Below are 57,310 nucleotides of genomic sequence, written 5' to 3'. Positions count from 1 at the left end.
CCCAGGAGCTCTACGCCCGACCCTTTGAACTGTGCCGCGACATCGGTCCGTTCGGCGGAGCCGAGACCGGGGTGGATCGGTTCCTCGGGGTGGGCGCGCAGCTCCACACCGTGGTAGCCGTGCGCGGTCGCGAGCCGCAGGACGTCGGGCAGGGGCAGGCCGGGGACACCGAGGGTGGAGAACGCCAGCTTCATGTGGACGGACCCTACCCGGCAGCCCGGCCGGCGACTCCCCTAGACCCTGCCGTCACATTCCCGTCGTCCGCCCGAAGGGCGGGCCCCGCGGCGTCAGGTGCGTGCTCTCGCCGTGCCGGGCGCAGGCCCGCGTACTGGTTGTACGTGGGTCTGCGCCCGGTGCGGCGAGAGGGCGTGATGGCGTCGCGGGGCGGGCGGGAATTTGACGGCAGGGCCTAGGTCACTCGGGTGTTGCGAGAAGATCCAGTCGCCAGTCCTGGCCGACCAGGTCATGGCCGAAGGAGCGGTGCGGTTTCTCCGCGACCAGCACGAAGCCGTGGCGCTGGTAGATGCGGCGGGCCGCCGAGAGGATGTCGTTGGTCCACAGGACGACCTCGCGGTAACCGGCCTCGCGCGCGAAGGCGACGACGGCCCCGACCAGCCGGTCCCCGATGCCCAGGCCGCGCGCGTCCGGCTCGACGAGCAGCAGCCGGAGCCGGGCGGCCCCCGGAGCGTCGTCCCGTACGACCATCACGCACCCCACCGGCCGGCCGTCCAGCTCTGCGATCCACGTCCGCTCCAGATGCGGGTCGTGGTCCTCGGCGTAGTCGGCGACGATCCGGGCGACCAGGCCCTCGTAGTCGGCGTTCCACCCGTACTCGGCGGCGTACAGCGCGGCGTTGCGCTGCACGATCCAGCCCAGGTCGCCGGGGGCGGGCTCGCGCAGGACGACGTCCTCGGGGCGTGGCGCCCGGCCCTCGCCCAGGATCGTCCGGACGGTCCGCATCGCCTCCGCCAGCCGCGGCCGGTCCTCGGCGCGCACGGTGTCCAGCATCGCCTCGACCGTCTCCCGCGCCCGCTCGTCGAGGAGCGCGGCGGCCTCCCGGCCGCGTTCGGTGAGGGTGACACTGCGCCGGCGCGGATCCGTCTCGGACGGTCCGCGCTCGACCAGCCCGTCCTCCTCGAACTTGTTGAGGATGCGGCTCAGGTACCCGGCGTCCAGGTGCAGCTGCGTCCGCAGGTCGGCGGCGTCCGTGCGCGGCGCGTGCGCGAGTTCGTAGAGCACGCGGGACTCGGTGAGGGTGTAGGGCGCGTAGAGGTGACGGCCGTAGTCGAGCGCGCCGATGACGTTCGTGTAGAAGCGGTTGAAGGAGCGGATGTCCTGGACGGTCATGGCCACGACCCCCGATGCTTGACTCAGTCAGATATTCCCATCGAGGCCGAGCCTAGACGGCCGGGACGCCCGGGACCAGGGGCCTTCCTTAGGATCAGCGGGCGGCTCACAGGAAGACGCCGGCGATGTGGAGTCCGGCCACCGCTCGACGGTGTTGCGCTGCTTGTAGGTCTCGCTACAGGGCGGACGCGGCGATGACCGCGGTGAGAGCGGCGACCGTGGTGCGGATCGTGTCTCCGAGTGCCGCGGCCTGACCTTGCCCCTCGGCGATAGCGGCCAGACGGTACTCGCGTGCCTCCGCCCCGGGGCCCTGCGGCATGACGGTCTGGAGGCTTGCGTGGTGCAGTACGGTGATCATCGCCGCCGTGCGCTCATCGGGCTCCTGGCCCTGTGCGAGGACGGCCGCCAGCCGTCCTCGCAATGCCGCGAGTTCCGACCGTCCCGTGACCGGGTGCTTCACCGATCCGAAGGCGCCGAGGACCCGTCGTCCCTGCTCCCGTACCAGTCCCTTCTCCAGCAGCCCCTGGTACGCCGTGTCGAGTGCCTTCTCGCGTACGGCCAGAAGCCACTCGCGGGGCGCCTCCTCGGGATGGCTCCGCATGCGCTCGGCCATGGCCGTGGCCGCCGGATCCCCCGGAGTCGACGCTCCAGCGACGACGAGTGCGCCGTCACGCTCCGTCAGGCGCCCGGAGAAGCTCAGCTCCAGCAAGGCGGCCGCCGAAACCGCAAGGGACACCCGCAGCGGTGCTTCGCGCAGGGTGCCCGCCTCTTCGTCCAGTGCGAGCAGTACGATCTGCTCGCCGATTGTCAGTTCCTTGGTCATGGGATCCCCCTCTCAACAGAGAGATGAGCGAACGGAAGCTGGGGTTCCCGGCACGCGAGTGAAGTCGGCGTTCCAGGAAGTCAATTGCTGGCATTGCCCTGACCCGCCTGACACCGCGGCGTGTGCAGTGGATCAGTGAAGACGCCTTGGTGTACTCCCCTGCACCGGAAGACCGGATGGCTCATCGCGGGCGTCGGAGGGCGGCTCGGACGTGACGTGCACACCCAGTTGACCGCTCAGATGCGGTGGGGACCGACTGCACGTGACCGACGCCCGGGCCTGTCAACGAGACACGTTTTCCCCGGCGCCCTGCCGGACTTCGGGACCTGTCTGCGTGGTGCGTGGCGTCTTCCATGCCTGAAGCGATCAATACACCTAGTCTCCGGTGACCGGCCGGTAGACGCACACCTGGGCGCCGGTCTTGGCGGTGGTCGTGGAGACCAGCTCCATCGGGCGCTTGCCGCCGTCGGCGGGGAAGATCGTCTTGCCGCCGCCCAGCAGCACCGGCATGACGACGAGCTGGAGCTCGTCGACCAGGCCCTCGGACAGGAGCGTGCGCACGAGCGTCGGGCTGCCCATCATCGCGAGGTCGCCGCCCTCGGCCTCGTGCAGCTCCCGGATGCGGGCGACGGCCTGGTCACCGGGGATCAGCGAGGTGTTGTTCCAGGTGAGGTCGGCCTCGCCGAGGGTGCTGGAGACGACGTACTTCTTCAGCGAGTTCATCCGGTCGGCGAACGGGTCCCCGGCCCGCTCGGGCCAGGCGGCCGCCATCGTCTGCCACGTACGCCGCCCGAACAGCAGCGCCTCGGCCCGCCCGAGCCCCTCGTCGAAGGCACCGCCGAGAACCTCCTCGTCGAAGTACGGATGCGACCACCCACCGTGCGCGAACCCGCCGTCGGTGTCCTCCTGCGGCCCGCCCGGGGCCTGCACGACGCCGTCCAGGCTGATGAACTCGGTGATCACGATGCGCATGGTCTCTCTCCTGTGTTCTCGCTCGGGCGATGACGGCAGTACAGACCGGGGGACGACGCGAAACTCATCGCCGGTGCGGCCGGGGAACCGACGTCCGGGACATGGTGTCCTGGGGGTGACGGCCGCGCACGACGAACGCGCCGATCGGTACGGCAAGTTGCCGCCACCGGCGGCAATGCCACCGAGGGCATGACCCGAGTGCTGCCGGAACCGTGCCTCAGCCACGACCCTGCCCGTCCGGCGCTTGAGGACGAGGCCGTTCAGGCCGAAGCGGGGGCCCGCGGGCGGCAGCCCCCGGCAGGCCCGGCCCCCGATGCCGGGGTCAGGAATCCCGCGGCACCCCGGAGGAACCCCGCACCATCAACTCCCCGCGCACCGACGCGATCCCCCCGGGCGGCGCCTCCTCCCGCCCCATCGCGATCCGACCGGCCCGCGCCCCGGCCTCCGCCAGCGGCAACCGCACCGTCGTCAGCGCGGGCACCGCGTCGATGCTGAACGGCAGATCGTCGAACCCGGCCACCGACACGTCCTCCGGAATCCGCAGCCCGGAGTCCCGCAGCGCGGCGCACGCCCCCAGCGCGACGGAGTCGTTCGCGGCGACGACCGCCGTCAGCGACGGGTCGCGCCGCAGCAGTTCCAGCGTCGCCTCGTAGCCGGACCGCCGGTCGTAGCGCCCGTGCACCGTCCACCGGGGGTCCTCCTCGATGCCGTGCGCGGCGAGCGCGGCCCGGTGCCCCTCCAGCCGGTGCCGGGTGGTGGTCCGTTCCTCCGGGCCCGCGATGTAGCCGAGCCGCCGGTGCCCGAGCCCGATCAGGTGCTCGGTGAGTTCCTGCCCGCCCCCGCGGTTGTCGAAGGTCAGCGCGATCGCCCCGGTCTCCGGCGCCGGCGGGCGTCCGCACAGCACGACCCGCGTCCCGGCGTCGGCCAGCTTCCGCACCTTGGCGTCCATGGCCGCCTGGTGCGCCGCGTCCTCGATCGCCCCGCCGGTCAGCACCACGGCCGCCGCCCGCTGGCGCTGCAACAGGGTGAGATACGTCAGCTCCCGCTCGGGAGAGCCCCCCGTGTTGCAGACCACCGCGAGTCTCTCCCCGCCCGCGCGGCCGCCCGGCCCGCCGATCTCGGCCTGGATCGCGCTCGCCATGATTCCGAAGAACGGGTCGGCGATGTCGTTCACCAGGATCCCGACCAGGTCGGAGGTGGCGGCGGCCAGGGCGCTCGCGGGCCCGTTGAGCACGTAGTCCAGCTCGTCCACGGCCTTCAGCACCCGCTCCCGGGTGGATGCGGCCACGGGGTAGTTCCCGTTCAGCACGCGCGACACCGTCGCGGGCGAGACCTGCGCGCGGGCCGCCACGTCCGCCAGGGTCACCGTCATCTCGTCGTCCTCCGGTCGCGCATCTCGTCGTCCGCCCTCGTACACATGCAGAGTCGCCCTCGTACACATACAGACCTGTGGCCTTGGTTCCGCCAGACCTGTGCCCTTGGTTCCGACGAACCTGTGGCCTTGGTTCCAACCAAACCTGTGGCCATGGTTCCGAGCAGACCTTAAGCCCCCGACCCCTGGTTGTTCGCCCCCTCGAACAACTCGTCCTGGTCACGGTCTTGTCCGGACCGAGGTTCAGAGGCTAGCTTCTTCATGTATAGAAAGCGCTTGCTGTACCGCTCATCAGTGGGGCGTACGCGGCGCGACGACCGCGTACGAAGGGAACGACGTGACACGCAAGACGGTGCGTATCGCCATGAACGGCGTGACCGGGCGCATGGGCTACCGCCAGCACCTGGTCCGCTCCATCCTCGCCCTGCGCGAGCAGGGCGGCCTCGACCTCGGCGACGGCACCGTGCTGTGGCCCGAGCCGATCCTGGTCGGTCGCCGTGAGCACGCGCTCAAGGCGCTGGCCGAGCGGCACGGGCTGGAGCACGTCTCGACCGACCTGGACGCGGTCCTCGCCGACGAGACGGTGGACATCTACTTCGACTCCCAGGTCACCTCCGCCCGCGAGGAGGCCCTCAAGAAGGCCATCGCGGCCGGCAAGCACATCTACACCGAGAAGCCCACGGCCACCGGCCTCGACGGCGCCCTGGCCCTGGCCCGCCTGGCGAACGAGGCCGGCATCAAGCACGGCGTCGTCCAGGACAAGCTCTTCCTCCCCGGCCTGCTCAAGCTGAAGCGCCTCATCGACGGCGGCTTCTTCGGCCGGATCCTGTCCGTGCGCGGCGAGTTCGGCTACTGGGTCTTCGAGGGCGACTGGCAGGCCGCCCAGCGCCCGTCCTGGAACTACCGCGCCGAGGACGGCGGCGGCATCGTCGTCGACATGTTCCCGCACTGGGAGTACGTCCTGCACGAGCTGTTCGGCCGGGTGAAGTCCGTCCAGGCCATCGCCACCACCCACATCCCGCAGCGCTGGGACGAGAACGGCAAGCCCTACGACGCCACCGCCGACGACGCCGCGTACGGCATCTTCGAGCTGGAGGGCGGCGCCATCGCCCAGATCAACTCCAGCTGGACCGTGCGCGTCAACCGCGACGAGCTCGTCGAGTTCCAGGTGGACGGCACCGAGGGTTCGGCGGTGGCCGGCCTGCGCAACTGCCGCGTCCAGCACCGCTCGGCCACGCCCAAGCCGGTCTGGAACCCGGACATCCCCGCCACCGAGGTCTTCCGCGACCAGTGGCAGGAGATCCCGGACAACGCCGAGTTCGACAACGGCTTCAAGGCGCAGTGGGAACTGTTCCTCAAGCACGTGTACGCCGACGCCCCCTACCACTGGGACCTGCTCGCCGGTGCCCGTGGTGTCCAGCTCGCCGAGCTGGGCCTGAAGTCCTCGGCCGAGGGCCGCCGCATCGACGTTCCGGAGATCCAGCCGTGACCATCCGACTCCCGGACAGCAACGGGGCGACGCGGACGTACGAGCCGCGCACCGAACCGCTCCTGGTGAGCCCCGGCACGCCCTTCACCTCCCGCACGGTCTACTCGGCGGCACACGTCGTCGCCGACCCGTACGCGGACGTCTCCCCCGACTCGCCCGCCGCAGTCGACTGGGACGCCACCCTGGCCTTCCGCCGGCACCTGTGGTCGCAGGGCCTCGGCGTCGCCGAGGCGATGGACACCGCCCAGCGCGGCATGGGCCTGGACTGGGCGGGCGCGGCCGAGCTGATCCGCCGGTCGGCGGCCGAGGCGAAGTCGGTCGGCGGTCTCATCGCCTGCGGTGTGGGCACCGACCAGCTGTCGGCCACCGAGATCGGCTACCCGCACAGCCTGGCGGAGATCCGTGCCGCGTACGAGGAGCAGCTCGCGGTCGTCGAGGAGTCCGGCGCGCGGGCGATCCTGATGGCCTCCCGGGCCCTGGCGGCGGTCGCCAAGGGGCCGGAGGACTATCTGGAGGTCTACGGCCACCTGCTGCGCCAGGCGTCCGAGCCGGTGATCCTGCACTGGCTCGGCCCGATGTTCGACCCGGCGCTGGAGGGCTACTGGGGCGCGACGGACCTGGACGCCGCCACCCACACCTTCCTGGACGTCATCGCCGCCCACCCGGACAAGGTCGACGGCATCAAGGTCTCGCTGCTGGACGCGCAGCGCGAGATCGACATCCGCCGCCGTCTGCCGCAGGGCGTGCGCTGCTACACGGGTGACGACTTCAACTACCCTGAGCTGATCGCCGGCGACGAACAGGGCTTCAGCCACGCCCTGCTGGGCATCTTCGACCCGCTGGGCCCGCTGGCCGCCGAGGCGGTCCGGGTGCTCGACACGGGGAACACGCAGGGCTTCCGCGACCTGCTGGACCCCACGGTCGGACTCTCCCGGCACCTCTTCCAGACCCCGACCCGCTTCTACAAGACGGGCGTGGTGTTCCTGGCCTGGCTGGCCGGCCACCAGTCCCACTTCACGATGGTCGGTGGCCTCCAGTCGGCCCGTTCGCTGCCGCACCTCGCGAAGGCCTACGAACTCGCCGACGGGCTGGGCCTGTTCCCCGACCCGAAGCTGGCGGAGGAGCGGATGAAGAACCTGCTGAGCGTGTACGGGGTGGACCAGTGAGCGAAGGACTGGAGCGCTTCTCCATCAACCAGATGACGGTGAAGCAGCTGTCGATGCCGGAACTGGTCGAGTCCTGCGGCGACCTGGGCATCACGAACGTGGGCCTGTGGCGCGAGCCGGTCCAGACGTACGGACTGGAGGCCACGGCCAAGCTGGTCCGGGACACGGGCCTGACGGTGACAACGTTGTGCCGGGGCGGCTTCTTCACGGCCATCGACCCGCGCGAGCGCGCTGAGGCCCTGGCCGACAACCGCCGGGCGATCGACGAGGCGGCGACGCTGGGCACCGACACCCTGGTCCTTGTCTCGGGCGGACTCCCGGCGGGCTCGAAGGACCTGCACGGGGCCCGCGAACGCATCGCGGACGCCCTGTCGGAACTGGGCCCCTACGCGGAACGGCACGGCGTCCGCCTGGCCATCGAGCCGCTGCACCCGATGTACGCCTCCGACCGCTGCGTGGTGTCGACGCTGGGCCAGGCCCTGGACCTGGCCGAACGCTTCCCGGCGCACCAGGTCGGGGTCACGGTCGACACGTACCACATCTGGTGGGACGACACGGCTCCCGCGCAGATCGCCCGGGCGGGGGCGGGCGGCCGGATCCACACCTTCCAGCTCGCCGACTGGACGACTCCGCTCCCGCAGGGCGTGCTGACCGGCCGCGGCCAGATCGGCGACGGCTCGATCGACATGCGGGAGTGGCAGCGGTACGTGGAGGCCGCGGGCTACACCGGTGCCATCGAGGTGGAGCTGTTCAACGACGGGCTGTGGGCGAGGGACGGACGGGAGGTGCTGGCGGAGACGGCGGCGCGGTTCGTCGAACACACCCTGTGAGCCGAAGGCACCCGGTGAGCCGAACACACCTTGTGAGTCGAGCACACCTGTGATCCGTCACGGTCGTAGGCCACGCCCCCGCCGGCCTACGACCGTGCGAGGAACCCGTTCACCCGTTCCTCCAGCCGCTCGCGGCACCCCGGCCACTCCGGTGCCGTCACCGAGAAAATCGCGGAGTCGCGCAGCCGGCCTTCCTCGCCGGGGGCCCATGACCGGGACCAGTTCCGCAGCACGCCTTCGAAGCGGGCTCCCACGCTCTCGATGGCCGCGCGGGAGCGGCTGTTGCGGGCATCGGTCTTCAGGTCCACGCGCGAGACGCCCCACTCCTCGAAGGCGTGCCGGAAGAGGAGGAGCTTCGCCTCGGCGTTCACGCCCGTGCCCTGGGCCGAACGGGCGAGCCAGGTGAAGCCGACCTCCACGGCGTCGAGTCGGTCGTCCGAGAGCCAGGAGCGCGGCTCCCAGTACGCCGTGGCGCCGACCGCTCGTCCCGTGGCCGTCGAGATCTGCGCGTAGGGAGCGAGCCGCCCCGTCGCCGCGCGGGCGAGCTGCGCGTCGATGTAGGCGTCCACCTCGTCGGCAGCCGGTACCCAGGTGAAGGCGTAGGTCTCCCGGTCCTCCGTCGCCGCCAAGGCCAATTCGGCGGCGTGCCGGTGGCCCAACGGCTCCAGACGGACCAGAGCACCCTCCAGGACGGGTCCTTGCAGTGCGAAGCTCACGCGGGCAAGCCTTCCCTACGCGGCCCGGGACGTCGAACGAAATACCCCGCACCCGCAGCCGGGTGTGCGGCGAGCGGTGGCCGGAAGGGGTGGCTCATCCGTCCCGTCGAACCCCTGCTTCCCCCCTGTACCGACTTCCGGAAATCCGGCCCGCGCCGGGAACCCGGCCCGGACTCCCGTCGTCCAATCGCAGGCCGCCGGAGAGTCACCACGGTGCGGTGTCGGCCCTCGCTGCTGGCTGCGATCGCTGACCACCCTCTCCGCCGTACCGCGGCCGGCGGCACCGCCGCCATCGGCGCGTCCCCCTCCAACCGCGCCGGTGGCGGCCCCTGCGCGGTTAGTGTGCGTTCCCTTGACTGGCAGAAACTTCCCGGTTACTGGTGGGCCGTTGGAAGTTTCCTTCAGCGGATCCCAGTGGATCACCTCCGGAAGGAGCGCAAGTGCACGACACCGGCACGGGAAGCACGGGAAGCACGGGAAGCACCGCACAGCCCTCCAGACGCACCGTCCTCGCCGCCACGGCCGGCGCCGCCGGCGCCCTCGCGGCCGCCGGGCCCTCGTACGCGGCCGACGCCCCCGACGACAGGCGGCTGCGCGCCCTCGTCTCCCGCATGACGCTGGAGGAGAAGGTCGGCCAGCTCTTCGTGATGCGGGTGTACGGCCACTCCGCCACCGCCCCCGACCAGGCCGACATCGACGCCAACCTCAAGGAGATCGGGGTCCGTACGGCCGCCGAGCTCGTGGCGAAGTACCGGGTCGGCGGCATCATCTACTTCGCCTGGGCCCACAACACCCGCGAGCCGCACCAGATCGCGGCTCTGTCCGACGGCATCCAGCGGGCCTCCCTGGAGCTGCCGCGCGGGCTGCCCGTGCTCATCTCCACCGACCAGGAGCACGGGATCGTCGCACGGGTGGGCAGGCCCGCGACGCTCTTCCCGGGCGCCATGGCCGTCGGCGCGGGCGGGTCGCGGTCCGACGCCCGCAGCCTCGGGCGGATCGCGGGGCGTGAGCTGCGGGCGATGGGCATCCGGCAGGACTACTCCCCCGTGGCCGACGTGAACGTCAACCCGGCCAACCCGGTCATCGGCGTACGGTCCTTCGGGGCCGACCCGAAGGCGGTGGCCGCGCTGGTGGCCGCCGAGGTCGCCGGGTACCAGGGGTCCGGGGTAGCCGCGACCGCCAAGCACTTCCCCGGGCACGGGGACACCAACGTCGACAGCCACACCGGCTTCCCGACCATCACGCACAGCCGGGAGGTGTGGGAGAAGCTGGACGCACCCCCGTTCCGGGCGGCGATCGCCGCGGGCATCGACTCGATCATGACGGCGCATCTGATGGTCCCGGCCCTGGACGACTCCGGCGACCCGGCGACCCTCTCCCGCCCGATCCTCACCGGCATCCTCCGCGAACGGCTCGGCTACGACGGGGTCGTGGTCACGGACTCCCTCGGCATGGAGGGCGTGCGGACCAAGTACGGCGACGACCGGGTGCCGGTGCTCGCGCTGAAGGCGGGCGTGGACCAGCTCCTCAACCCGCCGGATCTGGACCTCGCCTGGAACGCGGTCCTCGCGGCCGTGCGCAGCGGCGAGCTGACCGAGGCGCGGCTCGACGCGTCGATCCTGCGGATCCTGCGGCTGAAGACGAAACTGGGCCTGTTCCGCGCGCCGTACGTCGGTCAGGAGGGTGTCGACCGCGCGGTCGGCACCCGGGCGCATCTGGCGGCGGCCGACCGGATCGCCGAGCGGACCACGACCCTGCTCGTCAACGAGGGGCGGCTGCTGCCGCTGTCCCGGCGCCGGTACCCCAAGGTGCTGGTGGTCGGGGCCGATCCGGCCTCGCCGTCGGGGACGACCGGGCCGCCGACCGGGGTGCTCGCCGCCGCGCTGACCGGCCTCGGGTTCACCGCCACCGCCCTGTCGACCGGCACGGCCCCGTCGGCGACGACCGTCGCGCGAGCGGTCGCGGCGGCGCGGGACGCGGACGCGGTGGTGGCGGCGACGTACAACGTCACGGCGGGCAGCGGCCAGAAGACGCTGGTCGAGCAGCTCGTGGCGACGGGGAAGCCGGTCGTGGCGGTCGCGATCCGCAATCCGTACGACGTGGCCCAGCTGCCCTCGGTCCCGGCGTGCCTCGCGGCGTACTCCTGGACCGACGTCGAACTGCGGGCCGCCGCACGGGCGATCGCGGGACGGGTGACTCCCCGCGGGAAACTGCCCGTGCCGGTGCAGCGGGCGGATGATCCGGAGCAGGTGCTGTACCCGATCGGATACGGGCTGACGTACTAGACGTACGCCACGGACCGGGCGCACCACCCCCAAGGTGCGCAAACCCACCCAGGTGCCTGGCATGCGCCCCTGCGGGGGGCCACGCTGGGCTGGGGCTCTTCTGGGGGACGGCAATGCGCGTGAGAAGTTCGGCGGGGGTGGTGTGGGGGCTGCTGGTGCTGGTCGGTGTGTTGCTGACCGGGTGTCAGAGTCCCTCGGCGGGTGTCGCGGAGGACGGGCGGCTGGGCGGGCCGGAGTCGGGGAGCACGGCTGCCGGGTCGGCGCCGGCGACCCGGCCGTCCGGGTACGGGGCGGTGTTCCTCGCGGTCGACGAGTGCAGTTCGTTCGGCACGACGAGCTTCACCGAGGTGCCGTGCGCCGGTGAGCGGGCGGCGGCCCGGGTCGTGGCACGACACGACGGCACGGTCCGGGACGGGCCGCGCTGCCCGGCGACCACGGACTTCGTGCTGCACATCAGCGAGCAGCGGCCCTCGTCCGACGAGGACGGCGACGGGGCCGTGCCGCAGGGCTACGCCTGTATGCGCAACCTCCAGCCGCCGCACCCGGGCGACCCGGGCGGCGGGGGCGGGCCGCGCACCATCGTCGGTGACTGCGTCTACAGCTCCGGCGACGAGCAGGTCCGCGAGACCTCGTGCGACGGGAAGGGCAGGCCGGAGCCGGAGTACAAGGTGACCGAGGCGGTCGCCCGTCGCGCCGACTGCCCCGTCACGACCGCTCTGTACGTCCGGCTCGGGGGCGAAAGGCCCGTGGGGTGCGCCCGGCCGCTGTGAGCAGCCGGGCGCGACGACACGGACGGGCCACTGGCCTTACGGCCGCAGCGTCATCTCACGCTGTACGTCCCGCTTGTCGAGCTTGGCGTCGAACTTCGCCAGCGGCTTGGCCGCCTGCGGGTCCGCCTGCACCGAGCTGGTGGCGACACCGGCCCAGTCGAGGATGCGGGCGGTGGCCAGGGCCTTCTGCTCGGGCACGAGGCCCGCGACGTTGGCACCGTGGTTCATGCCGGGGGCGGTCATCACGTAGGAGTCCTTCGCGCCCTTGCCGACGCGGAAGGGCTCCGCGCCCCACGGGTCGTTCTGGCCGTAGACGAACAGCATCCGCCGGGCGTTGTGGCGGACCCAGGTGTCCACGTCCCGCATCGCCGACGGCTGGAACTTCATCGGGATGTCCCGGGGGACGAAGTTGCGCGGCGGCTGGTAGCCGTAGCGGATGTACTGCTTCTCGATGTGCGGGAAGCCGATGGTCGGCGCGCCGAGCTGCGTGCCGGCCTGGTAGTAGTACGGCGTGTAGGTCGTCAGGCCCTGGTCGGCGTAGGCGGAGAAGCCGGAGATCGTGTCGACGGAGTCCCAGATCTCGTCGTCGGTGGCGTTCTTCGCGTCGGCCGGGATCTGGTCGCAGTCCTTCAGCAGGCTGTACTGCCAGAAGCCCCACACGTAGTCGAGGACGGTCGCCTCGAAGGCCTTGTCCAGGCTGCCGATGGTGTTGAAGGTGAGGCCGTTGTCCTGCGCGTAGGCCGCGTACTTCTTCTCCAGCGGCTCGCGGCGCACCAGCGCCTCGCGCTGCACGCCGTTCAGCCGGTCGCGGCACTCCTTGCTGCCGACGCCGGCGAAGAAGCGGTCGTAGGCGGAGTCCTCCTTGTTCACCACGTCGTTGGGGGCGACGTAGGCGACCACGCCGTCCATGTCACGCGGGTAGAAGCGCTCGTAGTAGGTGGCGGTCATGCCGCCCTTCGAGCCGCCCGTGGAGATCCACTTCTTGCCGTAGATGCCCTTCAGCGCCTTGAAGACGCGGTGCTGGTCGCTGGCCGCCTGCCAGATGTCCAGCTTGGACCAGTCGGCCGGGGAGGGCCGGGACGGGGTGAAGAAGCGGTACTCCAGGGAGACCTGGTTGCCGTCCACGATCTGGGTCGGCTCGCTGCGGCGAGGCGTCGTGGAGACGTTGTAGCCGCTGGTGAAGAAGACCGTCGGGCGCGCGACGTCCTTGTGCAGCACGGTGATGCGCTGCTGGAACGTGCCCTTCGACGGCTTCCGGTGGTCGACCGGCTGGGTGTAGTTCAGGACGAAGAAGCGGTAGCCGGTGTACGGCTTCTCCTCGACCAGGCTCATGCCCGGTATGGAGAGCAGCCTTTCCTTGATGTCGGTGGTGCCGTCGGTGCCGGTGGCGTCGGCGGCGGTGGCCGCTCCCGCCGTGCCCAGTGTGCCTATGAGCACCGTGAGCGCCAGCAGCCATCTGAGCGCCTTGCGCATGCGCACTCCCCTGTGAGACAGATGTGCGCCGGAAGCTAGCGGACCAACTCCCCTCAGCACCAGGGGACATGGGGATTACCCTCTATGCGCCGGGCGTCAGCACAGGATCCAGCCGGAGCTGACCGAGCCCTGCCCCACCCTGCCCTTCAGCCATACGCAGCGGCGTCCGGCGTGCACCATCACCGGACCGGCGTGGTAGGCGAAGCGGCCCTCGTCGACGACGGGGCGGCTGCCGCGTGCCTGCACGCTCACCGACATCTTCCGCTTCACGCCGGGCTTCCTGGTGACGGTCACGGCGCAGACGTAGGCGCCGCGTTTGTAGACGAGCACGGTTCCGGTGGAGAAGGGCAGGGCGCGGACCTTGCGGCCGGGACACGCGGCGGAGGCGGCGGCCTGTGCCTCGCCCGGTGCCGCGACGGCCAGCAGGCCGGAGGCGGTCAGCACGGCCAGGCCCAGCGCGAGCCGCCGGCGTATCGCTCCACTGTCCACTGTCGTCCTCCCGTACCGCGTCGTGCGCGACCATCGGCGTACAGGTGTACGGACGCATGGCGTATGTCGGACGGTTGCGCGAGCGGGACGAAAACGCCGGTCGCGGGCCTCACCGGGACGCGCCGACCGGCTCCTCCGGCTCGGCGGCGCCGATGAACGTCCGCCACAGCTCGGCGTACCGCCCGCCGCGCGCGAGCAGCTCCTCGTGCGTGCCGTCCTCGGCGACCCGGCCGTGGTCCATGACGACGACCCGGTCGGCGCGGGCGGCGGTGGTGAGGCGGTGGGCGACGACGAGGGTGGTGCGGCGGCCCGCGAGGCGGTCGGTGGCCTGGTTGACCTGGGCCTCGGTGGCCAGGTCGAGGGCGGCCGTCGCCTCGTCGAGCAGCAGGATGTCCGGGTCGACCAGTTCGGCGCGGGCCAGGGCGATGAGCTGACGCTGGCCGGCGGAGAGGTTGCGGCCGCGCTCGGCGACCTCGTGGAGGTAGCCGCCCTCGAGCGTGGCGATCATCTCGTGCGCGCCGACCGCCCGGGCCGCCGCCTCGACCTCGGCGTCGGTGGCGTCGGGGCGGCCGTAGGCGATGGCGTCGCGGACGGTGCCCTGGAAGAGGTACGCCTCCTGCGGGACGACCCCCAGACGGTGCCGGTACGAGGTGAGGTCGAGGGCGCGCAGGTCGGTGCCGTCGACGGTGACCCGGCCGCCGGTGGGGTCGTAGAAGCGGGCCACGAGCTTGACGAGGGTCGACTTGCCCGCGCCGGTCTCGCCGACGAACGCGACGGTCTGCCCGGCGGGGATGCGCAGGTCGACCCCGCCGAGGGCCTCTTCGTCGTCGCCGTACGCGAAGTGCACGTCCTCGAAGGCGATGTCCCCGCGCAGGGACAGCACCTCGCGGGGTTCGTCGGCGGACTTCGTCGACGTCGGCTCCTGGAGCAGCTCCTGGATGCGGCCCAGCGAGACGGACGCCTGCTGGTAGCCGTCGAAGACCTGGGACAGCTGCTGCACGGGCGCGAAGAACAGGTCGATGTAGAGCAGGTAGGCCACCAGCGAGCCGATCGCCAGCGTTCCGTTGTCGACCCGCGCGCCACCCACGATCAGCACGGCCGCGGCCGCCACCGACGACAGGAGCTGCACGAAGGGGAAGTACACGGAGATCAGCCACTGGCCCCGGATGCGCGCCTGGCGGTAGCTGTCGCTGTGCCCGGCGAACCGCCGCCCGCCGTCCCGCTCGCGCCGGAAGGCCTGCACGATCCGCAGCCCGGACACCGACTCCTGGAGGTCGGCGTTGACCACGGAGACACGTTCACGGGCCAGTTCGTACGCCTTCACGCTCGCGCGGCGGAAGAAGTACGTGGCGATGATCAGCGGCGGCAGGGTCGCGAACACGACCAGTGCCAGCTCCACGTCGAGCACCAGCAGGGCGACCATGATGCCGAAGAAGGTGACGACCGAGACGAAGGCGGTGACCAGGCCCGTCTGGAGGAACGTCGACAGCGCGTCGACGTCGGTCGTCATCCGGGTCATGATCCGGCCGGTCAGCTCCCGCTCGTAGTAGTCGAGCCCGAGGCGCTGGAGCTGGGCGAAGATCTTCAGCCGCAGGGAGTAGAGGACGCGTTCGCCGGTGCGGCCGGTCATGCGGGTCTCGCCGACCTGGGCCGCCCACTGCACGGCCACCGTCAGCAGCGCGAGCAGCGACGCCGCCCACACGGCACCGAGCGCGGCCTGGGTGACGCCCGAGTCGATGCCGTGCCGGATCATGATCGGCAGCAGCAGGCCCATGCCCGCGTCGACGGCGACCAGGCCGAGGCTGACCAGCAGCGGCAGTCCGAAGCCGCGCAGCAGCCGGCGCAGGCCGTAGGACTCCTCCGGCTGGACGGCCTGCTTCTCGTCGACGCCGGGGGCGTCGGTGGCCGGGGGCAGCGCCTCCACCTGGGCGAGGAGCTCGGGGGTGGCCGGGCTCTCGGCGAGGGCGAGGTCCTTGCGCTCACGGTCGCCGCTCCACAGCCGTGGGGTGACCCCGCGCTCGGCGTCGAACTCGGCGTCCAGCTCGTCCCGTACGGAGGTGTCCTCCTGGGGGCAGGCCGGCGGGGTGTGGCCCGGGGAGACCGCGCCCAGCTCGTCGGGGTCGGTGAGCAGGCGCCGGTAGAGGGCGGAGCGCTGCTGGAGTTCGTCGTGGGTGCCGATGTCGGCGAGGCGGCCGCCGTCCAGGACGGCGATGCGGTCGGCGAGGTTCAGGGTGGAGCGGCGGTGGGCGATCAGCAGGGTGGTGCGGCCCCGCATGACCTCCTTCAGGGCCTCGTGGATCTCGTGCTCGACGCGGGCGTCCACGGCGGAGGTCGCGTCGTCCAGGACGAGCAGGCGCGGGTCGCTGAGGATGGCGCGGGCGAGGGCGACGCGCTGGCGCTGACCGCCGGAGAGGGTGAGGCCGTGCTCGCCGACGGTGGTGTCGTAGCCGTCGGGCAGCTCGCTGATGAACCGGTGCGCCTGGGCGGCGCGGGCGGCCTGCTCGATCTCCTCCTGGGTGGCGTCCGGGCGGCCGTAGGCGATGTTGTTGCGGACGGTGTCGGAGAAGAGGAAGGAGTCCTCCGGGACCAGCCCGATCGCGGCCCGGAGGGATTCCAGGGTCAGTTCGCGCACGTCGTGGCCACCGACGAGGACGGCACCGCGGGTGACGTCGTAGAAGCGCGGCAGCAGCAGGGAGACCGTGGACTTGCCGGAGCCGGAGGAGCCGACGACGGCGAGGGTCTCGCCGGGGCGGATCTCGAAGGAGAGCCCGTCGAGAACGGGGCGGTCGTCGTCGTAGCCGAAGGAGACGTCGTCGAACTCGACGGTGGCCGGGGCGTCGGCGGGGAGATCCTTGTGGCCGTCCTGGAGGGAGGGCTCGGTGTCGATCAGCTCCAGGACGCGTTCGGTGCCGGCGCGGGCCTGCTGGCCGACGGTGAGCACCATGGCGAGCATGCGGACCGGGCCGACGAGCTGGGCGAGGTAGGTGGAGAAGGCGACGAACGTGCCGAGCGTGATGTGCCCACCGGCCGCGAGCCAGCCGCCGAGCGCCAGCATCGCGACCTGGCCGAGGGCGGGGACGGCCTGGAGGGCCGGGGTGTAGACGGAGTTCAGGCGGATGGTGCGCAGCCGCCCGGCGAAGAGGCGGCGGCTGACGTCCCTGAGCTTGCCGGTCTCCTGCTCCTCCTGCCCGAAGCCCTTCACCACGCGGACACCGCTGACGGCGCCGTCGACCACGCCTGCGACGGCGGCGGCCTGGGCCTGGGCGTACCAGGTGGAGGGGTGCAGCCGGGTGCGGCTGCGCTTGGCGATCCACCACAGGGCGGGGGCGACGGCCAGGGCGACGAGGGTGAGCGGCAGCGACAGCGACGCCATGATCCCCAGGGAGATCAGGAACAGCAGGATGTTCCCGATGGTCATCGGGAGCATGAACAGCAGGCCCTGGATCAGCTGGAGGTCGCTGGTGGCCCGGCCGACGACCTGGCCGGTGGACAGCTCGTCCTGGCGGCGGCCGTCGAGCCGGGTGATGGTCCCGTACATCTCCGTCCGCAGGTCGTGCTGGACATCGAGGGCGAGGCGGCCGCCGTAGTAGCGGCGGATGTAGGTGAGGACGTAGACGACCAGTGCGGCGGCGATGAGGAGGCCGGCCCAGGTGGTCATGGAGCGGGTGTGGTCGCTGATGACGTCGTCGATGATCACCTTGGTGATCAGCGGGACGAGGGCCATGACCGCCATGCCGGCCAGGGAGGAGCCGAGGGCGAGTACGACGTCCTTCGGGTGGCGCCACGCATAGGCCCACAGTCGTCGTGCCCATCCCCGTTGCGGTGTCACGCGGTCGCCCTCCGATCGTCCTGGTCTGCCGGAAGGCACCAACGCCGTGGGAGGCTGTTTTCATCCCGCGGCGTGACGAGCGTTACCCCGCGCCCACCCTGGACGGTCGTTGATACTCGCCGGTATCTTAGTCTGAGCAAGCGCTTAGACAGCTGAGGTCCCTGGAGGTGGCGGCGTGCGCCGTACGGTGTTCAACGAGGATCACGAGGCGTTCCGGGAGACCATCCGCGCCTTCATCGAGGCCGAGGTCGTACCGGTGTACGACGAGTGGTTCGCGGCGGGCCAGGCACCCCGCGACTTCTACTACAAGCTCGGTGAGCTGGGCATCTTCGGCATCAACGTGCCCGAGGAGTTCGGCGGTGCCGGCCTGGAGTCGCACAAGTTCGAGGCCGTGCTCTACGAGGAGACCGCCCGCGCGGGTGTCCAGTTCGGCGGCTCCGGCGTGCACGTGCTGCTCGCCCTGCCCTACATCAAGATGCTCGCCACCGACGAGCAGAAGAAGCGCTACCTGCCGAAGTTCGTCACCGGCGAGGAGATGTGGGCCATCGCGATGACGGAGCCGGGCACCGGTTCCGACCTCGCGGGCATGAAGTCCACCGCCAAGCTGAGCGAGGACGGCACGCACTACGTCCTCAACGGCGCCAAGACCTTCATCACCGGCGGTGTGCACGCCGACCGTGTGATCGTCTGCGCCCGGACCGCCGCCCCGACCGCCGAGGACCGCCGCCACGGCATCTCCCTCTTCGCCGTCGACACCAAGTCCGAGGGCTACTCGGTCGGCCGCAAGCTCGACAAGCTCGGCCTGAAGACCTCCGACACCGCCGAGCTGGCGTTCGTCGACGTCAAGGTGCCCGTCGAGGACCTCCTCGGCGAGGAGAACAAGGGCTTCTACTACCTCGGCCACAACCTCGCCTCCGAGCGCTGGGGCATCGCCTTCGGCGCCTACGCCCAGGCCAAGGCCGCCGTCCGGTTCGCCAAGCAGTACGTGCAGGAGCGCACGGTCTTCGGCAAGCCGGTCGCGCACTTCCAGAACACCAAGTTCGAGCTGGCCGCCTGCCAGGCCGAGGTGGACGCGGCCGAGGCCGTCGCCGACCGCGCGACCGAGGCCCTCGACGCCGGTGAGCTCACGCCCGCCGAGGCCGCCTCCGCGAAGCTGTTCTGCACCGAGGTCGCCCACCGCGTCATCGACCGCTGCCTCCAGCTGCACGGCGGCTACGGCTACATGAACGAGTACCCGATCGCCCGCCTGTACGCGGACAACCGCGTCAACCGCATCTACGGCGGCACCAGCGAGATCATGAAGTCGATCATCGCCAAGGACATGGGCCTGTAAGGCCCCCGTCACCGGTACGCGATCACTGGCCGGTACAACTACCCCATGAGTCAGGCACTACAGGACCTCCTCGATCTGCTCGACCTGGAGCAGATCGAGGAGGACATCTTCCGCGGCCGGTCCCGGTCCGCCGTTGTCCCCCGGGTCTTCGGCGGGCAGGTCGCGGCCCAGGCGCTCGTCGCCGCCGGGCGCACGGTCCCCGAGGACCGGCCCGCGCACTCCCTCCACGCGTACTTCCTGCGCCCCGGCGATCCCGGCGCGCCCATCGTCTACACCGTCGACCGGATCCGCGACGGCCGCTCCTTCACCACCCGCCGGGTGGTCGCCGTCCAGCACGGCAAGCCGATCTTCCACCTCTCGGCGTCGTTCCAGGTGTACGAGGACGGGCTGGACCACCAGGAGCGCATGCCGGACGCCCCCGATCCCGCCACGCTGCCCACCAGTGAGGAGCGGCTGCGCGGATACGGGCACCTCGACCCGGAGGTCGTGGAGAGGTTCCTGGAGGCGCGCGCCGCCGTCGATCTGCGCTACGTCGACGAGCCGCCGTACGGGAAGTTCGGCGAGCCGCGCGAGCCGCACTCCCAGGTGTGGTTCCGGACCAACGGCAAGCTGGCCGACGACCCGCTGCTGCACGTCGTCCTCGCCACGTACGTCTCCGACATGACGCTGCTCGACTCCGTGCTGCTCGCGCACGGGCGGGGCGGCTGGGCCGTCGGGGACGTCGTCGGCGCCTCCCTCGACCACGCGATGTGGTTCCACCGGCCGTTCCGCGCCGACGAGTGGCTGCTCTACGACCAGGAGTCCCCGTCCGCGTACGGCGGCCGGGGACTGGGACAGGCCCGCATCTACACGCAGGACGGACGGCTGGCCATCACGGTGATCCAGGAGGGCGTGGTCCGCGTCCCGCGCGAGCCGGGCACCAAGGGCACTAGCTGAGGCCCGCCTCCGCCAGCAGGTACGCCGTCATCGGGTCGTAGTGGCGGGGGCTGACCACGTGGTCGTCGAGGGGCACCGTCACCTGCACGGTGCCCTCGGCCTCGGCGAGGAAGAGGGCCGGGTCGTTGGAGTCGGCGTAGCCGACGGAGTCCACGCCGTGCTGTCCCGCGTAGCCCGCCCAGCCGTGGTCGGCGACGACCAGGTCGGGCAGCGGGCGGCCCTCGCGCTCCAGGGCGGTCAGGATGGCCTTCATCGGCTCGCCCGAGTGGGTGTGCCACAGGGTGGCGCCGTGCTCCAGCACCGCCACGTCCGCGAACTGCATGACGTAGCCCTCCTCCGTCGTCAGCCCCTCCGGGATGACGACGATCTCGCAGCCGGCCGCGCGCAGGGCCGCCGCGGTCGCGCGGTGCACGTCGAGCAGGCCGCCGGGGTGGCCGGTGGCGAACAGCACCCGTTGCTGCCCGTCGGCCGCCTTGCGCAGCCGCCCGGCGAGCCGGTCCAGGGCCGCGATGGTCAGCTCGGGATCGATGGTGTCCTGGCCGTACCGGTACTCGGGGTCGTCGTTCACACCGACCCGTTCCGCCATCACCGCGAGGACGTCCTGCTCGTCGCTCCAGCGGTCGCCGAGTTCCAGGCCCAGCCAGTAGTGGCGGTTGCCGTTGGCCAGCTGGCGGTAGTGGGAGAGGTTGTTCTCGCGGGGAGTGGCGACGTCGCCCGCGATGCGCGTCCTGACGAGGTGGTCGACGAGTTCGGCGCGGCTGGGTGTCCCGGGTATCGGCATGACAACCATTGTGGAGCAGCCGACTGGGGGCGGCCCTGGCGTATCGCACGCTGGGATGTGCGTCACGTACTCGGCGGGACCCCGCTCACGTACTCAGATGTGCCGCAGCGCGAACCAGAGTTCCATGCGGACGTCCGGGTCGTCGAGGTCCGCCTCCAGCAGGGTCGCGCAGCGGGCGATGCGCTGCCGCACGGTGTTGCGGTGCACGGACAGGGCGACGGCCGTGCGGTCCCAACTGCCGTGCAGGGACAGCCAGGTGAGCAGGGTCTCGGGGAGCGCGGGGTGGGCCGCGACGGGCGCGAGCAGGGTGCGGGCGTGGGCCGCCGCCTCGCCGGGCGGGACGAGGTCGGCGAGGGCGGGGCGCGGGCCGTGCCGGAGCAGCGGGGCGCGGGTGGCGCGGGCCCGGGCCAGGGCGCGGGCCGCCTGGGTGTCGGCGGCGGACCAGTCCTCCGGGGTGACGTCGGCGCTGACGCCCAGGGTCCAGCCGGGCAGCGGCTCCGGTGCCCGGTCGGCCGGGACCAGGACCCGGACGACCTCACCCGCCGGATCGACCAGGGCGGATCCGAGCGCTGCCCCCAGCGCGGAGGCCGCGACGGCGTCGGGCACGCCCTCCCCGTCGGGACGGGCGTGCACGACGACCCACCGCCGGCCCTCCCCGAGCAGTGGCGCGACGTCCTCGGGCGTGGCCCCCAGCAGCAGCCGCACCAGCGCCGAGGAGCGGGCGGCACCGGTGCCGCTCTGCTGCTCCCCGGTGAGGAGGGACAGCAGCACGGCGGCGACGGACACGATGGTGTGGTCCCCCGGGGCGCGTCCCGGGGCGGCCACCCCGAGCACGAATCCGCGCCCGGCACCGAGGGCGTAGGCGGCGAGGTGGGTTCCGGAGACGGTGTCGGTGGCTGAGGTGGGGTGGGGGCGATTGGGGGGAGTGGGCGTCGGGGGCTGAGGTGAGGGCGAGGGTCGGCCGGCCGGTTGAGGCTGGGGGTGGCCTGCGTCGGTGGCCTCGCCACGAGGCCGAGAGCGCCGATTGTCGGCGGACCCGCCCAGGCGTCCGGCCTCGGCAGGCCCGCCCGGCTGCGTCGCCCCGCCCGCCCGCGCGGTCTCGGCCGGAGGCCGCGCGCCCGGGGTGGGCCGTCCGGCCCCCGCACTCGGCGTGCCCGCAGGCAGCCCAGCCCCCGCCTCCGCCGGCCGCACCACCCCCGCCAGCTCGGCCAGCGCCGAGCCCACCTCCGCCCCGGGCTCCCGGCCCGCCCCCGCGATCTCCGCCCCCTCCGGGCCGTACAGCACCGCCCAGCCCCCCAGCCGCTGGGCGAGCTGCCGGAGGACCGAGGGGACCGGGTCGGGGCGGGAGGCGGCCGAGGCGAGGCTCTGCTGGGCCTCCGTGACGCGGCGGAGCTCGGCCAGGCGGGCGCGGGCCATCAGCTGCCAGACCGCGCGGGCCACGCCCGAGAAGGTGGTCTGCGGCGGCACCTCCAGCAGCGGCAGGCCGTATCTCTCGCACGCCGCGACCAGCGCCCTCGGCACCGTGTCGTGCACCGGCGCCACCCCGAAGCCGAGGGCCGCGCCGCCCGCCGCCACGATCCGGGCCACGTAGTCGTCGAAGTACGTGCCCGACCCCGCCGCCTCGGGGATGTGCACACCCGCCGTGAGCAGCAGTTCCCCGCCCAGCAGATACGGATACGGGTCCGCCATCTCCGAGGTGTGCACCCAGTGGACGGCGGTGCCGGGGTCGTCCGGGCCGGCGATCCGGCGCAGGGCCAGGTCCTCGCGGGCCAGGAGAGCGGACAGCGGAACGGGAGGCGTGGGGGGAACCGTCGAATCCGGCATGTGTGCGTTTCCTCCAGCCAGCGCCGCTCCAGTGGATGAAACGTACACTTCGCAGTCGCTTTCCGGCCACCTAGGGTCAGTCCTCGTCAACCTCGTCCCCACGAGCGAGCGTGTGCGAAGGAGGCCCCATGGCCGTCGACTACCTCGTGATCGTCGTCTACCTGGCCGGGATGCTCGCCATGGGCTGGTGGGGCATGCGCCGCGCCCGCTCCAAGAGCGAGTTCCTGGTGGCCGGCCGCCGCCTCGGCCCGGCCATGTACTCCGGCACCATGGCGGCGATCGTCCTCGGCGGCGCCTCCACCATCGGCGGTGTGGGCCTCGGCTACCAGTACGGCCTGTCCGGCGCCTGGATGGTCTTCACCATCGGCCTCGGCCTGCTCGCCCTCTCCGTCTTCTTCTCCGCCCGCATCGCCCGGCTGAAGGTCTACACCGTCTCCGAGATGCTCGACCTGCGCTACGGAGGCGGCCGGGCCGGCATCATCTCCGGGGTCGTCATGTGGGCGTACACCCTCATGCTCGCGGTGACCTCGACCATCGCCTACGCCACGATCTTCGACGTCCTGTTCGACATGAACCGCTCGCTCGCGATCGTCCTCGGCGGCTCGATCGTCGTCGCGTACTCCACCCTCGGCGGAATGTGGTCGATCACCCTGACGGACATGGTGCAGTTCGTCGTGAAGACCATCGGCGTGCTGCTCCTGCTGCTGCCGATCGCCGTCGTGAAGGCGGGCGGGTTCGCCGAGATGCAGGCCCAGTTGCCCACCGGGTACTTCGACCCGCTCGGCATCGGCGGCGAGACGATCTTCACCTACGTGCTGATCTACACCTTCGGCATGCTCATCGGGCAGGACATCTGGCAGCGCGTGTTCACCGCCCGCAGCGACCGGACCGCCCGGTGGGGCGGGACGATCGCCGGCACCTACTGCCTCGCGTACGCCCTCGCCGGTGCCGTCATCGGTACGGCGGCCAAGGTGCTGTACCCGAAGCTCGGCAGCGCGGACGACGCCTTCGCCACCATCGTGAAGGACGAACTGCCCGTCGGAGTCCGGGGCCTGGTGCTCGCCGCCGCCCTGGCCGCGGTGATGTCCACCTCCTCCGGCGCGCTGATCGCCTGCGCCACCGTCGCCAACAACGACATCTGGTCCCGGCTGCGGGGGCTCGGCACGGCACCTTCCGGCGACCATGACGAGGTGAAGGGCAACCGCGCCTTCATCCTGCTCATGGGGATCGCCGTCATCGGCACGGCCATCGCGATCGACGACGTCGTGCAGGCGCTGACCGTCGCCTACAACCTCCTCGTCGGCGGACTGCTCGTGCCGATCCTCGGCGGGCTGGTGTGGAAGCGGGGCACGGTGTACGGCGCCCTCGCCTCGGTCGTGGTCGGCGGACTCGCGGTCATCGTGCTGATGGCGACCCACGGCATCCTCGCCAACGAGCCCGTCTACTACGGCCTGCTCGCCTCACTCGCCGCGTACGTGATCGTCTCGCTGGCCACCCCCGCCACCGACGCCGCCGTCCTCGCCGCCTGGCGCGAGCGGCTCGCCGGACGGTCCCCCGAACTCGCGTCCGAACCGGTCGCGGCTCCCCAGTAGAGTCGTAGAGCAGTCCGCATATAGCAGCACACAGCAGTACATACACGATGAAGCGTAGGAGAGAAGGCATTTCCTCATGAGCAGCAACGAGACTCCCCGCGGGCCCGTCGACTCCTCCCGCGTCCCGCGGTACGCCGGTCCCGCGACCTTCGCCCGGCTGCCCCGGCTCGACGAGGTCGGCGGACGGGCCGATGTCGCCGTGGTGGGCGTGCCGTTCGACTCGGGTGTCTCGTACCGGCCGGGCGCCCGCTTCGGCGGCAACGCGATCCGCGAGGCGTCCCGGCTGCTGCGCCCGTACAACCCGGCGCAGGACGCCTCCCCGTTCGCCCTCGCCCAGGTCGCGGACGGCGGGGACATCGCCGTCAACCCGTTCAACATCAACGAGGCCGTCGAGACCGTCGAGGCGGCGGCGGACGACCTGCTCGGGACGGGCGCCCGCCTGATGACCCTCGGCGGCGACCACACCATCGCGCTGCCCCTGCTGCGCTCGGTGGCGAAGAAGCACGGCCCGGTGGCCCTGCTGCACTTCGACGCCCACCTCGACACCTGGGACACCTACTTCGGCGCCGAGTACACGCACGGCACCCCGTTCCGCCGCGCGGTCGAGGAGGGCATCCTCGACACCTCCGCCCTGTCCCACGTCGGCACGCGCGGCCCGCTCTACGGCAAGCAGGACCTGACCGACGACGAGAAGATGGGCTTCGGCATCGTCACCTCGGCGGACGTCTACCGGCGCGGCGCCGACGAGGTCGCCGACCAGCTCCGCCAGCGCATCGGCGACCGGCCGCTGTACATCTCCATCGACATCGACTGCCTCGACCCGGCCCACGCGCCCGGCACGGGCACGCCCGAGGCCGGCGGCATGACCTCGCGCGAGCTGCTGGAGATCCTGCGCGGGCTGGCGTCCTGCAACCTGGTCTCGGCGGACGTCGTCGAGGTGGCCCCCGCGTACGATCACGCGGAGATCACGTCGGTGGCCGCGTCCCACACGGCGTACGAACTGACCACGATCATGTCGCGCCAGATCGCCGCGGCCCGGAAGGACTCGGAAGCGCAGTGACTCACGACCACGACCTGGTACTCCGCCCGACGCCCGCCCAGACGGAGGCCGCCCTGAACCCTCCCCCCGGCCGCACCGGCGGAGACCTGGTCGTGGAGACGCTGGCCGCGCTGGGCGCGACGACCGTCTTCGGACTGCCCGGCCAGCACGCCCTCGGCATGTTCGACGCGCTGCGCCGCTCCGACCTCCGGTACATCGGCCTGCGGGTGGAGAACAACGCCGGGTTCGCGGCGGACGCGTACGGCCGGATCACGGGTGAGGCGGCGCCCCTGCTGTTGTCGACGGGGCCGGGAGCGCTGACCTCGCTGGCGGCGCTCCAGGAGGCGGCCGCGGCCAGCGCCCCCGTCCTGGCGATCAGCAGCCAGGTCCCGACGGCCGGGCTCGGCGGCGGCCGCCACGGCTATCTGCACGAACTGCCCGACCAGGCGGCTTCGTTCCGGGGCGTGGTGAAGTCGGTCCACACCGTCCGCACCCCGTCGCAGATCCCGTCCGCCATCGAGGCGGCCTGGAAGTCGGCGCTGAGCGCCCCGCACGGCCCGGTGTGGGTGGAGATCCCGCAGGACGTGCTGCTCGCCGAGACGGCGATCCCGGCGGTGACCGGCGGCGACGCCTTCCCCGAGGAACTGCCGCCGCGCCCCGAACTGACCGCCGTGGCCGCCGACCTGCTGTCGAAGGCGGCCCGTCCGGTGATCATCGCGGGCGGTGGAGTCGTCCGGGCGGACGCGTCCAAGAAGCTGCGCCAGTTGGCCGAGACGCTTCAGGCGCCGGTCGTCACGACGCCCGGCGGCAAGGGCGCCTTCCCCTGGACGCATCCGCTGTCACTCCAGTCCTGGATCGAGGACCGCCACACCACGGACTTCCTGGAGGACGCGGACGTCCTCCTCGTCGTCGGCTCGGGACTGGGCGAACTCTCCTCGAACTACCACACGTTCAAGCCTCGCGGCCGGGTCGTCCAGATCGAGGCCGACCTCGGCAAGCTGGAGTCCAACCACCCCGCCCTGGGCATCCACGCGGACGCCCGTCTCGCGCTGCAGGCACTGCTGGAGACGGTCTCCGAGCGGCAGGACCCGACGGCGCCGGAGCGCGTGCGCGCACTCCTCGCGAAGGTCGCCGAACGCATCGCCACCCAGGAACTCACCCTGGAACAGGATGTGTTGGCCTCCGTCCGCAGGGCCCTCCCCACCGACTCCCCGTCCTTCTGGGACATGACGATCCTCGCGTACTGGGCCTGGTCGGCCTTCGACGCCAAGGGCCCCAACCACATGCACTCGGCCCAGGGCGCGGGCGGCCTCGGTTACGCCTTCCCGGCGGCACTCGGCGCGGCGGTGGCCGACCCGACCCGGCCCGTCCTCGCCGTCTCCGGTGACGGCGGCGCCCTGTACTCGATCGCCGAGCTGGCGACGGCCCGCCAGTACGGCCTGAACGTCACCTGGCTGATCGTCGACGACGGCGGCTACGGCATCCTGCGCGAGTACATGACCGACGCGTTCGGCGAGGCGACGGCGACGGAACTGACCCGGCCGGACTACGTGGCACTGGCGGAGTCCTTCGGCGTGCCCGGGGTCCGTACGACCCCGGAGAACCTGGAGCAGGACCTCGCGAAGCAACTCGCGTCGCCGGGGCCCTCGGTGGTCCTGCTCCCGGCTGTGCTGCGGATGTTCGCACCGACGCACCTGGACTGAGCCCCGGCCGGTCCGGCCAGGGCTCGTTCGAGAAAGGCCGCGTTCGAGAAAGGCCGCAGTCTTCGCTCCTCACATGGGCGGGGCCAAGCGGGGCACCCATGTATCCGTCCACCAGCGAAGGGGAGCTGATCATGGTAGTCGCCGCCGTCATCGTCGGGTGTGTGGTCCTGGCCGTCCTGGCCTTCCTCGTCCCCCGCCTCTCCCGCCACCCCGAACGCGGCACGCAACGTACCCTCGGTGCCGGTGCCCGGGTCGGTGGCAAGGCGCCCGGCATTCTGGGCCGGCTCTTCAGCAAGCCGTTCCACAGCAGTTCGCGCGCGGTGAGCCGCAGCGGTTCGGCAGGGCGCCGCTCCCGCGGCCGCATGCCCTTCTGACCTACGGCTCTGACCTACGGCGCGGGCCGAGCGGGAGCCTGAGCCGGCAAGGACCGCGAGGCCGTCACGAGCCCCTCCCTCCCAACCGGAAGGGGCTCGCCCCGCGTCATCGTGTATCGGTATCGGTATCGGCGGGGCGGAAGCATGCCGTCACCGTCTTGCCGTTCCGCCGGCACCGCATCCCCCACTCATCGGCGAGCTTCCGCACGATCGCCACTCCGCGGCCGGAGACAGCCCCCGGCTCCGCTTCGCGCGGGCGCGGCAGCGTCGGGTCCTCGTCGTGGACGCTCACATGAAGGCAGTCGCCGTCCCAGGTGAGGACCAGGTGCGCGTCGCTGTGCGCGTGGATGTGCGCATTGGTGATCAGCTCGGACACGGCCAGCACGATGGAGTCCACCGTGTCCGGCTCCGCAGCGGCCCAGGGCAGGGATTCGAGACGCCTGCGGGTCCACTCCCGCCCGGCGCGTACTCCCTCGGACATGGGGAACGAGTGCGCCCATCCCATCGCCTTCACCGCCACGGCCTCGACCTCTTCTCCCTCGGCCCCACACGTGAAGGAACCGGGTACCCGGCGCCCTCCTCGACAGACACGACGCGGTGGGCCGCCCGCGACATTCCGGCCGGCCCACCCCACATGCCAATTACTTCTCAAGCACGGGTTCGAACACGGCCTACAGGCCGTCGCGGACCATCGCGGCGACGAGGTGGACGTGGCGGTCGGCCGCCGTGTTCGACATCTCGTTCTCGAAGTTCAGGCCGTAGGGCCAGAAGTGGCCGCCGCCGGTGGAGATCTTCGCGCCGGAGCCGTCGTACTGCTTGACCAGCGCGGTCGCCTGCCCGCCGGTCCAGGTGCCGCTGCCGCCGAGGCGGGACCATCCCGAGCTGGTGCCCACGCCGATGGTGTGGGCGATCTCGTGCAGGGCCGTCCGCTCGGTCATGTAGCTGCGGTTGCTGCCGAAGCGGATGGTCCCGTTGATGTTGCCGTCGGCGGTGGGGACACCCGGCTCGTAGCGGACGGTGATGGTCTTGCCCAGATCACTGAGGTTGTTGTAGCGGGCCACCGCTGCGTTCATGGCCCGGGTGATGGCGTCGTAGGCGGTGCGCTGGTCCTCGGTGGGGTTGCTCGCCCGCACGAGGGACCAGGTGATGGTGGCCGCGGCGGCGCGTTCGCGGGCGGGGGCGGGGGCGGTTGCGGAGGTGACCTGGGAGGTGGTCTCGGGGGTGGTGGCGGCCTGGGCGACACCCGGGCCGGCCAGGAGTGCGGCCGTCAGGGCGGCTGTGAGGGCCTTGCGTGGGCTCATTGAGGATCCTCCTGTGGGGGGCCGTCGAAAGCTTGCGAAACTTCGTACGACGTTCGGGATCTCGGACAGCGGTAGCCAATTCGCTTTGCTGGCGGGGAAGTTGACGCGCTGTCGACCGCAAGTATCCCGGCGGGAAAGGCCCCGTCAAGAGTTTCAGCAGGGGTCAGTGGAACGGCCGGGCCGAGGGTGGTGGCGAACAACCCTGACTTGCGGCCCCTGTGCCGAATGTGCCGAAATTGGGCCCACCCTGTGAAACCGCCCGGCACCCCGGTAACGACTCGCACAAGTCTTCACCAAGTCGCACAACTTTTCCCCCGCCTCGATGAGTCATGGGTGCATGACTTCTGGGATATCCCGCCGCGCGAGAGTGCTGGCGGTGGCCGTGGGTACGGGTGTGCTCGTGCCGCTCGTCGCCGCCACGCCCGCGGCCGCCGCCACGCCGGCCGTGACCTGTACGTCCGCCAAGGCCGGGCTGGCCGCCAAGCTGAAGAAGGACATCACCGCCGCGCTGGCCACCCGCAAGGGCACCGTCGCCGTCGGCCTCTACGACCGCAGCACCAACACGACGTGCACCCTGCGCGCGAGTTCCGCCTACGACTCGGCCAGCGTCGTCAAGGTCACCGTCCTCGCCACGCTGCTGTGGGACGCGAAGAAGCACAACCGGTATCTCACCGACCGCGAGAACACCCTCGCCAAGGCCATGATCACCAAGTCGGACAACGCCGCGACCTCCACCCTGTGGAAGCAGCTCGGCATGACGAAGATCAAGGGCTTCCTCAGCGCCGCCGGCATGACCCAGACCAAGCCCGGCGCGAACGGCTACTGGGGCCTGACGCAGATCACCGTCACCGACGAGCAGAAGCTGCTGAAGCTCCTGACGGCCAAGAACGCGGTCCTGAGCGACAACTCCCGCGCCTACATCCTCAAGTTGATGGGGCAGGTCGTCTCGTCCCAGCGCTGGGGCACGCCGTACGGAGTGCCGTCCGGCGTCACCGTGGCCGTGAAGAACGGCTGGCTGCAACGCTCCACGAACGGCTGGCGGGTGCACAGTGTCGGCGCGTTCAAGGGCGGCGGCCACGACTACATGATGACCGTGCTCACCCACGGCAACAGCACCATGAACTACGGCATCGCGACCATTCAGGCCGTGGCCAAGGTCATCCACAAGGACCTGGCCGCGAGCTGACCCTTCACCACGCGTCCTACCCGGCGTCACCGGCCCGCCCTACCGTGACGCCATGCCCCTGAGAACCCACCTCGCCCTGCTCACCGCGGGCCTTGCGGCGGCCACATGCCTGACCGCCGTCGGCCCCGCCCAGGCGCACACGCAGCACGCCTGCTCGCCGGCCGTCTCCATCGACGGCTTCTCCGACGCGCTGGACAAGACGACGTACGAAAACACCTACGTCGGCAACCTCTCGGCACTCGCCATGGACACCGACGGCTCCCTGGCCGCCCTCTCCGACCGCTCCTCCCTCTTCCGCCTGGACGCGAGGACGCTGAAGCCCCGGTCCGTGATCCCGCTCGCCGACGAGCAGGGCACCGCGCTCGACTCCGAGGGCCTGGTCGTCGCCCGCGACGGCACGTACCTCGTCTCCTCCGAGACGGAGCCCTCCATCCGGCGCTACTCCCGCACCGGCAGGCTCCGCGACCGCCTCCCGGTCCCGGACGCCCTGCGGGTGAGCCCCGCGGGCCGCGCCCGGCCCAACGGCACCTTCGAGGGCCTGACCCTGCTCCCCGGCGGCCGCACCCTGCTGGCCTCCATGGAGTACGCGCTCTCCGGCGACGACGCGACGACCGTCCGCTTCCAGACTTGGCGCAGGACGCCGCACGGCCACTTCGCCCTCGCCGCCCAGTACGCCTACCGCACGGACCCCGGCCTGGGCGTCCCCGAGGTCCAGGCGACCCCCGACGGCCGCCTCCTGGTCCTGGAGCGCGGCTTCACCTCCGGCGTGGGCAACACGGTCCGCCTCTACCTGGCCGACCCGCGAGGGGCGACGGACACGAGCGGCCTCGACACCCTGCCGGCGCGCCCCGAGGCCCGCCTGATCGACAAAACCCTCCTCACCGACCTCTCGACCTGCCCCTCCCTCGGAGCCACGGCCAAACAACCCCAGCCGAATCCCCTCCTCGACAACATCGAGGCGATGACGATCACGAGCCGCAGGAACAACACCCTGAAGGTCCTCCTCGCCAGCGACGACAACGAGAACGAGACCCAGACGACCCGCTTCTACGCCCTACGGGTGAGGCTGACCTCGTAGCCGCACGCCGCCGCTCGTCTCATCCAAGGCCGCCCCCCCCGTCCCGCGACCAGGGGATCCCGCCCGCGCCTCCACTCGGTGCGGCCTGTCAGCGGCTCGGGGATCCCCGCCGAAGACGTAGGGGCGAAGCCCCGGTCAGGGGCGCAGGGGGCGAAGCCCCCGCCGGGGCCCGGGGCAGGAGCCCCGGGGTGGGGGCGACCTCTTGTCCGACCGCTTCGGGCGGGCGGGTGGGAGAACCCCGGGGGGTGTGGGGGCGGAGCCCCCACAGGCATCAGCCTCCTGGCCGACAGATACGGGCGGGCGGGTGGGCGAACACCCCCCGCTAAACCCCCACCGCCGCGAACGCCCCCCGAGCCATCCGATGCAGCAGCTCCGCCGTAGCCCCCCGCCCGGGCAAAGACCCCGCCCTCCCCAGATGCGGCGTCGAGTTCAGCAGCCCGAACACCGAGTGCACAGCCGACCGAGCCGCAGGCTCACCGAGCCCCGGGTACACCTCCCGCACCACCCCCACCCACAGCTCCACGTACTGCCGCTGCAGCTGCCGCACCATCTTCCGGTCGCTGTCCCGGAGGCGATCCAGCTCCCGATCGTGCAGGGTGATCAGAGGCCGGTCGTCGAGCGCGAAGTCGATGTGCCCCTCGATCAGCGAGTCGAGGACCGCCTCCGCCCCCGCACCCCCGTCCGCCTCCGCCACCCGCCGCTTCGCCCCGGTCAGCAGCTGCCCGCTGATCCCCACCAGCAGCTCCGCGAGCATCGCGTCCTTGCCCGCGAAGTGCCGGTACAGCCCGGGCCCGCTGATCCCGACAGCGGCACCTATCTCGTCGACTCCGACCCCGTGGAAGCCCCGCTCGGCGAAGAGCCGGGCAGCCTCCTTGAGGATCTGCTCGCGTCGGGTGGGGGCGTCGGTTCTCGTGGCCATGAAATCAATTCTAGACAGGGAGGTTAGCGGTCGTTAACCTGAAGGAAATGCGTTAACGCTCATTAACAAGGTGAGGGGACCGCAGGATGCACGAGGCACCGGAGCTCACGAGCGCGGCAGACCCCGCGTCGGAGGCCTTTCGGGCCAACGAGGAGGCGCACCACGCCCTCGTGGAGGAGCTGCGCGCCAAGCTGGCCGCAGCCGCGCAGGGCGGCGGCGAGAAGGCCCGCGCCCGCCACACCGCGCGCGGCAAGCTGCTCCCCCGCGACCGCGTCGACACCCTCCTCGACCCGGGCTCGCCCTTCCTGGAGCTGGCCCCGCTCGCGGCCGACGGGATGTACGAGGGCCAGGCCCCGGCCGCCGGTGTCATCGCCGGCATCGGCCGGGTCAGCGGCCGCGAAACGGTGGTCATCGCCAACGACGCCACGGTCAAGGGCGGCACGTATTACCCGATGACGGTCAAGAAGCACCTCCGCGCCCAGGAGGTCGCCCTCGACAACCGCCTGCCCTGCGTCTACCTGGTGGACTCCGGCGGCGCCTTCCTCCCCATGCAGGACGAGGTCTTCCCGGACCGGGACCACTTCGGCCGGATCTTCTACAACCAGGCCCGCATGTCCGGCGCCGGCATCCCCCAGATCGCCGCCGTCCTCGGCTCGTGCACGGCCGGCGGGGCGTACGTCCCGGCGATGAGCGACGAGGCGGTGATCGTCCGCAACCAGGGCACGATCTTCCTGGGCGGCCCGCCCCTGGTGAAGGCGGCCACGGGCGAGGTCGTCACGGCGGAGGAGCTCGGCGGCGGCGAGGTCCACTCCCGCGTCTCGGGCGTCACGGACCACCTCGCGGAGAACGACGCGCACGCGCTCCGCCTCGTCCGCACGATCGTCTCCACCCTCCCCACCCGCGGCCCCCTCCCCTGGGAGGTCACGGAGGCGACGGAACCCAAGGTCGACCCGCACGGCCTCTACGGCGCTGTCCCGGTCGACTCCCGCACCCCGTACGACGTGCGCGAGATCATCGCCCGGGTCGTCGACGGCTCCCGTTTCGCCGAGTTCAAGTCCGAGTTCGGCCAGACCCTGGTGACGGGCTTCGCCCGGATCCACGGCCACCCGGTGGGCATCGTCGCCAACAACGGCATCCTGTTCTCCGAGTCCGCCCAGAAGGGCGCCCACTTCATCGAGCTGTGCGACCAGCGCGGCATCCCCCTGGTGTTCCTGCAGAACATCTCCGGGTTCATGGTCGGCAAGGACTACGAGGCGGGCGGCATCGCCAAGCACGGCGCCAAGATGGTCACGGCCGTGGCCTGCACCCGCGTACCGAAGCTGACGGTGGTGGTCGGCGGCTCGTACGGCGCGGGCAACTACTCGATGTGCGGCCGGGCGTACTCCCCCCGCTTCCTGTGGATGTGGCCGAACGCCAAGATCTCGGTCATGGGCGGGGAGCAGGCCGCGTCGGTCCTCGCGACCGTCAAGCGGGACCAGCTGGAGGCCCGCGGCGAGTCCTGGCCGGCGGAGGACGAGGAGGCCTTCAAGGCCCCGATCCGCGACCAGTACGAGCGCCAGGGCAACGCCTACTACGCGACGGCCCGCCTCTGGGACGACGGTGTGATCGACCCGCTGGACACCCGCCAGGTCCTGGGCCTGGCCCTGACCGCGTGCGCCAACGCGCCCCTGGGTGACCCCCAGTTCGGCGTCTTCCGGATGTGAGGGGACGGACGACGATGTTCGAGACAGTGCTGGTGGCCAACCGGGGCGAGATCGCCGTACGGGTCATCCGTACGCTGCGGTCGATGGGCGTGCGCTCGGTGGCCGTCTTCTCCGACGCGGACGCCGACGCCCGGCATGTCCGCGAGGCGGACACGGCGGTGCGGATCGGCCCGGCCCCCGCGTCCGAGAGCTACCTGTCGGTGGAGCGCCTGCTGCAGGCCGCGGCCCGCACCGGCGCCCAGGCCGTCCACCCCGGCTACGGCTTCCTCGCCGAGAACGCCGCCTTCGCACGCGCCTGCGCCGAGGCCGGTCTGGTCTTCATCGGCCCTCCGGCGGACGCGATCTCCCCCATGGGCGACAAGATCCGCGCCAAGGAGACGGTCCGGGCGGCCGGAGTGCCCGTGGTCCCCGGCGGCCGCGACCCTGAACTGGCCGACGCGGCCCGCGAACTGGGTGCACCCGTGCTGCTGAAGCCGAGCGCGGGCGGCGGCGGCAAGGGCATGCGCCTGGTGCGGGACCTGACCCGGCTGGAGGAGGAGATCGCCGCGGCCCGCCGCGAGGCCCGCGCCTCCTTCGGCGACGACACGCTCCTGGTGGAGCGCTGGATCGACCGCCCCCGCCACATCGAGATCCAGGTCCTGGCCGACGGACATGGGAACGTCGTCCACCTCGGGGAGCGCGAGTGCTCCCTCCAGCGCCGCCACCAGAAGATCATCGAGGAGGCGCCGAGCGTCCTCCTCGACGAGGAGACGCGCGCCGCCATGGGCGAGGCGGCGGTCCAGGCGGCCCGCTCCTGCGGCTACCGGGGCGCGGGCACGGTGGAGTTCATCGTCCCCGGCACCGACCCGTCGTCGTACTACTTCATGGAGATGAACACCCGCCTCCAGGTGGAGCACCCGGTCACGGAGCTGATCACGGGCCTGGACCTGGTCGAGTGGCAGCTGCGCGTGGCGGCCGGCGAGCCTCTGGGCTTCACCCAGGCGGACGTACGGCTGACCGGCCACGCCGTGGAGGCCCGTATCTGCGCCGAGGACCCGGCGCGCGGCTTCCTCCCCTCCGGCGGCACGATCCTGCGGCTCCGCGAACCGCAGGGCGACGGCATCCGCACCGACTCGGGCCTCACGGAGGGCACGGAGGTCGGCAGCCTCTACGACCCGATGCTCTCGAAGGTCATCGCGTACGGCCCCGACCGCGCGACCGCCCTGCGCAAGCTCCGTTCGGCCCTGGCGGAGACGGTCACGCTCGGGGTGCAGACCAACGCCGGCTTCCTGCGCCGGCTGCTCGCCCACCCGGCGGTGGTCGCCGGCGACCTGGACACCGGCCTGGTCGAGCGCGAGGTGGAGGACCTGGTGTCCACGGACGTACCCGAGGAGGTCTACGAGGCGGCAGCGGTGGTACGCCTGGAGGCGCTCCGGCCCGAGCCGGGCGGCTGGACGGACCCCTTCTCGGTCCCCAGCGGCTGGCGGCTCGGCGGGGAGCACAAACCGCCCGCCTTCCACCTCAGGATCCAGGACCCCCTGGAGTACACCCCGCGCGGCACCGCCACGGTCACCGACGACCGGGTCTCCGTCACGCTGGACGGCGTCCGCCACACCTTCCACCGCGCCGCCGACTGGCTCGGCCGCGACGGCGACGCCTGGCACGTCCGCGACCACGACCCGGTGGCCGCGTCCCTGAGCCGCGCGGCCCACGCGGGCGCCGACTCGCTGACAGCGCCCATGCCGGGCACGGTGACGGTGGTGAAGGTCGCCGTCGGCGACGAGGTGACGGCGGGCCAGAGCCTGCTGGTGGTGGAGGCGATGAAGATGGAGCACGTCATCTCCGCCCCGCACGCCGGCAAGGTCACGGAACTGGACGTGACCCCGGGCTCGACGGTCGCCATGGACCAGGTGCTGGCGGTCATCGCACCGCACGAGGGGGCGCAGGAGGAGGCGGAGAAATGACCGTCGACGGTCTCCCGATGGTGGTCCCGACCGCGGACCTGCCCACCCGCGTCCGCATCCACGAGGTGGGCGCACGCGACGGCCTGCAGAACGAGAAGGCGACGGTCCCCACCGACGTCAAGGCGGAGTTCATCCGCCGTCTGGCCGAAGCGGGCCTGACGACGATCGAGGCGACGAGCTTCGTCCACCCCAAGTGGGTCCCGCAACTGGCGGACGCGGAGCAGCTCTACCCCTTGGTCGGCGACCTCCCGGTGGCACTCCCGGTGCTGGTGCCGAACGAACGCGGACTGGACCGCGCGCTGGCGCTGGGCGCGCGGCGGGTGGCGGTCTTCGCCAGCGCCACGGAGTCCTTCGCCAAGGCCAACCTCAACCGCACGGTGGACGAGGCCCTGGCGATGTTCGACCCGGTGGTGGCCCGGTCTAAGGCGGCGGGCGTCCATGTCCGCGGCTACCTCTCCATGTGCTTCGGCGACCCCTGGGAAGGCGCGGTCCCGATCCCCCAGGTCGTCCGGGTCTGCAAGGCTCTCCTGGACATGGGCTGCGACGAGCTGAGCCTGGGCGACACGATCGGCGTGGCGACCCCGGGCCATGTGGTCGCGCTCCTCGCCGCGCTGGACGAGGCGGGCGTCCCGCCGTCCGCCCTGGGCGTCCACTTCCACGACACCTACGGCCAGGCTCTCGCCAACACGCTCGCCGCACTCCAGCAGGGCGTGACGACGGTCGACGCCTCCGCGGGCGGCCTGGGCGGCTGCCCGTACGCGAAGTCGGCGACCGGCAACCTGGCCACCGAAGACCTCGTGTGGATGCTGCGGGGCCTCGGCATCGACACCGGAATCGACCTCGGCCGCCTCGTCGCCACGAGCGCGTGGATGGCCGCCCACCTGGGCCGACCCAGCCCGTCCCGCACCGTCCGAGCCCTGTCCCACGAGGACACCTAGGAGCAGTGATCACCATGGACTACCGCCTGCCCCCCGAGTTGGAGGAACTCCGCCGCACCGTCGAGGAGTTCGCGCACGAGGTGGTGGCGCCGAAGATCGGCGACTTCTACGAGCGGCACGAGTTCCCGTACGAGATCGTCCGGGAGATGGGCCGCATGGGCCTGTTCGGGCTGCCGTTCCCCGAGGAGTACGGCGGCATGGGCGGCGACTACCTGGCGCTGGGCGTGGCCCTGGAGGAACTGGCCCGGGTCGACTCCTCGGTGGCCATCACGCTCGAAGCCGGCGTCTCGCTCGGCGCGATGCCGGTCTTCCGCTACGGCACGGAGGCCCAGAAACAGGAATGGCTGCCCCGTCTCTGCTCCGGCGAACTCCTGGGCGCGTTCGGCCTGACGGAACCGGACGGCGGCAGCGACGCGGGCGCGACCCGCACGACGGCCCGCCTGGACGAGTCGACGAACGAGTGGGTGATCAACGGCACGAAGTGCTTCATCACCAACTCGGGCACGGACCTCACGGGCCTGGTGACGGTCACGGCGGTCACGGGCCGCACCCCGGAGGGCAAGCCGCAGATCTCCTCGATCATCGTCCCGTCCGGCACCCCGGGCTTCACGATCGCGGCCCCGTACTCGAAGGTCGGTTGGAACGCCTCGGACACCCGCGAGTTGTCCTTCTCGGACGTGCGGGTCCCGGCGGCGAACCTCCTGGGCGAGGAGGGCCGCGGCTACGCCCAGTTCCTCCGCATCCTCGACGAGGGCCGCATCGCCATCGCGGCACTGGCCACCGGCCTGGCCCAGGGCTGCGTCGACGAATCCGTCAAGTACGCCAAGGAACGCCACGCCTTCGGCAAGCCGATCGCCGCGAACCAGGCCATCCAGTTCAAGATCGCCGACATGGAGATGAAGGCCCACACGGCCCGCCTCGCCTGGCGCGACGCGGCGGCCCGCCTGGTCTCCGGCGCCCCCTTCAAGAAGGAGGCGGCCCTGGCCAAGCTCCACTCCTCCACCATCGCCGTGGACAACGCCCGCGAGGCCACCCAGATCCACGGCGGCTACGGCTTCATGAACGAGTACCCGGTCGCCCGCATGTGGCGCGACTCCAAGATCCTGGAAATCGGCGAGGGCACGAGCGAGGTCCAGCGGATGCTGATCGCCCGGGAGTTGGGGCTGATCAGCTGATCCCCCCGGCCCGGCGGCCTGCGCCGACCATCGCGTGAGCCGCCGGCCTCCCCCGGAGGGAAGTCACCCAGTGGGCACATATAATCCATGTCATCTTCACAGATCACATGGCGCTGTTCCCCGTGCCGAGAGAGCACCGGCGCTGACCACGCCGGAGAACGGGGCGTGCCTCGTTCCTCCGGGGGAGCATCACGATGGCCGGCCCTGCCGTTTCGGTGATTATCGCTGCGTACAATGCGATGCCTTATCTCACACGCTGTATTACCTCCGTCGCCGAGCAGAGCATCGGCCGGGACGCGGTGGAAGTCATCGCGGTCGACGACGGTTCGACCGACGGCACGGGTGAGGAACTCGACCGGCTGGCCGGGGAATACCCGGAGCTGTTGCGCGTATTTCACCAGGAGAATTCCGGCGGACCGTCAGCACCGCGCAACAAAGGACTCGACCACGCCCGTGGGACGTTCGTCTTCTTCCTGGACGCCGACGACTACCTGGGCCCCGAGGCCCTGGAACGCATGGTGGCCATGGCCGAGGAGAACCGGACCGACATCGTGCTCGGCAAGATGGTGGGAGTCGGCGGACGCGGGGCGCCCACCTCGATGTTCCGGCGCAACCAGCCGCGGACGGACGTCTTCTCGTCCCGCGTGTACTGGACCCTCAATCCCATGAAACTGTTCCGCCGCGAGCTGCTGGAGCGGCTGGAACTGCGGTTCCCGACGGACCTGAAGATCGGCGAGGACCAGCTCTTCGTCGGCTCCGCCTATCTGCACGCGGACGGAATCTCCGTACTCGCCGACTACGACTGCCTGTTCTGGGTCGAACGCGAGGACAGCGGCAACATCACCCTGCGGACCGGCGGCTGCGAACCCCGGCTGCGTTTCCTGCCCCGCGTGGTCGACATGCTCCTCGAACAGGTGCCGCCCGGCCCCGGCCGTGACCACCTGGCGCACCGGCACCTGACCGTGGAGGTGCAGCAGCTCCTCGACCACCTGGTGCACGAGCTCCGCCCCGAGCAAGAGAAGGCCCTGGCCCGGCTCGCCGAGGTCATCGCCCCGCTCTGGCACGAGGCGCTGAACGACCGGCTGTCGGCGATGGCCCGCCTGCGCCTGCACCTCGTACGCCACACCATGCTGGACGAACTGCTCGAACTGGTCCGGTTCGAGCGCGAGCCGGCGAGGAGCGGTGCGGCAACGCCCGTCCTGGTCGACGGCGGCCGCGCCTACGCGCGTTACCCCTACCTCCGCGACCCGTCCCGCGGCATCCCCGACTCCTGCTACGACGTGACCCGCCAGCTCGGCGTGCGCCATCACGTCACCCGCGCCGAGTTGCGCGGCACCACGCTGCACCTGGCCGGCCACGGCTATCTGCACCGGGTCGCCACCGAGGACGTTTCCACCGAGCTCGTCCTGCGCGAGCGGGCCAGTGGCACGGAGTACCGGCTTCCGGTCAGGCACACCGCGACTCCGGGGCTCGGCAAGGAGGAGGACGAGGGGCGGTATCTCTACGAACAGGCCGGTTTCGAGGCGTCCGTCGACATCACCACCGCCGGTGACGGCGGCCCTCTCCCCGACGGGCTCTGGGACATTTCTCTCACGATCGGCGCCCAGGGCGTCTCCCGCGAGGTGCGGATCGGCAGCAAGCGGGACGGCGGGGTCTCGGGCGCGTCGGCAACGCACATCGTGGACGGCGGCGGCGAGGCCCGTGCCGTGACGCTGTACACCACCACACCCCACGGCAACTTCACGCTCGACATCGGTGAACGCAAGCACGCGGTGCTGCCGCGACTGAGCCTGCGCAGCGTGCGATGGGCCCCGGGCTCGTCGACGGAACTGGAGTTGGCCGGCCGGTGCACGCTGGCCGCCTTCCCGGACGGCGCCCTCGCCGTCCACCTTCAGGACGGCCGGGGCGGAACCGCCGTCTTCCCCGCCCGCACCGCGTCACAGGCCGGCGGCGACTTCGTCGTACGGGTTCCGGTCACCGAGCTGCCGGCCGGGCTGTGGACGGGACAACTGCGGCTGGACGCCTGGTCGTTGGATCTGCCACCGATTCCCGGGAACCTGGCGCCCGCCAAGTGGCGTCGCCGCGGCCTCCCCTGGTTCGCGAAGCCTGCCCCGGGACGACACGGACAGGAGTTCGCCCTTCAGGTCGCCCGTATCGGCCTGGTCCGGGCCGTGACGCGCCGTCTCAAGCCGTAGGCGGAGCCCCTGCCGGAGCTTCGGCCCGCCCCTCGGCACGTCTCTTCGTGATCCGGATCACTGACCCCGCGGGCATCTCCGTCCTCTCCCCCGGGCACAGACACCAGAGCCCCCCTGGACACAGCATGAGGTTAGGCTAACCTAAGCTTAAATCCAGCCAACTGGCTGTCAGCCGTGCCCGCAGTGGCTCCGTACGTACGAAAGCAGACCCAGCGATGTCGAACGCCAGAACCGCCCGCTTCTCCCGCCGCGGCATCCTCGCCGCCGGCGGTGCCCTCGGACTCGGTGCGCTCGTGACCGCGTGTGGCAGCGAGGACTCGACGGACGGCGGCTCGGACTCGAAGGCGTCCGCCAAGTCCGGCCCGTGGTCCTTCAAGGACGACCGCGGCAAGAATGTGCAGCTCGACAAGGTCCCCGCGAACATCGTCGCCTTCACCGGCGTCGCCGCCGCCCTCTACGACTACGGCGTCTCCGTCAAGGGCGTCTTCGGCCCCACCAAGACGCAGGACGGCAAGCCCGACGTCCAGGCCGGCGACATGGACATCAGCAAGGTGACCATCCTCGGCAACACCTGGGACCAGTTCAACGTCGAGAAGTACGCCGCCCTCGCCCCCGAGGTGCTGATCAGCACCATGTTCGACTCCGCGGGCACCCTCTGGTACGTCCCCGAGGCCTCCAAGGACAAGATCGCCAAGCTCGCCCCGAGCGTCGGTATCTCGGTCTACGACCGTCAGCTCACCGCCCCGCTGCAGCGCATGTGGGAGCTGGCCGAGTCCCTCGGCGGCGACATGAAGGCCGCGAAGGTCACTGAGGCCAAGAAGCGGTTCGAGGAGGCCTCCGAGCGGCTGCGCAAGGCCGCCAAGGCACACCCCGACATCAAGGTGATGGCCGGTTCCGCGAGCCAGGAGCTCTTCTACGTCTCCGGCACCAACCTCTCCGTCGACCTGGAGTACTTCAAGGCCCTCGGCGTGAACTTCGTCGAGCCGCCGGAGAAGGCCAAGGCGAAGGGCGGCGGCTGGTTCGAGAGCCTGAGCTGGGAGAACGTCGACAAGTACGCGGCCGACGTCATCATGATGGACGACCGGTCCTCGGCGATCCAGCCGGCGAACATCACCGAGGCGACGTGGAAGAAGCTGCCCGCGGTGAAGGCCGGGCAGGTCATCTCCCGGTCGGCCGAGCCGATTCTGTCGTACGACAAGTGCGTGCCGTTGGTGGAGAACCTGGCGAAGGCCATCGAGACGGCCAAGAAGGTCGCCTAAGCAGGCTGCCGGATGGACTGAGTGGCGCGGCGGGTCCGTTGTGGCTTGTCGCGCCCACGCGGCGGAGCCGCATGTCGACACAGCCCCGCGCCCCTAGGTAAGTCACCCCAGCCCCGTGACAATGACTCAGGAGCCCCCATGACCACCGCCGTGGCCGCCCCGTTCCGTTTCTTTTCGCTTCAGGTCGTGCGGACGAGGCGGCTCGGTCCGTCCCTGGTCCGTGTCACCTTCGGCGGGCCCGATCTGCACGCCTTTCACTCCGACGGGCGTGACCAGTCGCTGTCGCTGTTCCTGCCCCACCCGGGGCAGCCCGAGCCGGTCGTCCCGCTCGAGCTCGGGGACGGGTGGTGGCAGGGCTGGCGTGAACTGCCGGACGACGTCCGGGCCGTGATGCGGTCGTACACCCTGCGGGAGCTGCGCCGCGACCCGGACGAGATCGACATCGACTTCGCCCTGCACGGCGTCGAGCCGGGCGCCTCGGTGCAGGCCGGCCCCGCCTCCCGCTGGGCCGCCGGTGCCGCCGCCGGCGACCGGGTGCTGCTGCTCGGCCCGGCCGTCGCCGACAACCGGGCGATCCGCTTCCGGCCGCCCGAGGACACCGACCTCGTGGTCGTCTGGGGCGACGAGACCGCCGTACCGGCCGCCTCGGCCATCGTCGAGTCGCTGCCGGCCGGCACCCGCGCCCGGGTCTGGCTGGAGGTGCCGCACGCCGGGGACATCCAGGACCTGGTGACCGAGGCGGACGCCGAGATCACCTGGCTCGTGAGGGAGGAGGCGGGCCGCGAGGGCTCCTCCATGGCCCCCGACGTCCTCCGCGAGGCCCAACTGCCCCCGGCCGAGCGGCCGTACGTCTGGATCGCCGGCGAGTCCGGCTGTGTGAAGGAGCTGCGCCGGCACTTCGTGCGCGAGCGCGGCATCGACCGCCGCCGGGTCACGTTCGTCGGCTACTGGCGCCGTGGCGTGAGCGAGGAGCAGTTGCGGGCAGAGGGATAGCCCTCGCCCCCCACCCACCCATGTGACCCATGGGTGGGTGACCACAGTTGTGACCCAAGTGACCACAGTCACGGCAGGGCCCGGTTCCCCGATGAACAACTTAGGTTAGGCTTACCTAAGTTGAACCCGCGGTTCAGCCCGCCCCTGTCCCGCACCGGACTGTCCCCACCGGAGGACCCCTACATGCGCTCGCACCTGCTCAACGACACCACCGCGGAGCAGTACCGCCGCTCCGTGACCGCCGGAGTCGAGCGGGTGGCCGCCAAAATCGCCACCACCGAACGGCCGTTCAGCGGCGTCACCGTCGACGCCCTCGCTCCCGCCATCGACGCGATCGACCTCGACAAGCCGCTGCACGACACCGCCGCGGTGCTCGACGAACTGGAGGACGTCTACCTCCGGGACGCGGTCTACTTCCACCACCCCCGCTACCTCGCCCACCTCAACTGCCCGGTCGTCATCCCGGCCGTGCTCGGCGAGGCCGTGCTGTCCGCCGTGAACTCCTCCCTGGACACCTGGGACCAGTCGGCCGGCGGCACGCTCATCGAGCGCAAACTGATCGACTGGACGACCGAGCGCATCGGCCTCGGCCCCGCCGCCGACGGCGTGTTCACCTCCGGCGGCACCCAGTCCAACCTCCAGGCGCTGCTGCTCGCGCGTGAGGAGGCAAAGACGGACACGCTGGCCAAACTGCGGATCTTCGCCTCCGAGGTCAGCCACTTCAGCGTGAAGAAGTCCGCGAAACTGCTGGGCCTGGGCCAGGACTCCGTGGTCTCCATACCCGTCGACCACGACAAGCGCATGCAGACCGTCGCCCTCGCCCGTGAACTGGAGCGCTGCAAGCAGGACGGCCTCGTGCCCATGGCCGTCGTCGCCACCGCCGGCACCACCGACTTCGGCTCGATCGACCCGCTGCCCGAGATCGCCGAGCTGTGCGAGCAGTTCGGCACCTGGATGCACGTCGACGCCGCCTACGGCTGCGGCCTGCTCGCCTCCCTGAAGCACCGGGACCGGCTGAACGGCATCGAGCGCGCCGACTCCGTCACCGTGGACTACCACAAGTCCTTCTTCCAGCCGGTGAGTTCGTCCGCCGTGCTGGTCCGCGACGCCGCCACGCTCCAGCACGCCACCTACCACGCCGAGTACCTGAACCCGCGCCGCATGGTGCAGGAACGTATCCCCAACCAGGTGGACAAGTCCCTGCAGACCACCCGCCGCTTCGACGCCCTCAAGCTGTGGATGACGCTGAGGACCATGGGCGCCGACGGCATCGGGCAGCTCTTCGACGAGGTGTGCGAGCTGGCCCGGGAGGGCTGGAAGCTGCTCGCCGCCGACCCGCGCTTCGACGTCGTCGTGGAGCCGAGCCTGTCCACCCTGGTCTTCCGCTACATCCCGGCGTCCGTCACCGACCCCGCCGAGATCGACCGCGCCAACCTCTACGCCCGCAAGGCCCTGTTCGCCTCCGGTGACGCCATCGTCGCGGGCACCAAGGTCGGCGCCCGGCACTACCTGAAGTTCACCCTGCTCAACCCCGAGACGCAGGCGTCCGACATCGCCGCCGTCCTCGATCTGATCGCCGGCCACGCCGAGCAGTACCTGGGAGAGTCCCTTGACCGCGCGTCCTGAAAACCCGAACAGAATCCATGACTTCGTGGGCATCGGGCTCGGCCCCTTCAACCTCGGCCTGGCCTGCCTCACCGAACCGATCGACGAGCTCGACGGCGTCTTCCTGGAGTCGAAGCCCGACTTCGAGTGGCACGCGGGGATGTTCCTCGACGGCGCCCACCTCCAGACGCCGTTCATGTCGGACCTGGTCACCCTCGCCGACCCCACGTCCCCGTACTCCTTCCTGAACTACCTGAAGGAGAAGGGCCGGCTGTACTCGTTCTACATCCGCGAGAACTTCTACCCGCTGCGCGTCGAGTACGACGACTACTGCCGCTGGGCCGCGAACCAGCTCCGCAGCATCCGCTTCAACACGACAGTGACGGAAGTCCGGTACGAGGACGACGTCTACCTCGTGCACACCGAGGCCGGAGACGTCTTCCGCGCCCGTCACCTCGTCCTCGGCACGGGCACTCCGCCCCACATCCCCGAGGCCTGCGCGAACCTGGGCGGTGACTTCATCCACAACTCCCGCTACCTGAGCCACAAGGCCGAGCTCCAGAAGAAGGACTCGATCACGCTCGTCGGCTCGGGCCAGTCGGCCGCCGAGATCTACTACGACCTGCTCAGCGAGATCGACGTCCACGGCTACCGGCTGAACTGGGTCACCCGCTCCCCGCGCTTCTTCCCGCTGGAGTACACCAAGCTCACGCTGGAGATGACCTCGCCGGAGTACGTCGACTACTTCCGCGAGCTGCCCGAGGCCACCCGCTACCGCCTCACGGCCGAGCAGAAGGGCCTGTTCAAGGGCATCGACGGCGACCTGATCAATGAGATCTTCGACCTGCTCTACCAGAAGAACCTCGGCGGTCCCGTCCCCACGCGCCTGCTCACCAACTCCTCGTTGACCAGCGCGACGTACGAGAACGGCACGTACACGCTCGGCTTCCGCCAGGAGGAGCAGGGCAAGGACTTCGAGCTGACCTCCGAGGGCCTGGTCCTGGCCACCGGTTACCGGTACGCCGAGCCGGAGTTCCTCAAGCCCGTCCGCGACCGCCTGGTCTACGACTCCCGGGGCAACTTCGACGTCGCCCGCAACTACGCCGTCGACGTCACCGGCCGGGGCATCTTCCTCCAGAACGCCGGCGTCCACACCCACAGCATCACCAGCCCCGACCTGGGCATGGGCCCGTACCGGAACGCGTACATCATCCGCGAGCTGCTCGGCACCGAGTACTACCCGGTGGAGAAGACGATCGCGTTCCAGGAGTTCTCCGTATGAGCACCACCGGCATCGGCACGTTCACCATCCGCCCGCTCGACCCCCTGAAGGACGCCGAGCTGCTGCACTCCTGGGTCACCCACCCCAAGGCGGCCTACTGGATGATGCAGGACGCGACACTCCCGGACGTCGAGCGCGAGTACATGCGCATCGCGGTGCACGAGCACCACCACGCCTACCTCGGCCTGTACGAGGGCCGTCCCGCGTTCCTGATGGAGAAGTACGACCCCCGGTACGTCGAGTTGACCGGGCTGTACGAGCCGGAGCCCGGCGACGTCGGCATGCACTTCCTGGTCGCGCCGACCGACCGGCCGATCCACGGCTTCACCCGGGCGGTCATCACGGCCGTGATGGACGAGCTGTTCGCCGACCCGCGCACCCGCCGGGTCGTGGTGGAGCCCGACGTGAGCAACAAGGCCGTGCACGCGCTGAACGAGGCCGTCGGCTTTGTGCCCGTCCGTGAGATCGACAAGCCGGAGAAACGCGCGCTGCTGAGCTTCTGCACGCGTGAGCAGTTCCTGGCCGCCCGAGGAGTAGCCGTATGACCCTGTCCGACGCCGTAGCGCATCTGTCCCCCCACCGCTGGGCGCGGGCCAACCGCCTCCTGATCCGCAAGGCGCTCGCCGAGTTCGCGCACGAGCGCCTGATCACCCCCGAGCAGGACGGGAACGGTTACGTCGTCCGCAGTGACGACGGCCAGACCCGGTACGCCTTCACGGCCACGCTGCGCGCCCTCGACCACTGGCAGATCGACGCCGACTCGATCACCCGGCACCGGGACGGCGCGGAACTCCCGCTCGCCGCCCTGGACTTCTTCATCGAGATGCAGAAGTCCCTCGGTCTGAGCGACGACATCCTGCCCGTCTACCTGGAGGAGATCTCCTCCACCCTCTCGGGCACCTGCTACAAGCTCACCAAGCCGCGGATCACGGCCGCCGAGCTCGCGCGCAGCGACTTCCAGACGATCGAGACCGGCATGACCGAGGGCCACCCCTGCTTCGTGGCCAACAACGGCCGGCTCGGCTTCGGCATCCACGAGTACCTGTCGTACGCGCCGGAGACGTCGAGCCCCGTCCGGCTCGTCTGGCTCGCGGCCCACCGCTCGCGGGCCGCGTTCACGGCCGGTGTCGGCATCGAGTACGAGTCGTTCCTGCGCGAGGAACTGGGCGCGGAGACCGTCGAGCGCTTCCACGGCGTCCTGCGCGACCAGGGCCTGGACCCGGCCGACTACCTCCTCATCCCGGTCCACCCCTGGCAGTGGTGGAACAAACTCACCGTCACCTTCGCGGCCGAGGTCGCCCGCAAACACCTCGTATGCCTCGGCGAGGGCGACGACGAGTACCTGGCCCAGCAGTCCATCAGGACCTTCTTCAACAAGTCCAGCCCCGAGAAGCACTATGTGAAGACGGCCCTGTCCGTCATCAACATGGGCTTCATGCGCGGGCTGTCGGCCGCCTACATGGAGGCCACGCCCGCGATCAACGACTGGCTGGCCCAGCTCATCGACAACGACCCGGTCCTGAGGTCGACCGGCCTGTCGATCATCCGGGAGCGCGCCGCCGTCGGCTACCGGCACCTGGAGTACGAGCAGGCGACGGACCGCTACTCGCCGTACCGCAAGATGCTCGCCGCGCTGTGGCGGGAGAGCCCGGTGCCGTCCCTGAAGGAGGGCGAGTCCCTGGCCACGATGGCGTCCCTGGTCCATGTCGACCACGAGGGAGCGTCGGTCGCGGGTGCGCTGATCGAGCGGTCGGGCCTCACCCCGACCGAATGGCTGCGCCGCTACCTCCAGGCCTACTTCACGCCCCTCCTGCACAGCTTCTACGCCTACGACCTGGTGTTCATGCCGCACGGCGAGAACGTCATCCTGGTGCTCAAGGACGGGGTCGTGCAGCGCGCGATCTACAAGGACATCGCCGAGGAGATCGCCGTCATGGACCCGGACGCGGTGCTGCCGCCGACGGTGGAGCGACTGCGCGTGGAGGTCCCGGAGGACAAGAAACTCCTGTCGGTCTTCACGGACGTCTTCGACTGCTTCTTCCGCTTCCTCGCGGCGAACCTCGCCTCCGAGGGCATCCTGGAGGAGGACGACTTCTGGCGCACCGTCGCGGAGGTCACCCGCGCCTACCAGGACTCGATGCCCTCACTGGCCGACAAGTTCGAGCAGTACGACATGTTCGCCCCCGAGTTCGCCCTGTCCTGCCTCAACCGCCTCCAACTCCGCAACAACGAACAGATGGTCGACCTCTCGGACCCGTCCGGCGCCCTCCAGCTGGTCGGCACCCTGAAGAACCCGATCGCGGAGTTCTGACCCCACAGCAGACGGGCACCCCCGGTGTACGGTCCACCGAGGGTGTCTGTCTTTTTTTAGGGGCGCGGGGAACTGCGCATCTTTTAGGGGCGCGGGGAACTGCGCGGCCGGCCCCCACCGGCCCGCAGACGAATCACCGGCCGGCAGAACCCCACGGCACCTGCGGCGACCGATACCACTCAATACCCAGGGCATCCCACCGCTCAGCCTGCGCAGCTAGCCGCCCCTTGTACCGCTCCCAGTCGTGAGAAGCCCCCGACGACCACCCCAACTCGGCAACCCCCGGCAACCGCGGAAACGCCATGTACTCAACATGCCCGGAGTTCTCGACCGTCTCCGTCCACAACGGCGCCTCGACCCCCCGCACGGCCCCCTCCGGCACCCCGGGCAGATAAGCCCCCGGATCCCAGTCGTAGGACCGCCGCACCTCGACATACCCCGCCCAGGACAATCCCAGCGGCGTGTCCTTCGTGTACTTCATGTCGAGATAGACCCGGTCGGCCGGAGACAGAATCAGCCCCGTGCCCTCCTGCGCGGCCTTCACCACCCGCGCCTTCTCCTCCGCACTGGTGCTGTCGAGCCCCCAGTACTGGGCGAGCGCCCCCTTCGCCGGTGTCGCGCCGGTCAGCTGATGCCAGCCGACGACCGTCTTGCCGTACTTCGCGACGACCGGCTGCACCCGGTCCATGAACTTGACGTAGTCCTCATGGCTGGTGGAATGCGCCTCGTCGCCCCCGATGTGGAGGTACCTGCCCGGCGTGAGCGCGGCCAGCTCCCGGACCACGTCGTCCACGAAGTCGTACGTGATCTCCTTGTCGACGCACAGCGAGCTGAAGCCGACCTCGGTGCCGGTGTAGAGCGGGGGCGCGACGCCGTCGCAGTTCAGGTCGGCGTAGGACGCGAGGGCCGCGTTGGTGTGGCCCGGCATGTCTATCTCGGGGACGACCTCCAGGAAGCGGGAGCCGGCGTACCGCACGATCTCCTTGTACTGGGCCTTGGTGTAGAAGCCGCCGGGTCCGCCGCCGACCTCCGTGGAGCCGCCGTGCGTCGCGAGGCGCGGCCAGGAGTCGATGGCGATGCGCCAGCCCTGGTCGTCGCTCAGGTGCAGATGCAGCTTGTTGATCTTGTAGAGGGCGAGCTGGTCGATGTAGCGCTTGACCTGGTCGACGCTGAAGAAGTGCCGGGAGACGTCGAGCATGGCACCGCGCCAGCCGTAGCGCGGACGGTCCTTGATGGTGCCGCCGGCGATCAGCCAGGGGCCGGGCTGGACGGTGTCCTTCTCGACGGCCGCGGGGAGGAGCTGGCGCAGCGTCTGGACGCCGTGGAAGAGACCGGCGGGCCGGGCCGCGGTGATGGTGACACCGCCCCGGCCGCTGTCGATGCGGTAGCCCTCGGCGCCGAAGGGTCCCTCGGCGAGGCGCAGCCGGATGCCCCCGGCGCCGTGGCCGGTGACCGGGAGGCGGTAGCCGGTCGACGGCCGCAGGACGGCCGCGAGGTACTCGGCGACGCGCCGCGCCTCCGGCGAGCCGTCGACGTGGATGTGCGTGCCGCGGGTGATCCGGTAGGGGGAGCCACCCGGGGCGACCGAGGCGGGCGCGGGGACGACCCGGTCGAGCGGGGTGGGCGCTGCCGCCTGGGCCGGGGCGCCCCCGGCCATGGAGAGGCCCATCCCCACCAGCAGCAGGGAACCGAGGAGGCGAAGCGTTCTGTGGCGCGGTCTCGTACGGCCGTGTGTCACAAGCGTGTCCCTTCCATGAGCCGGTGAGCCCCGAGAGGTCTGGACCACTCTCTCGTGAGACCGGTGGAACAATCCACCCCATGGCGGAAATCATCCAGAAGGACGGCACATGGACCTTCGACGGCGACGCCCTGCGGCTGACCCCCGGGCGGGACAAGAACGTCAGTCTGCTGCGCAGGGAGCTGGGTGAACTGGTCGTCCCGCTGGGGGCGTTGGCCGGGATCTCCTTCGAACAGGGCAAGAAGACGGGGCGGCTCAGGCTCCGCCTGCGCGACGGCGCCGACCCGCTGCTGCACGCCACGGGCGGCCGGCTCACCGAGCCCCACGACCCCTACCAGCTGATCGTGGAGTCCGACCGCTACGGCGTCGCCGAGTACTTCACGGAGGAGGTCCGCAACGCGCTGCTCCTGGACCAGGTGCCGAGCGAGCCGGTGGACGAGTACCTGTTGCCGGGACCCTCCGTGCCGCTGTCGGTCTCCGCCGGAGACGGCACCGCCGGCTTCGACGGTGAGCGCATACGCCTGGAGTGGAACTGGAAGACGGAGGACGCCAAGGCGGCCGCCGGTGCCCGCACGCTCGCGCTCTCCGACATCACGGGCGTGGAGTGGCAGCCGGCGGCCGGCCTGGAGAACGGCTACCTCCGCTTCACCGTGCGGAACGCGCCCACCAAGGCCCCGCCCAAGTACGACCCCAACGCCGTGGAGCTGTGGGGCTTCAAGAAGGACCCGCTGATGGCGCTGGTCGCGGCGGCGGTCCAGGCCAGGCTTCCGCACCCGGCCCGGGCCGCCGCCGACGTCCCGGACACGCGACCGGAACTGCCTTCTCCCCCGGTCGCGTCCGCCGAGGACGATCATGACGCCCTGCTGCGCCGCCTGCGCGAGCTCGGCGACCTGCACCGCACGGGCGTCCTGACGGACGACGAGTTCGCCCTGGCCAAACAGGCGATCCTCAAGCGGATGTAGCAGCCGCGGGGCGCTACTTGGCCCGGCGCGCCACCGTGAAGTGGTCCACCTGGTCACCGGTCTCGGCGATGCCGCGCACCGTCAGCGTGGCCAGGCGCCCCTTCGGCGCGGGGGTGACGTCCACACGCAGGAAGGAGTAGTCGAGGTAGCGCACCCGGGACCAGGTGACGGTCTCGTTCTGCTTGCCGCCCTTGACGTTGACGAACGAGGACACGGAGTCCACGTCGTGCTCGTTGCCCTGGTACGACAGCGGGGCGCTGAACGCGTAGAGGCTGCGGCCCGCCGCGCCGGCCGTCACGTACACCACGCCGTCGGTCTCCGGGTAGGCCGTGCCGCCGATCGGGAGCTTCCTGGTGACCTTGTCGCCCTTGATGACGTCGGTGCGCTCGTACTGGTGGTTGTGGCCGTTGATGACCAGGTCCACGGTGTACTTCTCGAACAGCGGCACCCACTCCTGCCGGACCCCGCCCTCGGAGGCGTGGGAGGTGGAGGTGCAGTAGGCGCAGTGGTGGAAGAACACGACGATGAAGTCGATGTCGGGCGCGGCCCGGTACTTCGTCAGCTGGGCTTCGAGCCACTTGGTCTGGGTGCCGCCCGAGATGCCGAGGTTGGCCGGGATCTCGTAGGAGATGTCGTTGGCGTCGAGCGAGATGACGGCGGTGTTGCCGTAGGCGAAGGAGTAGACGCCCGGGAGGTTCTTCTTGTCGGGGCCGTTGTCCGGGAGGGTCCAGCGCGCCTCCTCGCCGCCGTAGCCGTTGGGCGAGTACCAGGCCTCCATGTCGTGGTTGCCGTAGGCGGGCATCCACGGTACGGACTTGGCGACGGACTCGGTCTGGGCGAGGAACTGGTCCCACACGCGCGAGTCAAAGCCGGTGTCGTCGGTCCGGCCCTGGCCGGTGGGGTCGCCGTACGCGATGTCGCCGGCATGCAGATGGAAGGCGGGGTTCTGGCCGAGGAGGAGGCTGTTGTTGGCGAGCGCGTGGTAGCTGACGCCCTCGTCGCCGAAGGCCGTGAAGGTGAACGGCGTCTTGTGCGCGGGGGCGGTGGTGAAGGTGCCGAGGGTGCCCAGGAGGTGGGCTTCGGCCGGGTCGAAGCCCTGGTGGCCGACGCCGTAGTAGTACGTCCGGCCCGGGCGCAGGTGGGCTAGCTCGGCGTGGACGTAGTACTGGGTGTGGTTGCCGCTCGCGCCGACACCGGCCGGTGTGAAGAGGGTGCGGACCTCGGCGTCGATCTTCCGGGAGAGGTCGGTGGGGTGGGCGCCGATCCGGATGAACGGCTTCTTGACGGCGACCGGGACCTGCCAGGAGACGGTCATCTCGGTGCGCGGGTCGGTGCCGTAGGCGAGGTGGCGGCCGAAGGGGGCGACGAGCGCGCCGTCGACGGTCGCGGCAGCGGTGCGGGCGGTCGGTACGGCCGCCTGGGAGGTGGCACCCGGCACGAAGGCGCCGCCCACTACGGCACCGAGCGTGACGGCGCCGCCTCTGATCATCGAGCGCCGGGAGAACCTGGCGCGCAGGTACTCGTGCTGCTCGGCCATGCTCATGCGCTCGGCGAGCCGCTCGGGTACGCCCATACGAGGAATGTCCATGGCGTCACAAGCTGCTCGCCACACACATCCGCCCGGGGAACAACCGCCCAAGCGACTCCCATGGGCGCCCCATAAGTGTTCCAACACCACTCTGCCCGAAACCGGGCAGAATTCTTGCGTAAGCGCCGCCGGTGCTTCAGGATCTACCGGGTGCACGACGAACTCGTTGATCATCTGACGCGGTCCACGCCCCTCAGCCGGGGCGAGGCGCTGCGCGTGATCCAGGACGTGCTCGCCTACTTCGACGAGACGACCGAGGAGTACGTCCGTCGCCGCCACCGCGAGCTCCAGGCCCAGGGCCTGGTGAACGCGGCGATCTTCGAGCGGATCGAGGCGGATCTCAAATACCGCGCGGTGGCACCGCCGGAGCTCTCGCTCCGGCAGCTGCGGCGCATCGTCTACGGCTAGGAATACGTATACATGTGCGGAATCGTCGGTTACATCGGGAAGCGTGACGTCGCTCCCCTCCTCCTGGAGGGCCTCCAGCGCCTGGAGTACCGCGGGTACGACTCCGCGGGCGTCGTCATCACGTCCCCGAAGGCCTCCGGCCTGAAGATGGTCAAGGCCAAGGGCCGCGTCCGCGATCTGGAGGCCAAGGTCCCGGCCCGCTTCAAGGGCACGACCGGCATCGCCCACACCCGCTGGGCCACCCACGGCGCCCCCTCCGACGTCAACGCCCACCCGCACCTGGACGCCGAGGGCAAGGTCGCCGTCGTCCACAACGGCATCATCGACAACGCCTCCGACCTGCGCCGCAAGCTGGAGGCGGACGGCGTCGAGTTCCTCTCCGAGACCGACACCGAGGTCCTCGTCCACCTCATCGCCCGCTCGCAGGCCACCAAGCTGGAGGACAAGGTCCGCGAGACCCTCCGGCTCATCGAGGGCACCTACGGCATCGCCGTCATGCACGCCGACTTCCCGGACCGGATCGTCGTCGCCCGCAACGGCTCCCCGGTCGTCCTCGGCATCGGCGAGAAGGAGATGTTCGTCGCGTCGGACATCGCCGCGCTGGTCGCCCACACCCGCCAGATCGTCACGCTGGACGACGGCGAGATGGCCACCCTGAAGGCCGACGACTTCCGCACGTACACGACGGAGGGCACCCGCACCACCGCGGAGCCCACCACCGTGGAGTGGGAGGCGGCCTCCTACGACATGGGCGGCCACGACACCTACATGCACAAGGAGATCCACGAGCAGGCCGAGGCCGTGGACCGCGTGCTGCGCGGCCGCATCGACGACCGCTTCTCCACCGTGCACCTGGGCGGCCTCAACCTCGACGCCCGCGAGGCCCGCCGGATCCGCCGCGTGAAGATCCTCGGCTGCGGCACCTCGTACCACGCGGGCATGATCGGCGCCCAGATGATCGAGGAGCTGGCGCGCATCCCCGCCGACGCCGAGCCGGCCTCGGAGTTCCGCTACCGCAACGCGGTCGTCGACCCCGACACCCTCTACGTCGCCGTCTCCCAGTCCGGCGAGACCTACGACGTCCTCGCCGCCGTGCAGGAGCTCAAGCGCAAGGGCGCGCGGGTCCTGGGCGTGGTGAACGTGGTCGGTTCCGCGATCGCCCGCGAGGCCGACGGCGGCATCTACGTCCACGCGGGCCCGGAGGTCTGCGTCGTCTCCACGAAGTGCTTCACCAACACCACGGTGGCCTTCGCGCTCCTCGCCCTGCACCTGGGCCGCACCCGCGACCTGTCGGTCCGCGACGGCAAGCGGATCATCGAGGGCCTGCGCAAGCTGCCCGCCCAGATCGCCGAGATCATGGAGCACGAGGAGGACGTCAAGAAGCTGGCCCTGCAGTTCGCCGAGGCCCGCTCGATGCTCTTCATCGGCCGGGTGCGGGGCTACCCGGTGGCCCGCGAGGCCTCCCTGAAGCTCAAGGAGGTCTCCTACATCCACGCCGAGGCCTACCCCGCCTCCGAGCTCAAGCACGGCCCGCTGGCCCTGATCGAGCCGGCTCTCCCCACGGTCGCGATCGTCCCCGACGACGACCTCCTGGAGAAGAACCGCGCGGCCATGGAGGAGATCAAGGCCCGCAGCGGCAAGATCCTCGCGGTGGCCCACCAGCACCAGGAGAAGGCCGACGAGACGATCGTCGTCCCGAAGAACGAGGACGAGCTGGACCCGATCCTGATGGGCATCCCCCTCCAACTCCTCGCGTACCACACGGCCCTCGCCCTCGGCAGGGACATCGACAAGCCGAGGAACCTGGCCAAGTCGGTAACAGTCGAGTAGTTGGCTTTTGGGGGGCGCGGGGAACTGCGCGAACAACCCCCACGCACCCGCACAGGTCACACAAAGAGGACGGACCCCCACGCGCTGCCACCAAGCACAGGGGGTCCGTTTTCATCGCCGGGAAGCCGCCCAACTCCCCGGCCCGCGCAGCTAACCGGTGGCCGTCACTCCCCGGCCGGCAGCGCGTCGCGGAACCGCCGTGGGCCAGTGCGCCAGCGCCGCGGTGGCCGCGTACCAAGCCACCGCACCCGCGGCGACGGCGAACCAGCCCCCGGCCTTCGCAAGCCCGTCGTTCTCCGCGAACGCCGCGACCGCGAGAAGCAGCAGCGACACGCAGAACAGGCCGTACACGCCCCGCCCGAGCTGATCCCCGCCCGCCAGCGTGAGAGACAGCGCCACCAGGGCGAACAACAGCAGGAACAACCCTGCCTCGTTGCCGGCGGCGGCGTCGGACACGGCCCAGGTGAACCACAACGCCCCGAGTACCGAGAACGCCGTACCACCGGCGGCGTCACCCTCGCGCAGGGCCACCATTCCGGCGACGAAGAGGGCGACTCCTCCCACGTATTGGGCGAGGGACGTGGCATCGGCGGCCGACACCCCGTCCATCACGGCGGTGTTGCCGAGCCCGAAGGCCAACAGGGTGATTCCGAGGGCGAGTCGACCGGCCACGGTCGTGATTCCGCTTCCCGCGGAGACGTCTTTGTCCACGGCGGGCTCCCTTCGTGCATGTGCAGTTGTGCGGTGTTCCGTATATGCCCTTCACAAGGGCACAAACACCTATACGCACGAGTAGGTTTACACACCGCACAGGGGCCGCAAGGGAGTTGACGCTCAGGGAATGACGATGACGGGCCGCTTCGCCCGCTTGGCGAGCCGCCCGGCGACGGAGCCGAAGATCCGCCCGACGAGGCCGTGGGTCGACCCGACGACGATCGCGTCGGCCTCGTACTCCCGGCCGACCTCTTCGAGTTCGTGGCAGATGTCGCCGCCGCGCTCGACCAGGATCCAGGGCACCTCGGCGAGGTAGTCCGCACAGGCCAGCTCAAGACCGAGCACCTCGGTCCGGTGGTCCGGCACGTCCACGAACACGGGCGGCTCACAGCCGGCCCACACCGTGGTCGGCAGCCGGTTGGCGACGTGGACGATGATCAGGCCCGACCCGGAGCGATGGGCCATGCCGATCGCGTACGCCAGGGCGCGCTCACTGGACGTGGAGCCGTCGAAGCCGACGACGACCCCGTGCTTGAAGGCGGGATCGCAGGAGTGGCGTGGCTCTTCCGCCGCCAGGGGCTCGGCCGCCGTGGGATCGGCGACGGGCCGCTTGCGGTCCGCGGGTTCGAAGAATTCGTGACCGGCCATGGCTGTCTCGGCGTTGTGATCCTTTATGGGTGGGCCCGCGAGCGGAGCTCGCTGACAGATCCAGCAGTGTGCGGCGGAGCTGTGTCCGGGAATGGTCTTCCCAACCCCATACCCCCAAGGGTACGGCGGCACGCCTCCTTAACCCAGATCCCGCCCGCCGTCCGTGCGGGTTCCAGGGAGCATGCACGAGGCGGCGCCCGTAACGCAATGGTTGCTGCGCTGTACAGGCGGTTTGCACAGGATTCACTTACCCGTGGGGGCGATCGGGTCACACAGTGACCTGCTCACCGGCCGCGCGTTGAACCCCGTGAGTCACGCCACAGGGAGCACGCATGCCCGGACCCCGCCCCGCCTCCGAGGCGGACCGCGCGGCCCCGCCGCCGCGGGACACCGCGACGGACGTGATTCGCTGGGCGGCCTTCAGTTGCCTGCTCGTCCCCCTGGTGCTCCTCGGGTACGGCGCCTCCCTGGCCGGCGCCGCCGGCACGGCCCTCGGGCTCGCGGCCGTCACGGGCGCGTGCCGGGTGCTGCTGCGGCAGTCCGAGCGCGGCGCGGCCCGGCTGGCGGCCGAGGACCGGGCGCCCCACCGGGGCCGTCACCACCGCACCGGAACGGGGTCGCACCGTGGCGGACGGCACACTGGCGGGGATACACCGGTCGGCTGACCGGTTTCCGCGCACACGCACGCTGCTTTTCAGCCAACTTCTCGCACCCGTGCATCACCCTCCCTGACCACCCCCCAACCCCCGTTCGACCTGCACGGAAAGGGCCTCGGGGGTGCTGCGCACCCTACGCGGATTGGCCACCGCGACAAGGCGCACTTCCCTGCACGCCCCACGAGTGCAACGCTTCGTGATCGAATGCTTCACGCCAAGTTGCCAAGTCGACAATGTGCCGAGTGCCGAACCGGCCACTGCGGCGCAACGGGACACAGTAGATTCGATCTTGACTGTCTACGGCGGGGGACTCGTGCAGGACCGAGGGGAAACGTGCAGGAGCGACACAACCGAGGAGCCGCGACCACCGAGGGGGGCTTAGCAGTATGAGCCACGACTCCACTGCCGCGCCGGAAGCCGCGGCCCGGAAGCTTTCCGGGCGACGTCGCAAGGAGATCGTCGCGGTGCTGCTGTTCAGCGGCGGCCCCATCTTCGAGAGTTCCATACCGTTGTCGGTGTTCGGGATCGACCGCCAGGACGCCGGCGTGCCGCGCTACCGACTGCTGGTGTGCGGCGGCGAGGACGGCCCACTGCGGACCACAGGGGGCCTGGAACTCACCGCGCCACATGGCCTGGAAGCGATCTCACGCGCGGGCACGGTCGTCGTACCGGCCTGGCGTTCGATCACTTCTCCGCCACCGGACGAAGCGCTCGACGCGCTGCGCCGCGCACACGAGGAGGGCGCCCGCATCGTCGGGCTGTGCACCGGCGCCTTCGTCCTCGCGGCGGCGGGCCTGCTGGACGGCCGGCCCGCGACGACGCACTGGATGTACGCGCCGACGCTGGCCAAGCGCTATCCGTCGGTGCACGTCGATCCGCGGGAGCTGTTCGTGGACGACGGCGACGTGCTGACGTCGGCAGGCACCGCCGCGGGCATCGACCTGTGCCTGCACATCGTGCGCACGGACCACGGCAACGAGGCGGCAGGGGCCCTGGCCCGGCGTCTCGTCGTGCCCCCGCGCCGCAGCGGCGGCCAGGAGCGCTATCTCGACAGGTCTTTACCAGAGGAGATCGGCGCCGACCCGCTCGCCGAGGTCGTCGCCTGGGCGCTGGAGCACCTCCACGAACAGTTCGACGTGGAGACGCTGGCGGCACGCGCGTACATGAGCCGTCGTACGTTCGACCGCCGCTTCCGCTCGCTGACCGGGAGTGCCCCGCTGCAGTGGCTGATCACACAGCGGGTGCTCCAGGCGCAGCGCCTGCTGGAGACGTCGGACTACTCGGTGGACGAGGTGGCGGGGCGCTGCGGCTTCCGGTCGCCGGTCGCCCTGCGCGGGCACTTCCGCCGCCAGCTGGGCTCGTCGCCGGCCGCGTACCGGGCGGCCTACCGCGCCCGGCGCCCGCAGGGCGAGCGGCCTCAGGACACCGAGGCCGCCCAGGGCGGTACGGGGCCCGGCATGTCCGGGCACCCGGGACATCCCGGCCAGCCACCCGCCCCGCTGCATCCGGAGCACCCGGTCCCGCTGCAGTCCCGCCGTACGGCGGCGGCGAGCGCGGTCGGATCGTCCCCGGCCCTGTCCGCGTCGGCGTCGGCCGCGTCGGACAACGGGCGGGAGTCGTACATGCCGAGCCGGGCGAGTCTGCCGGGGCAGCGCAGCGCGACGTGATGTGACGTGAGCCGGTGACCGGGCCCGCGCGGAGGTTGGACGGTCGAGGCGGGCAGGTCCAGGATCGG

General features: G+C 70.9%; 47 protein-coding genes (1 of these 47 cut by a window edge). 29 read left to right on the top strand and 18 right to left on the bottom strand.

From position 1 onward, the window contains the following. The 5 genes from ABZ192_RS09555 to ABZ192_RS09535 form a co-directional block, all read right to left on the bottom strand. A protein-coding gene (locus ABZ192_RS09555; protein ID WP_356923952.1) for a sugar phosphate isomerase/epimerase family protein crosses the window boundary here: on the bottom strand, positions 1-194 show its 5' end (the start). It extends 610 nt beyond the left edge of the window; only the first 194 of its 804 coding nucleotides appear in the window; it begins with the start codon at positions 192-194; the stop codon falls past the left edge of the window. Between the two features lie 220 nt (positions 195-414). Continuing rightward, the gene (locus tag ABZ192_RS09550; RefSeq protein WP_356924178.1) at positions 415-1,347 is read right to left on the bottom strand and encodes a bifunctional helix-turn-helix transcriptional regulator/GNAT family N-acetyltransferase; all 933 of its coding nucleotides are present in this window, start codon (positions 1,345-1,347) and stop codon (positions 415-417) included. 175 nt (positions 1,348-1,522) lie between these two features. Next, complete coding sequence (locus ABZ192_RS09545) at positions 1,523-2,170, bottom strand: GPP34 family phosphoprotein (protein ID WP_356923951.1); 648 nt, start codon at positions 2,168-2,170, stop codon at positions 1,523-1,525. A gap of 375 nt (positions 2,171-2,545) precedes the next feature. Then, positions 2,546-3,142 (bottom strand): dihydrofolate reductase family protein, encoded by a 597-nt coding sequence (locus ABZ192_RS09540; protein ID WP_356923950.1) that lies wholly within the window; start codon positions 3,140-3,142, stop codon positions 2,546-2,548. A gap of 322 nt (positions 3,143-3,464) precedes the next feature. Then, on the bottom strand, positions 3,465-4,514 hold the full coding sequence (locus tag ABZ192_RS09535; protein ID WP_356923949.1) for a LacI family DNA-binding transcriptional regulator: 1,050 nt from the start codon (positions 4,512-4,514) through the stop codon (positions 3,465-3,467). Between the two features lie 337 nt (positions 4,515-4,851). On the opposite strand from ABZ192_RS09535, the gene ABZ192_RS09530 reads away from it, so the two are divergent. From ABZ192_RS09530 to ABZ192_RS09520, 3 genes are read left to right on the top strand one after another with little or no spacing between them, the layout of a single operon-like run. Next, positions 4,852-6,003: a Gfo/Idh/MocA family oxidoreductase gene (locus tag ABZ192_RS09530; RefSeq protein WP_356923948.1), complete on the top strand. Its 1,152-nt coding sequence runs from the start codon at positions 4,852-4,854 to the stop codon at positions 6,001-6,003. Beyond that, positions 6,000-7,169 carry a dihydrodipicolinate synthase family protein gene (locus ABZ192_RS09525; RefSeq protein WP_356923947.1) on the top strand — a complete coding sequence of 390 codons (1,170 nt, stop codon included), beginning with the start codon at positions 6,000-6,002 and terminating at the stop codon, positions 7,167-7,169. The genes ABZ192_RS09530 and ABZ192_RS09525 overlap by 4 nt, the downstream gene beginning before the upstream one ends. 32 nt (positions 7,170-7,201) lie before the next feature. After that, positions 7,202-7,999, top strand: coding sequence for a sugar phosphate isomerase/epimerase family protein (locus ABZ192_RS09520; RefSeq protein ID WP_356924177.1), 798 nt, complete (start codon positions 7,202-7,204; stop codon positions 7,997-7,999). 86 nt (positions 8,000-8,085) lie between these two features. Here the strand turns inward: ABZ192_RS09520 and ABZ192_RS09515 are convergent, their stop codons facing one another. Then, on the bottom strand, positions 8,086-8,715 hold the full coding sequence (locus tag ABZ192_RS09515; protein WP_356923946.1) for a GNAT family protein: 630 nt from the start codon (positions 8,713-8,715) through the stop codon (positions 8,086-8,088). A gap of 440 nt (positions 8,716-9,155) precedes the next feature. Between ABZ192_RS09515 and ABZ192_RS09510 the strand changes: the two genes are divergently transcribed. Further along, a complete protein-coding gene (locus ABZ192_RS09510; RefSeq protein ID WP_356923945.1) occupies positions 9,156-11,000 on the top strand; it encodes a glycoside hydrolase family 3 N-terminal domain-containing protein in 1,845 nt (614 codons plus the stop codon). Positions 11,001-11,113: 113 nt separating this feature from the next. Continuing rightward, positions 11,114-11,770 carry a hypothetical protein gene (locus ABZ192_RS09505; RefSeq protein ID WP_356923944.1) on the top strand — a complete coding sequence of 219 codons (657 nt, stop codon included), beginning with the start codon at positions 11,114-11,116 and terminating at the stop codon, positions 11,768-11,770. A gap of 36 nt (positions 11,771-11,806) precedes the next feature. Here ABZ192_RS09505 and ABZ192_RS09500 read toward each other — a convergent pair whose 3' ends face one another. The 3 genes from ABZ192_RS09500 to ABZ192_RS09490 form a co-directional block, all read right to left on the bottom strand. Next, the gene (locus ABZ192_RS09500; RefSeq protein WP_356923943.1) at positions 11,807-13,243 is read right to left on the bottom strand and encodes a S28 family serine protease; all 1,437 of its coding nucleotides are present in this window, start codon (positions 13,241-13,243) and stop codon (positions 11,807-11,809) included. Between the two features lie 96 nt (positions 13,244-13,339). Continuing rightward, positions 13,340-13,732: a hypothetical protein gene (locus ABZ192_RS09495; protein ID WP_356923942.1), complete on the bottom strand. Its 393-nt coding sequence runs from the start codon at positions 13,730-13,732 to the stop codon at positions 13,340-13,342. Positions 13,733-13,841: 109 nt separating this feature from the next. Further along, on the bottom strand, positions 13,842-17,561 hold the full coding sequence (locus ABZ192_RS09490; protein ID WP_356923941.1) for an ABC transporter ATP-binding protein: 3,720 nt from the start codon (positions 17,559-17,561) through the stop codon (positions 13,842-13,844). A 175-nt stretch (positions 17,562-17,736) separates the two neighbouring features. On the opposite strand from ABZ192_RS09490, the gene ABZ192_RS09485 reads away from it, so the two are divergent. Further along, a complete protein-coding gene (locus tag ABZ192_RS09485; RefSeq protein WP_086565197.1) occupies positions 17,737-18,894 on the top strand; it encodes an acyl-CoA dehydrogenase family protein in 1,158 nt (385 codons plus the stop codon). Between the two features lie 45 nt (positions 18,895-18,939). Next, positions 18,940-19,830 (top strand): acyl-CoA thioesterase II, encoded by an 891-nt coding sequence (tesB, locus tag ABZ192_RS09480; RefSeq protein ID WP_356923940.1) that lies wholly within the window; start codon positions 18,940-18,942, stop codon positions 19,828-19,830. On the opposite strand, the gene ABZ192_RS09475 is transcribed toward tesB, so the two are convergent. After that, positions 19,823-20,611, bottom strand: coding sequence for a phosphatase (locus tag ABZ192_RS09475; protein ID WP_356923939.1), 789 nt, complete (start codon positions 20,609-20,611; stop codon positions 19,823-19,825). The genes tesB and ABZ192_RS09475 overlap by 8 nt on opposite strands. A 93-nt stretch (positions 20,612-20,704) precedes the next feature. Beyond that, positions 20,705-22,435, bottom strand: a complete 1,731-nt coding sequence (locus ABZ192_RS09470; RefSeq protein WP_356923938.1) for a PucR family transcriptional regulator ligand-binding domain-containing protein — start codon at positions 22,433-22,435, stop codon at positions 20,705-20,707. A 128-nt stretch (positions 22,436-22,563) separates the two neighbouring features. Here ABZ192_RS09470 and ABZ192_RS09465 point away from each other — a divergent pair, with 128 nt between their 5' ends. The 4 genes from ABZ192_RS09465 to ABZ192_RS09450 all read left to right on the top strand — a co-directional run bounded on the left by ABZ192_RS09465 (position 22,564) and on the right by ABZ192_RS09450 (position 27,143). Next, positions 22,564-24,027 carry a sodium:solute symporter gene (locus tag ABZ192_RS09465; protein WP_356923937.1) on the top strand — a complete coding sequence of 488 codons (1,464 nt, stop codon included), beginning with the start codon at positions 22,564-22,566 and terminating at the stop codon, positions 24,025-24,027. Positions 24,028-24,103: 76 nt separating this feature from the next. Continuing rightward, positions 24,104-25,087: an agmatinase gene (gene speB, locus ABZ192_RS09460; RefSeq protein WP_020273332.1), complete on the top strand. Its 984-nt coding sequence runs from the start codon at positions 24,104-24,106 to the stop codon at positions 25,085-25,087. Beyond that, positions 25,084-26,769: a thiamine pyrophosphate-binding protein gene (locus tag ABZ192_RS09455; RefSeq protein ID WP_356923936.1), complete on the top strand. Its 1,686-nt coding sequence runs from the start codon at positions 25,084-25,086 to the stop codon at positions 26,767-26,769. The genes speB and ABZ192_RS09455 overlap by 4 nt, the downstream gene beginning before the upstream one ends. A gap of 131 nt (positions 26,770-26,900) precedes the next feature. Continuing rightward, positions 26,901-27,143 carry a DUF6411 family protein gene (locus ABZ192_RS09450; protein ID WP_356923935.1) on the top strand — a complete coding sequence of 81 codons (243 nt, stop codon included), beginning with the start codon at positions 26,901-26,903 and terminating at the stop codon, positions 27,141-27,143. 106 nt (positions 27,144-27,249) lie between these two features. On the opposite strand, the gene ABZ192_RS09445 is transcribed toward ABZ192_RS09450, so the two are convergent. Next, the gene (locus tag ABZ192_RS09445; protein ID WP_356923934.1) at positions 27,250-27,663 is read right to left on the bottom strand and encodes an ATP-binding protein; all 414 of its coding nucleotides are present in this window, start codon (positions 27,661-27,663) and stop codon (positions 27,250-27,252) included. A gap of 151 nt (positions 27,664-27,814) precedes the next feature. Beyond that, entirely contained in the window at positions 27,815-28,444 is a 630-nt protein-coding gene (locus ABZ192_RS09440) for a hypothetical protein (protein ID WP_356923933.1), read from the bottom strand. 337 nt (positions 28,445-28,781) lie between these two features. Here ABZ192_RS09440 and ABZ192_RS09435 point away from each other — a divergent pair, with 337 nt between their 5' ends. Further along, positions 28,782-29,630: a serine hydrolase gene (locus tag ABZ192_RS09435; protein ID WP_356923932.1), complete on the top strand. Its 849-nt coding sequence runs from the start codon at positions 28,782-28,784 to the stop codon at positions 29,628-29,630. Positions 29,631-29,682: 52 nt separating this feature from the next. Then, the gene (locus ABZ192_RS09430) at positions 29,683-30,708 is read left to right on the top strand and encodes an esterase-like activity of phytase family protein (protein WP_356923931.1); all 1,026 of its coding nucleotides are present in this window, start codon (positions 29,683-29,685) and stop codon (positions 30,706-30,708) included. Between the two features lie 322 nt (positions 30,709-31,030). Here ABZ192_RS09430 and ABZ192_RS09425 read toward each other — a convergent pair whose 3' ends face one another. Next, positions 31,031-31,627, bottom strand: a complete 597-nt coding sequence (locus ABZ192_RS09425; protein WP_020273324.1) for a TetR/AcrR family transcriptional regulator — start codon at positions 31,625-31,627, stop codon at positions 31,031-31,033. Positions 31,628-31,713: 86 nt separating this feature from the next. Here ABZ192_RS09425 and ABZ192_RS09420 point away from each other — a divergent pair, with 86 nt between their 5' ends. The 11 genes from ABZ192_RS09420 (at position 31,714) to ABZ192_RS09370 (ending at position 47,031) form a co-directional block, all read left to right on the top strand. Then, on the top strand, positions 31,714-33,330 hold the full coding sequence (locus tag ABZ192_RS09420) for a carboxyl transferase domain-containing protein (protein ID WP_356923930.1): 1,617 nt from the start codon (positions 31,714-31,716) through the stop codon (positions 33,328-33,330). 14 nt (positions 33,331-33,344) lie between these two features. Beyond that, a complete protein-coding gene (locus ABZ192_RS09415) occupies positions 33,345-35,273 on the top strand; it encodes a biotin carboxylase N-terminal domain-containing protein (RefSeq protein ID WP_356923929.1) in 1,929 nt (642 codons plus the stop codon). Beyond that, positions 35,270-36,211 carry a hydroxymethylglutaryl-CoA lyase gene (locus tag ABZ192_RS09410; RefSeq protein WP_356923928.1) on the top strand — a complete coding sequence of 314 codons (942 nt, stop codon included), beginning with the start codon at positions 35,270-35,272 and terminating at the stop codon, positions 36,209-36,211. The genes ABZ192_RS09415 and ABZ192_RS09410 overlap by 4 nt, the downstream gene beginning before the upstream one ends. A gap of 14 nt (positions 36,212-36,225) precedes the next feature. After that, on the top strand, positions 36,226-37,386 hold the full coding sequence (locus tag ABZ192_RS09405) for an acyl-CoA dehydrogenase family protein (RefSeq protein ID WP_356923927.1): 1,161 nt from the start codon (positions 36,226-36,228) through the stop codon (positions 37,384-37,386). 194 nt (positions 37,387-37,580) lie between these two features. Further along, entirely contained in the window at positions 37,581-39,581 is a 2,001-nt protein-coding gene (locus ABZ192_RS09400; protein WP_356923926.1) for a glycosyltransferase family 2 protein, read from the top strand. A gap of 215 nt (positions 39,582-39,796) precedes the next feature. Further along, positions 39,797-40,840: an ABC transporter substrate-binding protein gene (locus ABZ192_RS09395; RefSeq protein WP_356923925.1), complete on the top strand. Its 1,044-nt coding sequence runs from the start codon at positions 39,797-39,799 to the stop codon at positions 40,838-40,840. Positions 40,841-40,978: 138 nt separating this feature from the next. Next, complete coding sequence (locus tag ABZ192_RS09390) at positions 40,979-41,833, top strand: siderophore-interacting protein (protein WP_356923924.1); 855 nt, start codon at positions 40,979-40,981, stop codon at positions 41,831-41,833. Positions 41,834-42,016: 183 nt separating this feature from the next. Beyond that, a complete protein-coding gene (gene desA / locus ABZ192_RS09385) occupies positions 42,017-43,459 on the top strand; it encodes a lysine decarboxylase DesA (RefSeq protein WP_356923923.1) in 1,443 nt (480 codons plus the stop codon). Next, the gene (locus tag ABZ192_RS09380; RefSeq protein ID WP_356923922.1) at positions 43,443-44,720 is read left to right on the top strand and encodes a lysine N(6)-hydroxylase/L-ornithine N(5)-oxygenase family protein; all 1,278 of its coding nucleotides are present in this window, start codon (positions 43,443-43,445) and stop codon (positions 44,718-44,720) included. Before desA ends, ABZ192_RS09380 begins: the two co-directional genes overlap by 17 nt. Continuing rightward, positions 44,717-45,265 carry a GNAT family N-acetyltransferase gene (locus tag ABZ192_RS09375; RefSeq protein ID WP_356923921.1) on the top strand — a complete coding sequence of 183 codons (549 nt, stop codon included), beginning with the start codon at positions 44,717-44,719 and terminating at the stop codon, positions 45,263-45,265. Before ABZ192_RS09380 ends, ABZ192_RS09375 begins: the two co-directional genes overlap by 4 nt. Next, on the top strand, positions 45,262-47,031 hold the full coding sequence (locus tag ABZ192_RS09370; RefSeq protein ID WP_356923919.1) for an IucA/IucC family siderophore biosynthesis protein: 1,770 nt from the start codon (positions 45,262-45,264) through the stop codon (positions 47,029-47,031). Before ABZ192_RS09375 ends, ABZ192_RS09370 begins: the two co-directional genes overlap by 4 nt. Positions 47,032-47,164: 133 nt before the next feature. Here the strand turns inward: ABZ192_RS09370 and ABZ192_RS09365 are convergent, their stop codons facing one another. After that, positions 47,165-48,700, bottom strand: a complete 1,536-nt coding sequence (locus tag ABZ192_RS09365; protein ID WP_356924176.1) for a beta-N-acetylhexosaminidase — start codon at positions 48,698-48,700, stop codon at positions 47,165-47,167. A gap of 149 nt (positions 48,701-48,849) precedes the next feature. Between ABZ192_RS09365 and ABZ192_RS09360 the strand changes: the two genes are divergently transcribed. Further along, a complete protein-coding gene (locus ABZ192_RS09360; protein ID WP_356923918.1) occupies positions 48,850-49,731 on the top strand; it encodes a DUF4429 domain-containing protein in 882 nt (293 codons plus the stop codon). A 13-nt stretch (positions 49,732-49,744) separates the two neighbouring features. On the opposite strand, the gene ABZ192_RS09355 is transcribed toward ABZ192_RS09360, so the two are convergent. Further along, positions 49,745-51,304 carry a metallophosphoesterase family protein gene (locus tag ABZ192_RS09355; protein ID WP_356924175.1) on the bottom strand — a complete coding sequence of 520 codons (1,560 nt, stop codon included), beginning with the start codon at positions 51,302-51,304 and terminating at the stop codon, positions 49,745-49,747. Between the two features lie 165 nt (positions 51,305-51,469). Between ABZ192_RS09355 and ABZ192_RS09350 the strand changes: the two genes are divergently transcribed. Both ABZ192_RS09350 and glmS read left to right on the top strand, forming a co-directional pair. Beyond that, entirely contained in the window at positions 51,470-51,727 is a 258-nt protein-coding gene (locus ABZ192_RS09350) for a hypothetical protein (protein ID WP_031114246.1), read from the top strand. A gap of 12 nt (positions 51,728-51,739) precedes the next feature. Then, positions 51,740-53,557: a glutamine--fructose-6-phosphate transaminase (isomerizing) gene (gene glmS / locus ABZ192_RS09345; protein WP_356923917.1), complete on the top strand. Its 1,818-nt coding sequence runs from the start codon at positions 51,740-51,742 to the stop codon at positions 53,555-53,557. A gap of 150 nt (positions 53,558-53,707) precedes the next feature. Here glmS and ABZ192_RS09340 read toward each other — a convergent pair whose 3' ends face one another. Both ABZ192_RS09340 and ABZ192_RS09335 read right to left on the bottom strand, forming a co-directional pair. Beyond that, entirely contained in the window at positions 53,708-54,268 is a 561-nt protein-coding gene (locus ABZ192_RS09340; RefSeq protein WP_356923916.1) for a GPR1/FUN34/YaaH family transporter, read from the bottom strand. A 123-nt stretch (positions 54,269-54,391) separates the two neighbouring features. Next, positions 54,392-54,919 (bottom strand): universal stress protein, encoded by a 528-nt coding sequence (locus ABZ192_RS09335; protein ID WP_086855635.1) that lies wholly within the window; start codon positions 54,917-54,919, stop codon positions 54,392-54,394. A gap of 332 nt (positions 54,920-55,251) precedes the next feature. Here ABZ192_RS09335 and ABZ192_RS09330 point away from each other — a divergent pair, with 332 nt between their 5' ends. Then, positions 55,252-55,584 (top strand): hypothetical protein, encoded by a 333-nt coding sequence (locus ABZ192_RS09330; RefSeq protein WP_356923915.1) that lies wholly within the window; start codon positions 55,252-55,254, stop codon positions 55,582-55,584. 377 nt (positions 55,585-55,961) lie between these two features. Next, positions 55,962-57,242, top strand: coding sequence for a helix-turn-helix domain-containing protein (locus ABZ192_RS09325; RefSeq protein ID WP_356923914.1), 1,281 nt, complete (start codon positions 55,962-55,964; stop codon positions 57,240-57,242). The last annotated feature ends 68 nt before the right edge of the window (positions 57,243-57,310 follow it).

The sequence above is a fragment of the Streptomyces sp. NPDC006235 genome, from assembly GCF_040613735.1.
GTDB lineage: Bacteria > Actinomycetota > Actinomycetes > Streptomycetales > Streptomycetaceae > Streptomyces.
The sequence above is the reverse complement of the archived record's forward strand: the minus strand, read 5'-3'. Positions and strand labels throughout refer to the sequence as shown.

What these genes read in the sequence shown, in the direction of transcription:
- speB (WP_020273332.1), top strand. Translation starts at nt 24,104, where the DNA reads ATGAGCAGCAACGAGACTCCCCGCGGGCCCGTCGACTCCTCCCGCGTC.
- ABZ192_RS09370 (WP_356923919.1), top strand. Translation starts at nt 45,262, where the DNA reads ATGACCCTGTCCGACGCCGTAGCGCATCTGTCCCCCCACCGCTGGGCG.
- ABZ192_RS09450 (WP_356923935.1), top strand. Translation starts at nt 26,901, where the DNA reads ATGGTAGTCGCCGCCGTCATCGTCGGGTGTGTGGTCCTGGCCGTCCTG.
- ABZ192_RS09470 (WP_356923938.1), bottom strand. Translation starts at nt 22,435, where the DNA reads ATGCCGGATTCGACGGTTCCCCCCACGCCTCCCGTTCCGCTGTCCGCT.
- ABZ192_RS09545 (WP_356923951.1), bottom strand. Translation starts at nt 2,170, where the DNA reads ATGACCAAGGAACTGACAATCGGCGAGCAGATCGTACTGCTCGCACTG.
- ABZ192_RS09435 (WP_356923932.1), top strand. Translation starts at nt 28,782, where the DNA reads ATGACTTCTGGGATATCCCGCCGCGCGAGAGTGCTGGCGGTGGCCGTG.
- desA (WP_356923923.1), top strand. Translation starts at nt 42,017, where the DNA reads ATGCGCTCGCACCTGCTCAACGACACCACCGCGGAGCAGTACCGCCGC.
- glmS (WP_356923917.1), top strand. Translation starts at nt 51,740, where the DNA reads ATGTGCGGAATCGTCGGTTACATCGGGAAGCGTGACGTCGCTCCCCTC.
- ABZ192_RS09330 (WP_356923915.1), top strand. Translation starts at nt 55,252, where the DNA reads ATGCCCGGACCCCGCCCCGCCTCCGAGGCGGACCGCGCGGCCCCGCCG.
- ABZ192_RS09355 (WP_356924175.1), bottom strand. Translation starts at nt 51,304, where the DNA reads ATGGGCGTACCCGAGCGGCTCGCCGAGCGCATGAGCATGGCCGAGCAG.
- ABZ192_RS09440 (WP_356923933.1), bottom strand. Translation starts at nt 28,444, where the DNA reads ATGAGCCCACGCAAGGCCCTCACAGCCGCCCTGACGGCCGCACTCCTG.
- ABZ192_RS09325 (WP_356923914.1), top strand. Translation starts at nt 55,962, where the DNA reads ATGAGCCACGACTCCACTGCCGCGCCGGAAGCCGCGGCCCGGAAGCTT.
- ABZ192_RS09475 (WP_356923939.1), bottom strand. Translation starts at nt 20,611, where the DNA reads ATGCCGATACCCGGGACACCCAGCCGCGCCGAACTCGTCGACCACCTC.
- tesB (WP_356923940.1), top strand. Translation starts at nt 18,940, where the DNA reads ATGAGTCAGGCACTACAGGACCTCCTCGATCTGCTCGACCTGGAGCAG.
- ABZ192_RS09535 (WP_356923949.1), bottom strand. Translation starts at nt 4,514, where the DNA reads ATGACGGTGACCCTGGCGGACGTGGCGGCCCGCGCGCAGGTCTCGCCC.
- ABZ192_RS09405 (WP_356923927.1), top strand. Translation starts at nt 36,226, where the DNA reads ATGGACTACCGCCTGCCCCCCGAGTTGGAGGAACTCCGCCGCACCGTC.
- ABZ192_RS09550 (WP_356924178.1), bottom strand. Translation starts at nt 1,347, where the DNA reads ATGACCGTCCAGGACATCCGCTCCTTCAACCGCTTCTACACGAACGTC.
- ABZ192_RS09500 (WP_356923943.1), bottom strand. Translation starts at nt 13,243, where the DNA reads ATGCGCAAGGCGCTCAGATGGCTGCTGGCGCTCACGGTGCTCATAGGC.
- ABZ192_RS09375 (WP_356923921.1), top strand. Translation starts at nt 44,717, where the DNA reads ATGAGCACCACCGGCATCGGCACGTTCACCATCCGCCCGCTCGACCCC.
- ABZ192_RS09420 (WP_356923930.1), top strand. Translation starts at nt 31,714, where the DNA reads ATGCACGAGGCACCGGAGCTCACGAGCGCGGCAGACCCCGCGTCGGAG.
- ABZ192_RS09540 (WP_356923950.1), bottom strand. Translation starts at nt 3,142, where the DNA reads ATGCGCATCGTGATCACCGAGTTCATCAGCCTGGACGGCGTCGTGCAG.
- ABZ192_RS09410 (WP_356923928.1), top strand. Translation starts at nt 35,270, where the DNA reads ATGACCGTCGACGGTCTCCCGATGGTGGTCCCGACCGCGGACCTGCCC.
- ABZ192_RS09520 (WP_356924177.1), top strand. Translation starts at nt 7,202, where the DNA reads ATGACGGTGAAGCAGCTGTCGATGCCGGAACTGGTCGAGTCCTGCGGC.
- ABZ192_RS09425 (WP_020273324.1), bottom strand. Translation starts at nt 31,627, where the DNA reads ATGGCCACGAGAACCGACGCCCCCACCCGACGCGAGCAGATCCTCAAG.
- ABZ192_RS09465 (WP_356923937.1), top strand. Translation starts at nt 22,564, where the DNA reads ATGGCCGTCGACTACCTCGTGATCGTCGTCTACCTGGCCGGGATGCTC.
- ABZ192_RS09365 (WP_356924176.1), bottom strand. Translation starts at nt 48,700, where the DNA reads ATGGGCCTCTCCATGGCCGGGGGCGCCCCGGCCCAGGCGGCAGCGCCC.
- ABZ192_RS09335 (WP_086855635.1), bottom strand. Translation starts at nt 54,919, where the DNA reads ATGGCCGGTCACGAATTCTTCGAACCCGCGGACCGCAAGCGGCCCGTC.
- ABZ192_RS09505 (WP_356923944.1), top strand. Translation starts at nt 11,114, where the DNA reads ATGCGCGTGAGAAGTTCGGCGGGGGTGGTGTGGGGGCTGCTGGTGCTG.
- ABZ192_RS09360 (WP_356923918.1), top strand. Translation starts at nt 48,850, where the DNA reads ATGGCGGAAATCATCCAGAAGGACGGCACATGGACCTTCGACGGCGAC.
- ABZ192_RS09400 (WP_356923926.1), top strand. Translation starts at nt 37,581, where the DNA reads ATGGCCGGCCCTGCCGTTTCGGTGATTATCGCTGCGTACAATGCGATG.
- ABZ192_RS09430 (WP_356923931.1), top strand. Translation starts at nt 29,683, where the DNA reads ATGCCCCTGAGAACCCACCTCGCCCTGCTCACCGCGGGCCTTGCGGCG.
- ABZ192_RS09390 (WP_356923924.1), top strand. Translation starts at nt 40,979, where the DNA reads ATGACCACCGCCGTGGCCGCCCCGTTCCGTTTCTTTTCGCTTCAGGTC.
- ABZ192_RS09395 (WP_356923925.1), top strand. Translation starts at nt 39,797, where the DNA reads ATGTCGAACGCCAGAACCGCCCGCTTCTCCCGCCGCGGCATCCTCGCC.
- ABZ192_RS09415 (WP_356923929.1), top strand. Translation starts at nt 33,345, where the DNA reads ATGTTCGAGACAGTGCTGGTGGCCAACCGGGGCGAGATCGCCGTACGG.